At 73.1% G+C, this 54817-nt stretch carries 54 protein-coding genes and 4 pseudogenes (1 of these 58 cut by a window edge); 32 read left to right on the top strand and 26 right to left on the bottom strand.

All coding sequences use genetic code 11. From position 1 onward, the window contains the following. Positions 1 to 826, top strand: partial view of a phosphotransferase family protein gene (locus ACZ58X_RS23400; protein ID WP_470335553.1) — the 3' portion only. The gene continues 143 nt to the left of window position 1, outside the view; the window shows 826 of its 969 coding nt (coding positions 144-969); the start codon falls outside the window, past its left edge; its stop codon occupies positions 824 to 826. Positions 827 to 854: 28 nt separating this feature from the next. Then, complete coding sequence (locus ACZ58X_RS23395) at positions 855 to 2063, top strand: DegT/DnrJ/EryC1/StrS family aminotransferase (protein ID WP_470335552.1); 1209 nt, start codon at positions 855 to 857, stop codon at positions 2061 to 2063. Here the strand turns inward: ACZ58X_RS23395 and ACZ58X_RS23390 are convergent. After that, the gene (locus ACZ58X_RS23390; protein ID WP_470335551.1) at positions 2053 to 3114 is read right to left on the bottom strand and encodes a phosphotransferase; all 1062 of its coding nucleotides are present in this window, start codon (positions 3112 to 3114) and stop codon (positions 2053 to 2055) included. The two genes, ACZ58X_RS23395 and ACZ58X_RS23390, sit on opposite strands and share 11 nt — an antisense overlap. Before the next feature lie 214 nt (positions 3115 to 3328). Here ACZ58X_RS23390 and ACZ58X_RS23385 point away from each other — a divergent pair, with 214 nt between their 5' ends. Both ACZ58X_RS23385 and ACZ58X_RS23380 read left to right on the top strand, forming a co-directional pair. Next, on the top strand, positions 3329 to 4279 hold the full coding sequence (locus ACZ58X_RS23385; RefSeq protein ID WP_470335550.1) for a hypothetical protein: 951 nt from the start codon (positions 3329 to 3331) through the stop codon (positions 4277 to 4279). 49 nt (positions 4280 to 4328) lie between these two features. Further along, entirely contained in the window at positions 4329 to 5216 is an 888-nt protein-coding gene (locus ACZ58X_RS23380) for an LLM class flavin-dependent oxidoreductase (RefSeq protein ID WP_470335549.1), read from the top strand. A gap of 107 nt (positions 5217 to 5323) precedes the next feature. On the opposite strand, the gene ACZ58X_RS23375 is transcribed toward ACZ58X_RS23380, so the two are convergent. From ACZ58X_RS23375 to ACZ58X_RS23360, 4 genes and pseudogenes are all read right to left on the bottom strand, one after another. Beyond that, positions 5324 to 6316, bottom strand: a complete 993-nt coding sequence (locus ACZ58X_RS23375; RefSeq protein ID WP_470335548.1) for a hypothetical protein — start codon at positions 6314 to 6316, stop codon at positions 5324 to 5326. A gap of 284 nt (positions 6317 to 6600) precedes the next feature. Next, complete coding sequence (locus ACZ58X_RS23370; RefSeq protein WP_470335547.1) at positions 6601 to 7851, bottom strand: hypothetical protein; 1251 nt, start codon at positions 7849 to 7851, stop codon at positions 6601 to 6603. 355 nt (positions 7852 to 8206) lie between these two features. Beyond that, positions 8207 to 10396, bottom strand: coding sequence for an ATP-dependent nuclease (locus ACZ58X_RS23365; RefSeq protein ID WP_470335546.1), 2190 nt, complete (start codon positions 10394 to 10396; stop codon positions 8207 to 8209). A 273-nt stretch (positions 10397 to 10669) separates the two neighbouring features. Next, positions 10670 to 10906, bottom strand: a pseudogene (locus ACZ58X_RS23360) (LLM class flavin-dependent oxidoreductase); the annotation flags it as partial. Positions 10907 to 10987: 81 nt separating this feature from the next. Between ACZ58X_RS23360 and ACZ58X_RS23355 the strand changes: the two are divergent. Further along, entirely contained in the window at positions 10988 to 11302 is a 315-nt protein-coding gene (locus tag ACZ58X_RS23355; protein WP_470335545.1) for a hypothetical protein, read from the top strand. 296 nt (positions 11303 to 11598) lie between these two features. After that, positions 11599 to 12579 carry a hypothetical protein gene (locus ACZ58X_RS23350; protein WP_470335544.1) on the top strand — a complete coding sequence of 327 codons (981 nt, stop codon included), beginning with the start codon at positions 11599 to 11601 and terminating at the stop codon, positions 12577 to 12579. A 20-nt stretch (positions 12580 to 12599) separates the two neighbouring features. Here ACZ58X_RS23350 and ACZ58X_RS23345 read toward each other — a convergent pair whose 3' ends face one another. The 3 genes and pseudogenes from ACZ58X_RS23345 to ACZ58X_RS23335 form a co-directional block, all read right to left on the bottom strand. Beyond that, a complete protein-coding gene (locus ACZ58X_RS23345; RefSeq protein WP_470335543.1) occupies positions 12600 to 12734 on the bottom strand; it encodes a hypothetical protein in 135 nt (44 codons plus the stop codon). Continuing rightward, positions 12731 to 13462 (bottom strand): nucleotidyltransferase domain-containing protein, encoded by a 732-nt coding sequence (locus tag ACZ58X_RS23340; RefSeq protein ID WP_470335542.1) that lies wholly within the window; start codon positions 13460 to 13462, stop codon positions 12731 to 12733. The genes ACZ58X_RS23345 and ACZ58X_RS23340 overlap by 4 nt, the downstream gene beginning before the upstream one ends. After that, positions 13399 to 13634 (bottom strand): annotated as a pseudogene (locus ACZ58X_RS23335) (LLM class flavin-dependent oxidoreductase); the annotation flags it as partial. The pseudogene ACZ58X_RS23335 and the gene ACZ58X_RS23340, both read right to left, overlap by 64 nt. A gap of 513 nt (positions 13635 to 14147) precedes the next feature. Between ACZ58X_RS23335 and ACZ58X_RS23330 the strand changes: the two are divergent. Beyond that, positions 14148 to 14435 carry a hypothetical protein gene (locus ACZ58X_RS23330; protein WP_470335541.1) on the top strand — a complete coding sequence of 96 codons (288 nt, stop codon included), beginning with the start codon at positions 14148 to 14150 and terminating at the stop codon, positions 14433 to 14435. Further along, positions 14422 to 14691 (top strand): hypothetical protein, encoded by a 270-nt coding sequence (locus ACZ58X_RS23325; protein ID WP_470335540.1) that lies wholly within the window; start codon positions 14422 to 14424, stop codon positions 14689 to 14691. The genes ACZ58X_RS23330 and ACZ58X_RS23325 overlap by 14 nt, the downstream gene beginning before the upstream one ends. 56 nt (positions 14692 to 14747) lie before the next feature. Here ACZ58X_RS23325 and ACZ58X_RS23320 read toward each other — a convergent pair whose 3' ends face one another. Beyond that, positions 14748 to 15737, bottom strand: coding sequence for a helix-turn-helix transcriptional regulator (locus tag ACZ58X_RS23320; protein ID WP_470335665.1), 990 nt, complete (start codon positions 15735 to 15737; stop codon positions 14748 to 14750). 213 nt (positions 15738 to 15950) lie between these two features. On the opposite strand from ACZ58X_RS23320, the gene ACZ58X_RS23315 reads away from it, so the two are divergent. After that, on the top strand, positions 15951 to 16232 hold the full coding sequence (locus tag ACZ58X_RS23315; protein WP_470335664.1) for a helix-turn-helix domain-containing protein: 282 nt from the start codon (positions 15951 to 15953) through the stop codon (positions 16230 to 16232). A 110-nt stretch (positions 16233 to 16342) separates the two neighbouring features. Here the strand turns inward: ACZ58X_RS23315 and ACZ58X_RS23310 are convergent, their stop codons facing one another. Both ACZ58X_RS23310 and ACZ58X_RS23305 read right to left on the bottom strand, forming a co-directional pair. Next, entirely contained in the window at positions 16343 to 16864 is a 522-nt protein-coding gene (locus ACZ58X_RS23310) for a hypothetical protein (RefSeq protein WP_470335539.1), read from the bottom strand. Positions 16865 to 16972: 108 nt separating this feature from the next. After that, positions 16973 to 18730: an ABC transporter ATP-binding protein gene (locus ACZ58X_RS23305; protein ID WP_470335538.1), complete on the bottom strand. Its 1758-nt coding sequence runs from the start codon at positions 18728 to 18730 to the stop codon at positions 16973 to 16975. Between the two features lie 276 nt (positions 18731 to 19006). Here ACZ58X_RS23305 and lxmA point away from each other — a divergent pair, with 276 nt between their 5' ends. The 13 genes and pseudogenes from lxmA to ACZ58X_RS23240 all read left to right on the top strand — a co-directional run bounded on the left by lxmA (position 19007) and on the right by ACZ58X_RS23240 (position 30081). Continuing rightward, complete coding sequence (lxmA, locus tag ACZ58X_RS23300) at positions 19007 to 19222, top strand: lexapeptide family class V lantibiotic (protein ID WP_470335537.1); 216 nt, start codon at positions 19007 to 19009, stop codon at positions 19220 to 19222. Between the two features lie 100 nt (positions 19223 to 19322). Next, complete coding sequence (gene lxmD, locus ACZ58X_RS23295; RefSeq protein ID WP_470335536.1) at positions 19323 to 19946, top strand: peptide terminal cysteine decarboxylase LxmD; 624 nt, start codon at positions 19323 to 19325, stop codon at positions 19944 to 19946. Beyond that, positions 19943 to 20887, top strand: coding sequence for a hypothetical protein (locus tag ACZ58X_RS23290; RefSeq protein WP_470335535.1), 945 nt, complete (start codon positions 19943 to 19945; stop codon positions 20885 to 20887). The genes lxmD and ACZ58X_RS23290 overlap by 4 nt, the downstream gene beginning before the upstream one ends. Next, positions 20874 to 22022 carry a class V lanthionine synthetase subunit LxmK gene (lxmK, locus tag ACZ58X_RS23285; RefSeq protein ID WP_470335534.1) on the top strand — a complete coding sequence of 383 codons (1149 nt, stop codon included), beginning with the start codon at positions 20874 to 20876 and terminating at the stop codon, positions 22020 to 22022. Before ACZ58X_RS23290 ends, lxmK begins: the two co-directional genes overlap by 14 nt. Then, positions 22019 to 23035, top strand: a complete 1017-nt coding sequence (locus ACZ58X_RS23280; RefSeq protein WP_470335533.1) for a T3SS effector HopA1 family protein — start codon at positions 22019 to 22021, stop codon at positions 23033 to 23035. Before lxmK ends, ACZ58X_RS23280 begins: the two co-directional genes overlap by 4 nt. Before the next feature lies 1 nt (position 23036). Continuing rightward, on the top strand, positions 23037 to 23843 hold the full coding sequence (locus ACZ58X_RS23275) for a class I SAM-dependent methyltransferase (protein ID WP_470335532.1): 807 nt from the start codon (positions 23037 to 23039) through the stop codon (positions 23841 to 23843). Beyond that, positions 23840 to 25153: a M16 family metallopeptidase gene (locus ACZ58X_RS23270; protein WP_470335531.1), complete on the top strand. Its 1314-nt coding sequence runs from the start codon at positions 23840 to 23842 to the stop codon at positions 25151 to 25153. Before ACZ58X_RS23275 ends, ACZ58X_RS23270 begins: the two co-directional genes overlap by 4 nt. Positions 25154 to 25159: 6 nt before the next feature. Beyond that, positions 25160 to 26497, top strand: a complete 1338-nt coding sequence (locus ACZ58X_RS23265) for a M16 family metallopeptidase (RefSeq protein ID WP_470335530.1) — start codon at positions 25160 to 25162, stop codon at positions 26495 to 26497. Then, entirely contained in the window at positions 26494 to 27546 is a 1053-nt protein-coding gene (gene lxmJ, locus ACZ58X_RS23260) for a F420-dependent peptide dehydroalanine reductase LxmJ (protein ID WP_470335529.1), read from the top strand. The genes ACZ58X_RS23265 and lxmJ overlap by 4 nt, the downstream gene beginning before the upstream one ends. 137 nt (positions 27547 to 27683) lie before the next feature. Next, a pseudogene (locus tag ACZ58X_RS23255) lies at positions 27684 to 28367 on the top strand (ABC transporter ATP-binding protein); the annotation flags it as partial. After that, on the top strand, positions 28360 to 29100 hold the full coding sequence (locus ACZ58X_RS23250) for an ABC transporter permease (protein WP_470335528.1): 741 nt from the start codon (positions 28360 to 28362) through the stop codon (positions 29098 to 29100). The pseudogene ACZ58X_RS23255 and the gene ACZ58X_RS23250, both read left to right, overlap by 8 nt. A 36-nt stretch (positions 29101 to 29136) precedes the next feature. Then, positions 29137 to 29388 (top strand): annotated as a pseudogene (locus ACZ58X_RS23245) (transposase); the annotation flags it as partial. 111 nt (positions 29389 to 29499) lie between these two features. Beyond that, positions 29500 to 30081 (top strand): hypothetical protein, encoded by a 582-nt coding sequence (locus ACZ58X_RS23240; protein WP_470335527.1) that lies wholly within the window; start codon positions 29500 to 29502, stop codon positions 30079 to 30081. A 28-nt stretch (positions 30082 to 30109) separates the two neighbouring features. Here ACZ58X_RS23240 and ACZ58X_RS23235 read toward each other — a convergent pair whose 3' ends face one another. After that, a complete protein-coding gene (locus ACZ58X_RS23235) occupies positions 30110 to 30295 on the bottom strand; it encodes a hypothetical protein (RefSeq protein WP_470335526.1) in 186 nt (61 codons plus the stop codon). A 186-nt stretch (positions 30296 to 30481) separates the two neighbouring features. Here ACZ58X_RS23235 and ACZ58X_RS23230 point away from each other — a divergent pair, with 186 nt between their 5' ends. Genes ACZ58X_RS23230 through ACZ58X_RS23215 form a run of 4 tightly spaced genes read left to right on the top strand, consistent with a single transcriptional unit; the run spans position 30482 to position 34110 of the window. Then, positions 30482 to 31531, top strand: coding sequence for an ABC transporter ATP-binding protein (locus tag ACZ58X_RS23230; protein ID WP_470335525.1), 1050 nt, complete (start codon positions 30482 to 30484; stop codon positions 31529 to 31531). Beyond that, entirely contained in the window at positions 31515 to 32414 is a 900-nt protein-coding gene (locus ACZ58X_RS23225) for an ABC transporter permease (protein ID WP_470335524.1), read from the top strand. The genes ACZ58X_RS23230 and ACZ58X_RS23225 overlap by 17 nt, the downstream gene beginning before the upstream one ends. Before the next feature lie 9 nt (positions 32415 to 32423). Next, positions 32424 to 33341, top strand: a complete 918-nt coding sequence (locus ACZ58X_RS23220; RefSeq protein WP_470335523.1) for an ABC transporter ATP-binding protein — start codon at positions 32424 to 32426, stop codon at positions 33339 to 33341. 52 nt (positions 33342 to 33393) lie between these two features. Further along, positions 33394 to 34110 carry an ABC transporter permease gene (locus tag ACZ58X_RS23215; RefSeq protein WP_470335522.1) on the top strand — a complete coding sequence of 239 codons (717 nt, stop codon included), beginning with the start codon at positions 33394 to 33396 and terminating at the stop codon, positions 34108 to 34110. A 68-nt stretch (positions 34111 to 34178) separates the two neighbouring features. Here the strand turns inward: ACZ58X_RS23215 and ACZ58X_RS23210 are convergent, their stop codons facing one another. From ACZ58X_RS23210 to ACZ58X_RS23160, 11 genes are all read right to left on the bottom strand, one after another. Beyond that, on the bottom strand, positions 34179 to 35447 hold the full coding sequence (locus ACZ58X_RS23210) for a CynX/NimT family MFS transporter (RefSeq protein ID WP_470335521.1): 1269 nt from the start codon (positions 35445 to 35447) through the stop codon (positions 34179 to 34181). 159 nt (positions 35448 to 35606) lie between these two features. Continuing rightward, complete coding sequence (locus ACZ58X_RS23205) at positions 35607 to 36338, bottom strand: FadR/GntR family transcriptional regulator (protein ID WP_470335520.1); 732 nt, start codon at positions 36336 to 36338, stop codon at positions 35607 to 35609. A 111-nt stretch (positions 36339 to 36449) separates the two neighbouring features. Continuing rightward, positions 36450 to 37283: an HAD family hydrolase gene (locus ACZ58X_RS23200; RefSeq protein WP_470335519.1), complete on the bottom strand. Its 834-nt coding sequence runs from the start codon at positions 37281 to 37283 to the stop codon at positions 36450 to 36452. Then, a complete protein-coding gene (serS, locus tag ACZ58X_RS23195; protein WP_380398178.1) occupies positions 37280 to 38554 on the bottom strand; it encodes a serine--tRNA ligase in 1275 nt (424 codons plus the stop codon). The genes ACZ58X_RS23200 and serS overlap by 4 nt, the downstream gene beginning before the upstream one ends. Positions 38555 to 39103: 549 nt before the next feature. Beyond that, positions 39104 to 40039: a prephenate dehydratase gene (pheA, locus tag ACZ58X_RS23190; RefSeq protein WP_470335518.1), complete on the bottom strand. Its 936-nt coding sequence runs from the start codon at positions 40037 to 40039 to the stop codon at positions 39104 to 39106. A gap of 138 nt (positions 40040 to 40177) precedes the next feature. After that, positions 40178 to 41434 carry an iron uptake transporter deferrochelatase/peroxidase subunit gene (gene efeB, locus ACZ58X_RS23185; protein WP_470335517.1) on the bottom strand — a complete coding sequence of 419 codons (1257 nt, stop codon included), beginning with the start codon at positions 41432 to 41434 and terminating at the stop codon, positions 40178 to 40180. 20 nt (positions 41435 to 41454) lie between these two features. After that, the gene (locus ACZ58X_RS23180; protein WP_470335516.1) at positions 41455 to 43530 is read right to left on the bottom strand and encodes a copper resistance CopC/CopD family protein; all 2076 of its coding nucleotides are present in this window, start codon (positions 43528 to 43530) and stop codon (positions 41455 to 41457) included. Between the two features lie 12 nt (positions 43531 to 43542). Then, a complete protein-coding gene (locus ACZ58X_RS23175) occupies positions 43543 to 44040 on the bottom strand; it encodes a copper chaperone PCu(A)C (RefSeq protein WP_470335515.1) in 498 nt (165 codons plus the stop codon). Beyond that, complete coding sequence (locus ACZ58X_RS23170) at positions 44040 to 44711, bottom strand: SCO family protein (protein WP_470335514.1); 672 nt, start codon at positions 44709 to 44711, stop codon at positions 44040 to 44042. Before ACZ58X_RS23170 ends, ACZ58X_RS23175 begins: the two co-directional genes overlap by 1 nt. A gap of 73 nt (positions 44712 to 44784) precedes the next feature. Beyond that, positions 44785 to 45537 carry a YcnI family copper-binding membrane protein gene (locus tag ACZ58X_RS23165; protein ID WP_470335513.1) on the bottom strand — a complete coding sequence of 251 codons (753 nt, stop codon included), beginning with the start codon at positions 45535 to 45537 and terminating at the stop codon, positions 44785 to 44787. Positions 45538 to 45715: 178 nt separating this feature from the next. Further along, positions 45716 to 46534 (bottom strand): hypothetical protein, encoded by an 819-nt coding sequence (locus ACZ58X_RS23160; protein WP_470335512.1) that lies wholly within the window; start codon positions 46532 to 46534, stop codon positions 45716 to 45718. Positions 46535 to 46764: 230 nt separating this feature from the next. On the opposite strand from ACZ58X_RS23160, the gene ACZ58X_RS23155 reads away from it, so the two are divergent. Continuing rightward, a complete protein-coding gene (locus ACZ58X_RS23155) occupies positions 46765 to 47388 on the top strand; it encodes an ATP-binding protein (protein WP_470335511.1) in 624 nt (207 codons plus the stop codon). Positions 47389 to 47562: 174 nt separating this feature from the next. Here ACZ58X_RS23155 and ACZ58X_RS23150 read toward each other — a convergent pair whose 3' ends face one another. Beyond that, entirely contained in the window at positions 47563 to 48318 is a 756-nt protein-coding gene (locus ACZ58X_RS23150) for a hypothetical protein (protein ID WP_470335510.1), read from the bottom strand. 97 nt (positions 48319 to 48415) lie between these two features. Further along, positions 48416 to 49357, bottom strand: a complete 942-nt coding sequence (locus ACZ58X_RS23145) for an LAETG motif-containing sortase-dependent surface protein (RefSeq protein ID WP_470335509.1) — start codon at positions 49355 to 49357, stop codon at positions 48416 to 48418. Positions 49358 to 49540: 183 nt separating this feature from the next. Here ACZ58X_RS23145 and ACZ58X_RS23140 point away from each other — a divergent pair, with 183 nt between their 5' ends. After that, the gene (locus ACZ58X_RS23140; protein WP_470335508.1) at positions 49541 to 49771 is read left to right on the top strand and encodes a hypothetical protein; all 231 of its coding nucleotides are present in this window, start codon (positions 49541 to 49543) and stop codon (positions 49769 to 49771) included. 25 nt (positions 49772 to 49796) lie between these two features. Beyond that, positions 49797 to 51116: an amidase gene (locus tag ACZ58X_RS23135; protein ID WP_470335507.1), complete on the top strand. Its 1320-nt coding sequence runs from the start codon at positions 49797 to 49799 to the stop codon at positions 51114 to 51116. Between the two features lie 20 nt (positions 51117 to 51136). Here ACZ58X_RS23135 and ACZ58X_RS23130 read toward each other — a convergent pair whose 3' ends face one another. After that, the gene (locus tag ACZ58X_RS23130) at positions 51137 to 51778 is read right to left on the bottom strand and encodes a TetR/AcrR family transcriptional regulator (RefSeq protein ID WP_470335506.1); all 642 of its coding nucleotides are present in this window, start codon (positions 51776 to 51778) and stop codon (positions 51137 to 51139) included. 215 nt (positions 51779 to 51993) lie between these two features. On the opposite strand from ACZ58X_RS23130, the gene ACZ58X_RS23125 reads away from it, so the two are divergent. The 3 genes from ACZ58X_RS23125 (at position 51994) to ACZ58X_RS23115 (ending at position 54694) form a co-directional block, all read left to right on the top strand. Next, the gene (locus ACZ58X_RS23125; protein WP_470335505.1) at positions 51994 to 52860 is read left to right on the top strand and encodes an alpha/beta hydrolase; all 867 of its coding nucleotides are present in this window, start codon (positions 51994 to 51996) and stop codon (positions 52858 to 52860) included. Next, positions 52857 to 53501: a TIGR03086 family metal-binding protein gene (locus tag ACZ58X_RS23120; RefSeq protein ID WP_470335504.1), complete on the top strand. Its 645-nt coding sequence runs from the start codon at positions 52857 to 52859 to the stop codon at positions 53499 to 53501. Before ACZ58X_RS23125 ends, ACZ58X_RS23120 begins: the two co-directional genes overlap by 4 nt. A gap of 371 nt (positions 53502 to 53872) precedes the next feature. Next, entirely contained in the window at positions 53873 to 54694 is an 822-nt protein-coding gene (locus tag ACZ58X_RS23115) for an integrase (RefSeq protein ID WP_470335503.1), read from the top strand. Positions 54695 to 54817: the final 123 nt, after the last annotated feature.

The raw sequence follows: 54817 nt of genomic DNA, 5'->3' as shown, positions 1-54817 counted from the left end.
CGACGGCGACGAACTGGTCGTCAAGGTCCGCCGCGCGGGCAGCCGCTCGCGCTACCCGACCGCCGCCTGGGCCTCGGCCCGGATGCGCGAAGCGGGAATCCCCGCCGCCCACGTCCTCTGGTACAGCCGAGAGGCGTGCGTCGAGACCCGTTGCCCGGGCCGGCCGATCGAAGCAGAGCCCCCACGGCCGCAGGACCTGGACGCCGCCGCCGGAGCTGGCGCGGTCCTCCGCCGCCTGCACACCATCGAGGTCAGCAGCTTCGGCCAGCTCGACGGGCACGGCATCGGCCAACACTCCACCGTCCAGGGCTGGTTCCTTGCCCTACCCGCCCGCCACACCCCCAGCCTCAACGGCCTCGACCTGCCCGGACTGTTGAACCGCACCCGCCTCGTCCTCGAAGCCGGAGCCGACCGCCTCCCGGCGACGGCGCCCAAGCTCCTGCACGGAGACTGGGTCGGACGCCACCTCTTCACCGACGGCCGCCACATCACCGGAGTCGTCGACCTGGAGAGCGTCCGCGGCGGCGACCCGCTGGCCGAACTCGCCGGCTGGTCCCTGCGCGAGCCCGCCCCGATGACCGAGGCCCTCCTCGCCGGTTACTTCGACGGCCCGTTCCCCGCCGAGAGCCTGCTGCCGCTCGTCCTGTTCCGCCTGCGCATCGCGGTCTCGCTCCTGCACTTCCACGCCTCCTGCGACGACCAGGACACGGTCCGGCTCCGGGCCGCCCAGATCCAGGCGGACCTCGACGACCTGGACCACGGCCACCTCACCGCCGTCCCCCGCATCGCCCCCGACCCGCACGCCTCCGGACGGCGCCGCCCGTAGGCGGCCCTGCCCCGACTGGAAGGACGCCATGAACGACCCCAAGGTCACCCTCCCGTTCCCCCGCGAGCCCAAGTACGGGCAGGCCGAGAAGGACGCCGTCCTCAAGGTCCTCGACGACGGGCACCTCTCCGAGATCAACCGCGGCCCGGCCACGAACGCCCTCGAAGCCGCCTTCGCCCGCCTCACCGGCACCCGCCACGTGCTGTCGTTCAACTCCGGCACGGCCTCCCTGCACGCCGCACTCCACGCGGTCGGCGCCAACCCCGAAGCCGGCGTCGCCGTCTCCCCGATGACCTGGATCTCCGCCATCACCGCTGTCTTCCAGGCCGGCAGCTACCCCGTCTTCTGCGACATCAAGCCGGACAGCCCCAACATCGCCGCCACCGCGGTCACCCAGGTCGCCGACGAGTGCTCCGCCGTCCTCGCCACCCACACCTGGGGCATCCCCGCCCGCATGGACCAGCTCGCCGCTACCACCGACCTGCCGATCGTTGAGGACTGCTCGCACGCCCACGGAGCCCTCTACCAGGGCCGGGCCGTCGGCTCCTGGGGCGCCGCCGGGTGCTTCAGCCTCCAGGAATCCAAGTCCGTCTCCGGCGGCGAAGGAGGCGTTCTCACCACCTCCGACCGGGAGGTCTACGAGCGCGCCCTCACCCTCGGCCACCACCCCGCCCGGCTGGCCGACGAGCTCACCCTTCCCGAGCTGAGGCCGCTCGCCGACACCGGGGCCGCCTACAAGTACCGGATGCCCGCCCTCTCCGCCGTCATCGCCCGCCAGCAGCTCCGCTCGCTGCCGGACCGGATGCTGGCCGCCGAACAGAACCTGTCCACGCTCCGCCAGACCCTGGAGGAGTACGACGCGCCGGTCGCCTGGCCGGAGATCGGCGAACTCTCAGTCCGCGGCTGGTACGGCACCCCGCTGACGATCAACGTCCGCGTGCTCGACCCGAAGACGCTGCACGAGAAGTGCCGGGCCGCCGGCGTCCCCGTCCGCTCCCAGTACGAGGACTGGACGCAGACCCCGCTGCTGCAACGCCTCGACCTGGCGGCCCGCTACTGGCCCCACCTCGCCGACAGCCCCTACCAGCCGCCGAGCAGGGACGCGCTACCGAACTACTACAAGGCCCTGCGGCAGATGATTGTGATGAAGGTGCCGCAGGTCCCGGCTCCGGACTACATGGAGCAGGTCGCCGAGGCCCTCGCCACCGTCCTGTCCCGCACGCTGCTCACGGCATAGCCGCGAACGCCTCCTGCACGTCCTCGCGCCGCTCCGTCCACCAGGCCAGGAAGCGCTCGGCGGGCAGGAACAGATGGTCGCAGGAGTGGTCGTCGCGGTCGTAGTGGAAGACCAGCTGCCAGTAGTCCGACATGCGCTTCCACCACAGCCGCTCCACCGCGTCCGCCAGGGCCGGCACCGGGAGCTGTACCACCGACCGGTAGCCGGCCACGAACGCGGATGTCCGCTCCAGATCGAGGAAGCCGTCCTCACCGCCGAACTGCACCGTGGCGGTGCGGGCGACCTCCTCGCCGAACGGCCGGAGCCGGATCCGGTCCCAGTCGATCACCCCGACGATCTCGCCGTCCCGCCACAGCACGTTCCGGTGCTGCACGTCACCGTGCGTCCACCCCACCGGGCCGACCACCACCTCGCCGGCCGGGCGCTCCTGCCCGTACTTCTCCAGCAGCACCTTGCGCTCAGCCAGCGCTGCGGCGGCCGCGACGTCGAACGCCGTCCGGCTCTCCAGCTCCGCGAGCACAGCGAGGAAGCGGTCCGCCTCCTGGTGAGCCTCGGCGGGCGTGGTCACCGAGACGGTCACCTGCTCCGGCCCCGGCGGCAGCAGGTCGGCCAGCTTCTCATCGTTCAAGCTCCGATGGATCCGACCAAGGAGAACGCCGAGGTCACCGGCCTGCCCGATCGAGAGTGCCGTACCTGGCAGATGGCTCCCGTTCGTCCATGGAAGCAGGCAGTACCCGCGGCCGGCGACCTCGACCACCGCGTCCCCAGCCGAGGAGGCCCGTGCCCTGCCCACCGGCAGGCCGTCGTCGGCCAGCTCCGCCAACACAGCCAGGTTCCGGCGAGCCAGCGACAGCGGCACATCCATGATCCGCTTCAACGCGAACGAGCCCTCGGCCGTATCCAGCCGCCAGTTCCCGTTCATCAAGCCGTCCGACAGGAAGCGGCATTCCCGAACCTCACCCAGCCCGAAAGCCTCGCCGAGAACCGCCAGATCCTCCGCGATCTCGCTGTACCGAGCGCCACTTGGGCCGTCGAAAGTCGCTTCCGTCACCCCATGCAGGCTAGCGGAGCAGAAGCACGAACGTGGCCGGTTCAAGCATTGCCGAACCTCACCACCAACCCATGCGGAATGTGATCAAGGCCGCTGCGGCAAAAGGCCCTTGGTGTCCGGCGTGACGTGGTACGTTCCGTGGTCCAATCAAAAATAGGCGACCCCGGCAGCGCGCCAACGCTCCGGGGTCCGGCAACAGGAGCTGACACTCCCGATGCGCGTCCATCGTAGCGCCCACGTGCGCAACTTCACCGTGCTGCCCAACGCTGTCCTGCAGTACCGACGGCTCTCCTACACCGCCCGCGGCCTGCTCGCAGACCTCCTCTCCCGCCCGGACGGCTGGCGCGAGGACGGCCGGCACATGGCCGACACCAGCCCCCAGGGGCGAGGCGCGATCCGCAAGGCTCTGAAGGAACTGGCCGAGGCAGGCTTCTACCGGGTCGAGAAGATCCGTATGCCCGACGGCACGATCATCACCGAGACCCACGTCTACGACGCCCCACAGCTGGCACTGCCGGGTACCACCCGTCCGGTCTCCGGTGAAGCGACCACCGGCGATGCTGACGCCCTTGTAAAGAACCTGGATCAAGAAACCTCCCTCCCCACCGAGCAGGCCAGCGAGCCGGTCCTCGCCGACGAGCTGCAGGCGAGGACGGGAGGCCGGGAGGGAGATCCCGATGAGGAGGCCAGCGAGCAGCCCGCGGCGGTACCGGACGAGCAGGTCCGCGAGGCGGTCGCCACGTTGTTCCGGGTGATCTGCCCCGAGCCTCGCCTTCGGCTCGGCCAGGCCGAAGCCGAGGAACTCGCACCCCTCGTCGCGCAGTGGCTGGAGCGTGGCGCGACCCAAGCCGACCTTGCCCAGGCCCTGCTGCCGGGCCTGCCCGCCCCGATGCACTCGGCCGTCGCGGTGCTCCGCTACCGCCTGGAGCGCAAGATGCCGCCCGTCCCGGCCGCAGTGCGGCCCACAGCCGCCCGGTACGCCGAGTGCGCCAAGTGCCACGATCCGGTGCCCCAGCCGGGTATCTGCCGCCCGTGCGCGGGCCTCACAGCTCGAACCATCACGGTCGGTGGGGGAGCGGACGTAGCGACCGCAGGTGCCGCACGTGTCCGAGCCGCCCTGCGCTCCGCGGTGGCCGGTGGCCGGAGTGCACACGTCGCTGCCTGAGGCGCGCGTGCTCGGCGCACCGCCAGCGCATCCGACTAGGGTCGGTGGCATGCGTCTGAGTACCGTAATCCTTCCCATTCACCGATGGGCCGAGGGACAGAAGATCTGGCGACGGGCCGAGGAACTCGGCTTCCACGCCGCCTACACCTACGACCACCTGTCGTGGCGGAGCTTCCGAGAGGAACCGTGGTTCGGGTCGCTCCCGACGCTGACGGCGGCAGCGACGGCCACCGAGCACCTCCGGTTGGGGACGCTCGTAACGTCGCCAAACTTCCGCCACCCCGTGACGCTCGCGAAGGAGTTGATCACGCTGGACGACGTGTCCGGCGGGCGGCTCACGCTGGGCGTCGGCGCGGGCGGGACGGGGTTCGACGCGACGGCGATGGGGCAGGAGGCGTGGTCGCCGAAGGAGCGGGCGGACCGCTTCGGCGAGTTCCTGCCGCTGCTGGACGAGCTGCTGCGCAACGACGCCACGACGCGTGAGGGCACCCACTACTCGGCGGTCGAGGCGCGGAACATCCCCGGCTGCGTGCAGACGCCGCGGCTGCCGTTCTACGTCGCGGCGGCCGGGCCGCGCGGGATGAGGCTGGCGGCCGAGTACGGGCAGGGCTGGGTGACGTACGGGGACCCGAAGGGTCCGGCGGACGTGCCGGTGGAGCAGGCGCCCGCCGTGATCGCGCAGCAGATCGGAAAGCTGACGGCGGTCTGTGAGGCGCAGGGCCGGGACGTGGCGACGCTGGAGAAGATGCTGCTCCAGGGCTCGACGGCGGAGAAGCCGCTGGAGTCGGTGGGCGCCTTCGTGGACTGGGCGGGCACGTACCGGGAGCTGGGCATCACCGAGCTGGTGATCCACTGGCCGGTGCCGGACTCGATCTTCGAGAACGACCTCGCCGTCTTCGAGCGGATCGCCACCGAGGGCCTCGCCCAACTGGGCTGAGCACAACCGCCGGGCGGGGCAGGCTCGCCCCGCCCGGCGGTCGCCGGCGGTCCACGTGGAGTAGCCAGTCCGCCAGCGGCCCGTTGGTCACTGGCGGACAAACGACATCAGCTGTCGCCGACCCGGGTAACCACGAGCTCCGTTCCTTCGAGTGTCGCGCCGACAGGCGACTCGGCCCACTTGGCGAGAAGGTCCGCCTGTTGCTCGACCGTGTCCAGCAGATCAGCGAGCAGGGACGCCTCTGGCGAGGCATCCAATTCGCAGCGGATCGCGACGATGCCTGTCGCGCTGCTGCCCTCCTCGTCGTCGGGGTCATCGGGCTCCCAGCGGGCGACCTCGATCTCCCAGGACTTGGCATCCTCGTTGCCCGGCTCCGGCGCGAAGATCGTCATGTAGTAGCGGTCCGAATCGTAGGGCTCCGAGAAGATGCTGAGCGGTGCGTGATCCAGCGTGGCCTGCTCGCTGGAACACCGGGAGTAAGCCGTGACCAGCACGCGCAGGTTCGCGACGGCGTGCTTGCGCTCCTTCGACGAGATGTCCGTTTCGAGGCGGTCCAACTGCTTCCGGACCTTACGGCTCAGTACCTGCGTACCGCCGACATGCGCCACGAATGGGCGGCCGAATTTCCAGTCCCGTCGGCCCTCCGACGCCGGCACGGGGATTGCCTCTGAGTACTCCGCCAGCGCATCGCGCAGCCCGCGCGCCTCCGCCGCCAGTTCTGCATCGATCGCGGACAGGACGGGCGGCGGAACGACCGCCAGCGCGTCGTCCAAGTCGGAGAGCGCTTGGTGGAGTTGCAGGCAGACGTACTCATACCACAGGCTGTGCGAGCCCTTCAGGAGACCGGCGCGCACGTCCCGGTTCGTGAGCGCCGCGAGGTGCGTCCGTGGGTAGCTGTTCACGCCTCCATCGCGGCGATCCCAAACACTCACCGGAACGGTAGCCAGGGCTGAGATCCGGTTGAGCGCGTCGACGATCGGCGCCGCCAGCCCAGGGGAACTCAGGCTCGTCACAGTGGACGACGCAACGCCGTCAGACCCCTGATAGGTCGCCAGGATCTGCGTCTTCCCGCGGTTCGCATGCTGGGAGTAAATGGTCATGATGGCACCTTTCGGCCACCGCACTGACGGCAGCCCGCTGGTCACGTGAGTGATGGGGAGGAAGGCGGTGGCGAGGGTGCTTTCCGACGCTCCGTGCCTTGAAGAAATCAGCGGTGGTCCAGGCGCTGTCCCAGACTCCGTGCCACTCTCACCCTAGCGCACCATCATGAGTACCAGTCAGGAAGAGTGGGCTTTCGAGCCCATCACCATCGAGGATGCGGGTGGGGCCCGAATCCGCCGGCCTCCAGCCGTGACCGGACCACCAGCACATCTGCGCTGGCGCCTCAGCTTTCCCTGTCGCGTTCCCCGCCGCCCCCGCGCCGACGGAGCACTCGCTCGGCGATCCCGCTTGAGAGTTTGCCCGTCGCCGATCTGGCCCGGTCGAGGGTGTCGATACCGAGGCGTCTGGCGGCGTCGACGCCCTCTGCTCCCGTCTCGAGCACCTTGTCCCTCGCCTCCGCGGCCGCGTCCGCCCATCGTCTCGCGTCCAATGGCTGCCGACCGCGCTCGATCCCGAGCCGCCCGTGAAAGTCGACGACGGCGATCGCGACATGGTTGCTCGAATGCACTACGGCGGGGGATGCGGTCGGGTGTAGCAGTACCTTCGTATTGGCCGTGCCGACAGCCGCATCCACGCGGGCCATCAGGCGCTCGGTGCTCCGTGAGATGAGATCTATCCGGTTCTGCCGGGCAGCCCGGAGAGCGAGACGATGCAGGTCCAGCTCGTGCGGAGACGAATCCAGCACGCGGTCGAGTTCGAGCACGGCGAGTGCGTCGTGCAGTTGAAAGCAACGAGCCAGAACGGCGAGCCACTCCCGAACTGTGAACTCGGCCTCCTTGGACGCCCTGGCGAGGTCGCCGATCTTGGTCTTGTGCTCCATCTTCTCGGCGAGCGCGTCGAGTTGACGCAATGCGTAGGCCTGGGTTCGCGCGATCGTCATCGACGTAGCCTGGACCTTCGACCACGTGACCCCGGAGACCCTGCCCACCTGCCCTCGGACGGTCATGGCCTCCTCGATGACGAGCCCGGCTCCGATCATGTCCGCCAGCGCCGCGTCCTTCTGGGCGCGGAGCACGTCGTCGACCTTCTCGTCGATCGCTGCGAGATAGTCGGTGATCTCCTCCATGGTCTGCTGCATCGCAAGCTGAGCCATGAGCCCCGCGGCGCCTGCCAGAAGCGCCGGGTTGGTCAGAAACGATCCGGGCGTCCTCACCAGTTCGAGGAGTCCCTTGATCTTGCCGTTCTCCGTCACCACGGCGCGTCTGACACCCGCATGCGAACCCTTCATCAGCCCATGGTTCTTGAGGGCTTGCGCGGACTGCTCAGTCAACTTCACCCAGCGACCCGAGTTGGCGGCCATCTCGGAACCCGCCTGTGCGGCTCCAGCCATGGCACCGAGGGCTGGTCCGAGCCTTGGCAACCCGAGGTCCTTCGATGGCAGCCCCTCGGAGACGAGGAAGCGCTCGACAGCCGCCGGACTTCCGATGACCGCCAGGCCGTCGCCGTCGCTGATCAGCTGAACGTCGTCGTCCATCGTCGGCTCCTGAAGCGGCTCTTCGCAGTTGAGGGCGTGGGCAGTGTGCGCGGCGGTGGCCGAGTAGGGGGTCGAAGTCTTCCGATGACGGAAGTCCTCACAGTGCCCATCTGGAAAACCTCGACGTGCCTGACGCTACCTTCGCCTCCCCTGACCTGGCTACGTTCTGTTGCCTCGATGAGCTCGGCTTGGAGGTGACCAGGCAACATGTGCAGCCGGATCAGGCGGTTCACCGAGCTGGGGTGGCTCCCGCGCCTACCGGCCGCAGACCAATGGCAAGGTCGGACTGCTGCTGCTACCTGAACTCAGAAGCAGCAGCAGTCCGACACACAAACAGCCCTTCGGGTGAAGACAGTTAGATGGCGGGAGCAGGCTCCGAAACCTCTGTCGTGGCCTGCTGGGGAACCTCAACCGCTGCAGGCTGCAGTAGCGATGTACCAAAGAATGCCTCAAAGACGAGGTCGAACTCGCAAACAGTCGATTCCTTGAAAGCAGGCAGACCGCGAATGGCATCGGCAGTGGTGTGGCGCTCACAGAACGTGCGGGCCCGGTCGTTCTTGTTGTTCGACTCGTTGGTCTGGAGCTCGGGATAGTACGCCTCGATCGCCCCGCGCTCCCAGACATAGATACCTTCGTGGCGGAGGTTCTTCAGCAGCTCCAGCTTCATCTTCTTCAGCTCCGGGTCCTTGGCTTCTTCGAGGATCCGCCGTGCGGCGCCGGAAGTGGAACGGGCGAAGAACGCCTTCACCGCTGTGTCGAGTTCCTCGAAATCGCACAGCCCCTGGGCGTGCTCCTCACTCTTGAGCTGTGCATGCTCCCAGAGAGCACGTGCGCTACCGCTCTTGAGGCTCTTGAGAGTGCTGGCGGACACCTTGGCGTCCTCGTCCTTCACAAGTTCGTTGACCTTGGTGACGACCTGGTCACGCAGCTTGTGGCAGCCGTCACTCGCTCCCAGCTTGTCGAACCCGTCAAGCACTGCGTCCAGGTCCGCTACGACCGCGACCCTCATCTCAAAGCGCTGGAAGAAGCCGCGGTATCGCTCGATGCTGCCCTTGCCTTCGACCTTGGCGATCGCAGCACCATGTTTGTCGAAGTCCCATTGCGGGTCGAGGGTACGCGCGAGGTGAGAGATGACCGTGCGGTCACTTGGGCCCTCCACGAGGAGCACGGAGCTGGCGAAGAACGCCGCCTCGTTGTTCTCGTGCGTGATGATTTCGAACTGATCGCGAGCACCCATGTCTGACAGATCGATCACGCAGGTCCGGCTGGCCGGGGGATCTAGCGTGTGGTCCTTGACCACCTTCACGAACGTGCCCGTCGCCCCGGGCGCACAGAAGGCCGGCGAATGTGTGCTGACCAGAACGTCGTTGTAGTCGGAGAACACTGTCAGGGCTTCGAAGAGCTTGCGCTGCGCCTGCGGATGCAGAAACACCTCGGGTTCCTCGAACAGCAGCAGGCAGGGCTGCCGGGCACCATCAGGCTGAGTTGGCTTCGTGGTCTTCATGTCCACGTAGGCGCGCAGGATGGCGAAGGCCACTGACCGACGCAGGCCGTCCCCCTTGGTCTTGAACGGGCCGCTGATGCCGTCGTCGACGGCGATCTGTGCCTCATCAAGCAGGCTGCGCAGGCGCGGCGGGGGGATCTCCAGGCGAACGCTCGCGCGCGGAAAGGACTCCTGCAGGTTGCGCTGGATCAGCGATTCGATCTCACGGACCTCCTCCAGCCGACCGTCCGACTCGCTTCCGTCCTTCTCCGGCACGACGTTCAGCTGCCTGCGAAGCAGATCGAAGGATTCCTCCAGCTGCGGCAGTTGGTGCTCGATGTCATCGAACAGGATGGACAGGAGGCGTCCGAACGTTGCCGTCGAGCTGGTCTTGAGATCGTCGTTGAGTTCTTTCACCGCGGGGATGTAGATCGGCTCCGGCAGTAGGGGAGCAACCGACTTGTCCAGGCCTGTCATCAGTGGGTCGTCGCCTGTGCTGTACTCGTCCTCCCTGAGCGCGGCGACGCATTCGGCCCATTCTCGCCTCACGGCCGCACGGTTGATCTTGCCGGACAGCTTGTCGAAGATCTCGGGATAGGTGTGCTGAACGTTCGCCGCAAGCTCCTCCGTGGAGATCTTGGGCTTGAGCACCTCCTCCAAGGCGACTTTGTGGAAGCGCTGGTCGCTCGGTACCTTCTGAACCACCCGCATCTGGCTCTTGCCTGGCCCGTTGTACGTCCGAGCCAGGGTCAGATGCCCGTCCTCAACCACGGGTTCGATGCGTGAACGGTGGCTCTCTTCGAGGCGTTGCAGGTCGGCCGCGCAAATGTCGGCAAAGGTGAGCTGGATGCGAATGGGCTTTGCCGGGTTCAAGAAGTCGGTATCAACCGCAGACCCCGAACGCAGGAACATGTTGAGCGCTTGGAACACCGAGGACTTCCCCGCGTTGTTCTCTCCGATGAGGCAACCAAATCGGGAAAACGACATGTCCACGTGGCTCAGGCCACGGAAGTTGTCGATCATGATGTGTTCGAGGCGCATGTTGCTCCAGAGGATGATCAAACCCGAGCAAACATCGTAGTGGCCCACATGGTAATCGCTGCCGGGTTATACCAAGACCGAAGACATCACCAGCAACACGACATGGCGACGAACTGTCGCGAACCGTGCGACCGGGAGGGCTGCGCTCCGCGCGTGAAGGGCGGTTGCCTTCACGCGCGCTGCAAGGTCCGTCGGCTTCGTCCCGGCATCCCGATGGCTACCCTGCAGCTTCCACGCTTCATGCCCGTGCTTGCGGCCGTGCGACGCACTCGATGGAGCGCCAGGTCAGGCTGCGATGGGTGAACGAGGCTTGACTGAGGTCACCAAGGTCCCGAGCCTGATCCGCTCGGTCGCACACGCCGCCGCCGTCAGCGTCGGGATCGACCCGAACCACGGCTCGTCCCGGAACGACCGCCAGGAGAGGTGGTCGTAGGTGTAGGCGGCGTGGAAGCCGAGTTCCTCGGCCCGCCGCCAGATCTTCTGCCCCTCGCTCCACCGGTGGATGGGGAGGATAACGGTACTCAAGCGCATGCAACGACGATACGCGCGCATTTCGGCGGACCTTCGGACCGCTCGCGCAACGGTAAAGGGGAGGTCGGCTAGCGTGGCGCCATGGGCACGTTGAGCAGGCGAGAACTGGCCGCGCTGGTCGAGGAGGCGACGGTCGACACCTACGACGAGCACGAGGAGGTGTCGGCTCTGTTCGCCGCCGTCGAGGAGAACCTGGCGGTGCCGTTCAGCACCTCGGTGCTGGGCGTCGAGGTGACCGTGAGCGGCGTCGACCTCTCGCGGGACGGAAGAATCGTCGCCCTGTGCACCCGCGGTGGATTCCGGCAGGCGATCGGGCTCCTGGATCTTCCGTTGCCGGACCCGGCGCCGGACGGAGCGGAGTGGGTCGAGGCATATCGCCATTACTGGGCGCAGTGAGCGTCGGAACCTTCAAGACCGAGAGAGCTCTCATGCCTGTCGCTGTACGGAGCGAGGACGAGGCGTCGTTGCGGCGCCTGATCGAGCGAAGTTCCGAACTGAAGGGCGAACTCGTCGCCTTCGCCCAGAGCGCGCGGTTCGACCGGTGGTTGACGCCCCTCCTCCTGGAGGCCGCCGGGCCTCAGCGGCAGTTGGGGGAAGGCGATGCGATCCGGATCGTCGACAACTTCATTCTGCGGTACCGCTTGCCGGACGGTTCTACCGTGGTGGACCGGTTCGTGGCCGGACGACGGGGCTTGACCGAGGCAGATCGGGAGATGCTGCTCGGCTGGCGTGACCCGGTCGAGGGCGTCTTCGAGATCCGGCGCAAGGACGGGGACGCCGTCGTCCTGCTGAACCTGGTCGACGACCTGGAGTACCGCACCTACTCGAACGTCGGGCGGGCGGCCTTCCGCGGCGTGTCCAAGGGAGGCTTCCTCCTCGCCTGCGTGGTGCCCGTGCACTCGGCGGACGGGGCGTGGCTGATCTCCGGGGCGATGTCGTCCTACCCGAAGTCCAGCGTCACCGAGATCGCCCGGGCGGCACTCCAACTGGCCACCAGCCACCCTGAACTGGTCTTCCGCAACCCCGAGAAGATCGAGCAGGGATGGGAGTCGATGCGGGAGGACCGGGCCGCGTTCGTCGAGTTCTGCGGCAGCGACGAACTGGTCCTTCCCCCTGCCGAAGTCGAGGACCGGCTCAACGCCTACTACCGGCACCGGCAGGAGGCCGCCGTCGCCGAGCATCCCGACCGGGCCCGGGGCAGGCGGCTCCCCGGCCTGGCCTTCCCGGCCTTCGAACTGCCGCGAGGACTCGCCGAATCGGACACGGTCGGCGTCATCTACGACGAAGTGGACGGGCTCAACTTCTACCCGGACTACGGGATGCTGCGGGACCTCTTCGCCGATCCGGCCCTCCCTGGCCGCAGGCAGCACCAGGACCTGCTGCGCGTGTACCTGCGCGAGGAGTCGATTGCACCGCTGCCGCTCCGCCGCCTGGCCGCCGCCCACCCGGAGACCGTCGACGAGGTGTTCCGGAAGCTGCTGCGGAAGCCCGGATTCACCTGGGACGAGCACGGCGAGGAGCTGCTGCGCCGGCGCAAGCCCTGGTACTACGAGCAGGAGCCCCGCCCGGGCGTCTCCGTGATCGGTGAGCGCCTCAGCGAACTCGCTGCCGGCGGCCGTCGGCAGAGGTTCACCAGGACACGGCGTGTGCCGGATCGACCCGGCCACCCGTGACCGAGGCCGGTTTTCGGTGATCAGTAGCGACCCATGTGCGGCATGGCCTTCTCCGCCAGCTCGATGATCGCCTGTGCTTTCGGCAGATCTCCCCTGACCTCCTTGCGATGGATCAGGTCGTCAACGACGGTCCGGCCCTGCTCCCAGCGGCTCATTCGCCGTTCTCCTCACGTAGGTGCAGGCGGACCAGCGGTCGCTCACGGACCGAGGTCAGGAAGGGTTCGTCACTCGGTGATGCCCATGCCTCTGGAGCGACACGGTGGACGTTGACCTCCCGGCGCAACTCCCGGGAGGCACGTTCGGCGAGATCGAAGAGTTCGTCCGGATCGGGGCGTCCGACGACAAGGACGTCGACGTCTGCTGGGATCGGTCCGGGCACGCCGCTGTGGCGGGCTGCCCAGGAACCGTAGATGTACGCCTCGTCGATGCCGTCGAGGTCGGCCAGGAGCGAACTCAGTCGAGGCAGCGGCCCGTACGTCACCAGCAACAGGTCGCACAGCGGCCTATACAGAACGGTGTCGGTCCTGGCTGTGATGACCCGGGTTCGTCCGACCCGCTCCTCCGCAAGAATCTCCGACCCGATCAGCCGGTCTACCTCTCGGAGGACGGCTGTGTGCGAGGCCCCCAGTTCCCCGGCAAGGCCGGTGAGCGTCCAACTGCGATCCGGGTGCAACAGCACGAGTGCCAGGAGGTCCCCTTGCAACTGGGACCGGAAGAGCGGAAGTAGCGAGGGCGCAGACATCTTCATTAAGCGCAGAATATCATGCGCGCAATGCAGATATTTCTCATCAAATACGACTACTGCGCAGGTCAGGCCGCGATGGGTGAACGAGGCTTGACCGAGGTCACCAAGGTCCCGAGCCTGATTCGCTCGGTCGCGCACGCCGCCGCCGTCACGTCGGCACCGACCCGAACCACGGCTCGTCCCGGAAGGACCGCCAGGAGAGGTGGTCGTAGGTGTAGGCGGCGTGGAAGCCGAGCTCTTCGGCCCGCCGCCAGAGCTTCTGCCCCTCGGCCCACCGGTGGATGGGGAGGATCACTGTGCTGAGACGCATGGCATCGACCCCAACCGGATGACCTCCCGTTCGAGTCCCGGTGCGCGTCCGGGGTCGTACGGTGACCCCGCCGGACGCCGGCGTTCGCCAGTCCACCCGGTGTCCCTACCCGCGCCGCGACGGTAGCCCGGTGGGCGCGCCGCACGACCCGCGCTCGGACGACCTCCGCGGGTTCGTGGAGTCGGCCGACGTCGGTCCCGGTACGGAGGTCGTCGCCTACTGCGGATGCCGGGAGCACACCTGGACGGCCTCCTCGGAACGGCGGCAGGCCGTCCCCCGCCGCCCGTCCGCGCTGGTCGGGGGCGGCGGGTGGTGGAGGCCGCAGTCGGCGGCGCGGCCGTGCCGACCTGTGCGGGCGCACTGCTCGCGCTCGGGCCGTCCAACCCCCGGAGCGCCTCGTACGGACGGAGGGGGACTCGTGCGGGCGCCCGGGCGGGTTCCTCCGGCCGGGCGCCCGTTGTCGTGGTTGGCACCAAGTGCGCCGGGTGTGGGGAGAAGCTGACACTGGATCGCATGTTCGAGGAATCGCTCCGCTGGCAGGGTGGAATCCGCAGACAGCAGGCGGAGGGCGCCCGTTCGGGGTGGTCCTCCCTGGGAAACGCGGAGGCGTCCTTGAGGATCACGAAGCGTGCCGTTCGGGGTGGCACTGTGCTGGTCGGGGCCGTGGGGCTGGTGGTGCTGGGGTCGCAGGCGCAGGCCGTGGCGGCCGTCGGCGGGCCGACGCGGACGGTGCCGGCGAAGGCGGCGGTGGGTCTTCCGTGGCTGGCGCGAGGGGCGGAGCGGGTCAATGGCTGGCAGTGAGCGGGCGGGCGGTGGCCACGAGGTGTGGGTCGCCGCCGCCGGGGACCGGGCGGGGGCGGCCGCGACCGCCGTGATCCGGTTGGTGGGGATGCTGCCCGAGGGCTGGATCTGTGAGCAGCGGGTCGAGGGCGGGCGGATCGCGCTACGGGTCGTCCCCGCCGCGGGCGGGACGGCCGGGGCGGTGGAGCGTTGGCTGGCCGGGGCGCTCGCGGACCGGGCGTTGACCGGCTGGCGGGCCGTCCCGCCGGGGGCGTGACCCCGGCGGGACGGCGGTTGGACGGCGTTTGGACGGCGGTCGGGGCGGCGGAGGGGTCAGATCCAGCCGCGTTCGCGGGCGAGCAGGGCTGCCTGGGCGCGGCCGCCGGCGCCCAGCACCCGCAGGATCTCGGCGATGTGCCGGCGGTAGGTGCGGACGGAGATGCCCAGGTTGCGGGCCCCGATGTCGTCCTTGCCGGCCCGGCACATCTCGGCCAGGACGAGCTGTTCCACGGCGGAGAGCCGGTGTGCGGCGTCGGACTGCGCCGCCGGGTCGGGCAGGTCGGAGGCCTCGTTCCAGATCTTCTCGAACAGGGCCAGCGCGTTGGCGACCAGCCCGGGCTGCCGGGTGAGCAGTGCGCCGCGCGAGGTGTCGGTGGGATCGGCCGGAACCAGGACGGTCTCACGGTCGTAGACCAGGATCCGCTCGGACAGGTCGTCGAGGACCCTGATCTCGGCTCCCTGCGCCGCGAGTTCGTACAGGTAGCCGGCGGTCGGCGGGTGTGACAGGGCCTGACGGAGAATCATGCTGCGCATGCGGACGCCGCGTTGCAGGCATCGGGCGTCCAGCGGACGGGCGTGGGCGATGTTCTCCGGTGTCAGTTCGGTGTACGGCTCCGCGGAGAGGATCTCGTGGCGGGCGAAGAAGGCCAGGTCGTCGATACGGGTGCGGATCTCCTCCAGCGCCTCCAACTGCTCGACGTCCTGGGCCGGGTGTGACCACGGGCCCTGCTCGCGGCGCAGCTCGTCGATCAGCCGGCGGGACTGGGTGACCTGCTGCAGTTCCTCGTGAAGGGACAGCAGGCGGAGGCGGCTGAGCCGGTCGACCGCCAGGCCGGGATCCGACGCGGTGAGCGCGCCCGCGTCCGACTGGTGCAGCAGGCCGAGCTCGATGAGGCGGTCCAGGGCCGCGCGGACGGCGGCCGACGAGGTGTGCAGCAGCAGGTGGACGTTCTCGTCCGTGGTTTCCGGGTTCCGCAGGAAGTGGCGGTAGAGCCGTTCCTCGACCGGGTCGAGGCCAAGTGTGGACATGCCGGTGCCGGCCATGACGTTCCCCCTGGTGTGATGCTCGGCGTGCCGTCCGACGGCGGCCGCGTGGGCGGTCGCGCGGTGGTCGGACATTGGCGTTCGGTCGTCAAGGGGATGGTAATCCACTGGTGGGTGGACAGTAATGTGATGGAAAAGTGTAGACGTTTCCGACAGTGACCCGCGGTCGGGTCGCAGTGGACTGAAATGCCGATGAAGGAGGGCACATTGGGAGTGTTGACGGGGGCATCGGTGCACGGGGCGATGGACTTCTCCGTGCTCACCGACCGGGAACGGGAGGTGCTGAGACTGCTTTCCTCGGGAGAGACCAACCGCCGGCTGGCGCGGCACCTGGGAATCACCGAGCGGACGGTCCGGGCGCACACCGCGAGCATCGTGCGCAAACTGTGCCTGCGGTCGAGATTCGAGGCGGCGCTGGTGTCGGCGCTGAACGCCGAGGAGCTGGCGGACGAGGAGCCGGCGAAGGGGGCGGTGTCGGCGGTCGCCGCGGACTGAGCCCGGGGCGGCGGCGTTCTCGGGGGTGTACGGCACGGGGCCGGGCCCGTACGGAATTCGCTTCCGTACGGGCCCGGCCCCTTTGTCGTGCGCACGTGGCCCTGGGCGGGTCACGGGATGAGCGCGGCGACCGCTTCGACGAGGAGCATCCAGGTCGGGTGCCCGCCGGTGCCGAAGGCGGAGGCGAAGGCGTAGCCGACGGCGGCGTCGGCGGGGCGGGCCGGGACGTCCTCCCGCCACTCGGCGATGACGATCTGGTCGCCGTCGCTGGAGAAGTCGCCGAGGCGCTTGCCGTCGCGGGTGAGCCGGCTGCTGGGGATGGAGTCCGGGACCAGGACGTAGACGGCGCCGTCGTACGTGGTCTCGACCCGGTAGGACCCGCGGAGGAACTTGCCCTTGCCCGGGCGCAGCGGCACGGGCGTGCCGTCCACGGTCAGGGCGAGGTGGGCGGCGTCGCGGGTGCCGATGGCGATCTGCGGGTCCGGTTCGCAGTCCGGGTCGCGGGTCAGGACGACGGTGGGGATCCGCTCGCCGGACACCGTCAACCGGTCCTGGCCCTCGAGGCTGACAGTGATCGCGCCGAACAGGGTGTCCTCGGTGGTGAAGGGGGCGGGCGTCGGCTGGTCGGTCATCTGTTCTTCCTTCGGTGGGGTCGGAACTCCGGTCACGAGGCCGGGAGTTCGAGGGCCAGGTCGATCCTCGCACCTGCCCGGCGGAGTGCTCACCCGGTTCTGGAGTGCTCACCCGGTGGCGGGCGCCAGCCGGCTGCCCGCCAGCTCGCGGTAGAAGTCGCTGCGGTCGAGCAGCTCCTGGTGGGTGCCCTGGTCCAGGACGCGGCCACGGTCGAACAGGACGAGCCGGTCGGCCGAGGCGACGGTGGAGAGCCGGTGCGCGATCAGGAGCACCGTGCAGTCCCGCGCGGCCAGTTCGACGGTGGAGCGCAGTGCCTGTTCGCTGCGGCCGTCCAGATGGGCCGTCACCTCGTCCAGCAGCAGCACCTGCGGGCGGCGCAGCAGCGCGCGGGCGATGGCCAGCCGCTGCCGCTCGCCGCCGGACAGGGCCAGGCCGCGGGCGCCGATCGCGGTGTCCAGGCCGTCCGGGAGTCCGGCCACGAAGTCGGTGAGCAGCGTGCGGCGCAGCACGTCGGCGATCTCCTGCTCGGTGGCGTCGGGGGCGGCGTAGAGCAGGTTCTCGCGCAGGGTGCCGGCCAGCATCGGGCAGTCCTGTTCGACGTAGGCGATGCGGCGGCGCAGATCGGCCCGGGGCAGCGTGCCGACATCGGTGCCGTCCAGCCGGATGCTGCCGCCGTCCGGGTCGTAGAAGCGCTGGAGCAGGGAGAACAGGGTGGTCTTGCCGGAACCGGAGGAGCCGACCAGCGCGGTGATCCGGCCGGCCGGGGCGGTGAAGGCGACGCCGTCGAGCGCGGGGGCGCGGCCGGGGTAGGCGAAGGTCACGTCGGCGACGGTGACGTCGGGTGCGTGACCGGTCGGGTGGGCCAGGGCGGCGTCGACGTCGTCCTCGGCCTCCATCCGGTTCAGCTCCTCGATCCGGGCGAGAGCGCCCAGGCCCTGCTGGAGCGAGGAGAAGCCGCCGACCAGCGAGACGATCGGTCCGCCGAGGTTGAACAGGTAGAGCAGGAAGGTGACCAGCGCGGCCAGGTCGAGGCTGCCGGTCGCGGCGAGCACGCCGCCGAGGCCGATCACGGCGAGGAAGGAGGCCTGGACGACCAGGCCGGCCAGTACGGCGATCAGCGCCTGGTACCGGGCGCCGCTCAGTCCGGCCTGGTAGGCCCGCTCGGCGGCGGCCTCGGCCCGGGCGGTCTCGGTCGCCTCGCCGCCGTTCGCCTTGACGGTACGGGCGGCGCCGAGCGCGCGGTCGAGGGCGGCGCCGATCTCGCCGACCGACTCCTGGGCCCGGGTGGTGAGCGTGCGGATCTTGGGCATCACCACGCCCAGCGCGATGCCGACCGCCACCAGTACGGCGGCCGTGATGCCGAGCAGCGGCAGGCTCACCACGCCCATCAGGACGATGGTGGCGATCAGGTGGACCGATCCGTCGACCAGCTGGATCAGGCCTCCGGTCGCGGCGTGCTGGACCAGGGTGCTGTCGGAGGTGACGCGGGTGGTGAGGCTGCCGGGCTCGACGCGGTCGAGTTCGGCGGTGCGCAGGCGGATCAGCCGGGCTATCAGGCCCTTGCGGACCTGGAACACCACCCGCTCCGAGGTGCGCTCGCCCAGCCAGGCCTGCCCCCAGGTGAGGGCGACGGAGAGCACGAACAGCCCGCTCAGGAGCAGGATCTCGTCGCGCAGCCCGTCACCGGTGGTGAGCTTGACGAGGACGTCCTGGACGACCAGCGGCTGGGCCAGGCCGGCCGAGCTTCCGAGCAGGGTGAGCAGCAGCACCAGGGAGAGGACCCCGCGGTGCGGCCGTGCGTAGGCGAGCAGCGCACGCAGGGCGGGCCGCTCGGCCGGAGTCGGATCTACGTCAGGTGTGGTCACGCGATCATTTGTATCCCCTTCCACGCGCACGGGGACATGGTCACTTGCGGCAATGCCGCCGCCGGAATTGCCGAGGCGGTCATGACGGAAGCGGAATTGGCGGGAGCGGCGATACCGCAATTGCCAGTAGTGGCCGGGAAAACCGGCGGGTCAGGATGTGGTCGTCCCCAGGGACAACGGGCCGCCGGCCGATCCGGGAGAACCGGATATCGGCCGATCGGCCCGGTAACGGAAGTCCGTATTCCGGAAGTCCGCATTCCAACGGAGGAGATCCTCATGCAGAACACCACCGAGCTGGACCTGTTCGACGGCTACACCGCCTACACCTCGGCCGAGGAGCTGGGCCTGGCGGACGGCAACGAGACCGGTCCGGCGTTCACGCCCACCATCCCGTGGGCGATCCGCGCCACCATCATCAGCGCCAAGTCCTCGCAGCAGTGCGCCGCCGCGCTCGGCTCGCTCGCCGCGCGGACCGTCGAGAGCAAGTGCTGATCACGCAGTGAACCCTGATCGGGGCGGGACGGCGCCGTGGCCGGGCGCCGGCCCGCCCCGGTTCGTACGGCCGGGCGGGAAAGGCGGAGGAGAAACGGGAATGGATGATCAACTGGGCGTGCCGGACCCCGGGTTCCGGCGGGTTCTGCTGGCGGGTACCGGGGCGCTCGGCGTGGCATTCCTGCCGTTCTGGATCAACTGGTTCAGGAACGCCCTGCCGCAGGTGGAGCTGAGGGTGGTGCTCACCCGGTCCGCGTGCCGGTTCGTCTCGGTGCAGGCGGTGTCCGCGCTCAGCGGGCGCGAGGTGTTCGTCGACGAATGGGGCGGTGAAGCGAGCGGCGTCCGGCGGTTCGGTGGGGAAGCCGGCCCGGTGGCGCCGCACGTCGAACTCGCCCGCTGGCCTGACCTCGTACTGGTCCACCCGGCCACCCAGCACTTCGTCGGCCGGTACGCCCTCGGCCTCGCCGACACCCCGTTGCTGCTCGCCCTGCACGCCACCGACGCCCTGGTGGGGGTGGCCCCGGCGCTGCCGCCGGCCGCCGAACGCAACCCGATGGTCCAGGAGCACCTGCGCACGCTGCGCGCCCGGCCCGGGGTCGTGGTGGCGCCCACCGTCCCGGCGGCCAGCGCGGCCACCGGAGAGGTGGCGGACGGCGGCGCCGCGCCGCTCACCGACCTGCTCGCACGCTGCGCCGACCGGCGCGGGGCGGGGGCGGCGGCATGACGTCCGTACCCGCGGCGGCCGCGTTTCCCGCGGACCTGGACGGACTCGAACCGGTCGCCGAGTACGCCACCCGCCTGCAGAGCACCAGCGTGCTCCGGGCCGCGGACGGGTCGTACCGGTGGTGGCAGCGGCCCGGTCCCCGGCACCTGCCCGACCTCCGGCTGCCGGACGCCCCGGACGCCGCCCGGTTCGCCCTGCCCCGGCAGGCCGGCGACGGGCTGCTCTACGAGGCGCCGGGCCCCGCCTCCGCCGCCGCCTGGCTGCGCGACTTCCGCCCGGCGGCCCGGCTGCTGGTGGCCGGTTCGCTGGCCTCGGCGGCGCGCGGGCTGCGGGCCCTGCACCGGTCCGGACCGCCCGCGCCGGAGCGCTCCGGGCCCGTGCCCGGGCTGCTGCGGCTGCGCGCATGGGCCGACTCGGACGACGAATCGCGGCGCCGGGCAGGGAGGTCGTGGGGCCGGGGCCGCACCGACCGGCTGCTCGGCTGGGCGGAGCAGGCGGCCGGGGCCGGTGGCCCGGCGGGGCCCGTCCACGGCTGGGCGTCCCTGGGCTCCCTGGTGCCACCGCTGCACTCCGGACGGACCGCCCTGCTCACCGGCCCGGACCTCGGCACCGCCCGCCCGGAGCTGGACCTCGGCTGGATCCTCGGCGAACTGGCCGAACTCGGCTGGCGGCTACCGTCGTTGGGCGCCGCACCGGCCCCGTACGGCCCCGCCGCCCTGGGCCGGGTGTTCCTCGACGCGTACGGCCCCGGGCCCGACCCGGTGCTCACCGGTCGCTGCGCCGTGGTGCGGATCGCCGTCCACGTGCAGGACTTCGCCCGCCACCAGGGCTGGCACGACGAACTCCTCGACTACCTCGCCTTCATCGCCGACCTGATCGACCAGGAAGGGCGGCCCGCGCTGCCCCCGAGCCCCGGAGACCACCACCATGACCCCGCCTGACCCGGCCGGAGGAGCGGCCCTGCTGCGCTACCGGCCGACGGACCCGGCGGCCGCCCCGGCCGTGCAGGAACTCCTCGACGAACTGGGGCTCGGCCGCCTGGAGCCGGAGGACCTGGCCGGTTACGGCGGCCGCAACGACAACTGGGCCGGCCGCACCAGCACCGGGGCGCGGGTCTTCCTCAAGACGGTGGCCCGCGCGCCGGACGGCACCAGCGGCGAACTCGACCGCGCGCTGTCCTTCGAGACGCTCGCCCTCCGCCTCCCGCCCGGCTCCGACCTGCGCGTCCCCGAGCACCTCGGCAGCCACCGTCCGGGCGCGGTGAGCGCCTACCGGCTGCTGCCCGGCGCCCGCTCCGGCGCCGAAGCCGCCCTGGACGGCGACTTCGACGAGGACCTCTGCCGCACGGCGGGCCGGGCCGTCGCCACCCTGCACGGGCTCGACCCGCGCGGCGCCGGCCTGGACGAGGGCGAGCCGCCGCTGCCGCCGCTCGACTGGCTGGAGGCGTTCCCGTGGAGCGCCCTGCGGGACCGCAGCATGGGGCAGATCGCCGCATGGAAGCTCGTCCAGGACGACCCGGAGGTGGTCGCGGCCCTGCACGGGCTGCGCGAGCGGGAACGCGCCGCACCCCGCACCCCGACCCACTGCGACCTGCGGTTCGACCAGTTCGTGCTGGCCGAAGGGCAGTTGTACCTGTGCGACTGGGAGGAGTTCCGGCTCGCCGACCCGGCCCGGGACGTGGGCGCGTTCGTCGGGGAGTGGCTCTTCCACGCCACCTGCGCCGTCTTCGCCCCCACCGGTGGCGGGGAGGGGTCGCAGGAGCCGGCCGGGTTCGACCTCAGCCACCAGGAGGTGCTGCGGCGCGGCGGTGAGGGCCTGCGCCGCCACCTGCCGCGCGTCGAGGCGTTCTGGCAGGGCTACCTGGAGCGCCGCACCCCCGACCCCGGGTTCGCCGAGCGGGCCGTCGGCTTCGCCGGCTGGCACCTCTTCGACCGGCTGATCGCCACCGCCCAGGCCCACGCCACCCTCAGCCCGGTGGCCCGCGCGGCCGCCGGCATCGGCCGCACCCTGCTCACCCGCCCGACCGGGGCCGTCACCACGCTGAGGCTCCACCCCCCGACCGGGAGCACCCGATGACCACCCCGACCGGCCCACGACTGCTCGCCCCCGCGGCGCTCGCCCCCGCGCCGCTCGCCCCCCGCCTGGCCGAGGCGCTGAACCGCGTCACCGTCCGGGCGGACGGCCGGCAGGCCGTGGTCGCGGGCCGCGAACTCACCGCCGAGAGCCCGCGCGACCTGCGCGGCCGCCTCACCAACGCGCTCTACCGGGAGCTCCACGCGGGCAACGCCCGCACGCCGGACGCGTCCGGGGCGGCGCCGCGCCGCGACACCCGCGACCCCGCCCTGGAGCAGCGGTACGCGGACGGCGTCCCGCACCGGTGGGCCCCCACCGAGGGCCGGCTGGTCGAGATCCGGCCCGATGGCGGGCACCTGGTCGTGCGGCTGCCCGAGATCACCGCCCGCATCCCCGTCGACCGGCTCCTCGGCCCGTCCGACCCCGGCCCCGGCGACCTGGTGCGCCTCGCCGTCGAGGCGGCCCGGCCCGCCCTGTCCCCGGGCTTCTTCTACGTCATGGGCTCGCGGCCGCTGCCCCGCCCGTCCGGCCCCGTCCGCCGCCTCTTCCTGCACCTCACCGGCCCGGACGCGGCGGCCGCGCACTGGGCCGCCGTGCTCGGCGCCCTGGAGGCGGCCGGCGCCGGCTACCACGCCAAGGTGCTCTCCGACCCGGAGGACTTCCCGCGCCGCGACGCGCTGGTGGTCTACCTGCACGGCGACGACGGGGCGGCCGAACGGGCCGTCACCCGCGCCGTACGGGACCTGCCCGGGCGCGGCGCCGAGGTCTCGCTGTTCACCGACGAACTGGCCCCCGGCCTCGCCGCCGCCTGGGACCCGGCCGACCCCCGCCCAGGCCGGCGCGACCTCAGCTTCGGCCAGCACCGCTGCCTCGCCCTCGCCACCGCCCTGATCGACCACGCCTCGGAGACCGGCACCGGAAGCCTCCCCGAGCAGGTCGCCCGCGCCTTCCGTCAGGCGGGCATCGACCCGCTGCGCCCCGCCCACAACACCACCGCCGACCCGGAGGAGAACTGAGATGACCGACACCGCGGCACACCCGGCCGTCGAGGCCGCGCCCGGGCAGGCCGGGGGGTTCGGCACCGCGCTGAACACCGCCTACAGCGAGGCCCTCGCCGGGGTGTACGACGAGGTCTACCCCAGCACCCCCGACCTGGACGACATCGGGACCTTCCTGCTCACCCTCGCCCGCCCGGGCGCCAGCGTCCTCGAACTCGGCGTCGGCACGGGCCGGGTGGCGCTGCGCCTGGCCGACCAGGGTTTCGACGTGCACGGCGTCGAGACCTCCCCGGCGATGCTCGCCCGGCTGGCCGAGAAGGACCCGGAGGGCAGGGTCACCCCGTACCTCGGCGACCTCGTCGGCCTCGATCTCGGCCGCACCTTCGACGTCGTGCTCGCGCCGTTCAACGTGCTGTGCTGCGCCACCGCCGTCGACGAGCAGATCGCCCTGATGCACGCGCTGGCCCGGCACACCGCCCCGGGCGGCCACGTCGTGACCGAGACCTTCGACCCGAGCGACCACCACGTGCAGAGGGGCAACGCCGTCACCACCTACCCGGTCGGCGAGCGGAGTGCGATGATCGAGTCGATCTCCGTGCTGCCCGCCTCGCAGAACATGCTGGTGCAGAACACCCTCTTCCTCGATGGCGCGGCGCCCAACTGCGCCACCACCGTGCTGCGTTACCTCTGGCCCTCCGAGCTGGACCTGCTGGGCGGCATCGCCCGACTGGAGCTGACTGCCCGTCACTCCGGTTGGCGTGAGCAGCCGTTCGACGGCGGCGACGGCCGGAAGATGTGCGTGTCGGTCTTCCGGCCGCTGACATGAGCCCCCTGCTCCACCGCCCCCTGCTGAACCGCCCCCTGCTGAACCGCCCCCTGCTGAACCGGGAGCAACTGGACAACGGGCTGCGGGTGTCGGTCGAGCCGAGGCCCGGGCACGGGCGCGGGCTCGTCGCGGTGGCCCTGACGGTGGCCGCGGGCAGCGACGAGGACCCGGCCGGGCGGCACGGGACGGCGCACCTGGTCGAGCACCTGATGTTCCCCCGGGGCGGGGGAGCGGACGGTGGCGACGCGCACGCCGCCCGGGTCGCGGGTGCGGGCGGCGTCTGCAACGCGGAGACCCACCGCGACCGCACCGTGTTCCACACCGTGGCGCCGGCCGGGATGCTGGACGAGCTGCTGGGCTGGGAGGCCCGTCGGCTGGAGGAGTTCGCGCCCGAGGAGGCGGTGCTGCGCACCGAGACCGAGGTCATCGCCGAGGAGATCCGGGGCGGCGCGGCATCCGGGCGGCTCTGGCAGACCGTCCTCGGCGCGCTGCGGCCCGGCAGCCGGGACAGCTACGGCACGGCGGGAGAGCTGGCCGGGACCACCCCCGCGGCGGCGGCGGCGTTCGTGCGGCGGCACTACCGGCCCGGCGCGATGGCGCTGTCGGTGGTCGGGGAGGTGGAGCCGCAGCGGGCGCTGGAGCGGATCCGGGAGGCCTTCGGCGGCCTCCCGCCGGGCCCGGGCGCCACGATGGACGGGGGCCTGCCGGCCCGGGCGCCGGAGGCCGTCACCGCTGCGCTGCCCTGGGCCGCCGAGACCGTCACCGCTGCGCTGCCCTGGGCCGCCGACGCCGTCGCCGTGGGGCACCTGCTGCCCGCCCCCGCCCGGGACCTGCCGGGCCACCTCGCCCAGGTGGTGCTCGCCGAACTGGTCGGCCGGGGCCGTCTGCCCGCCCTCGTCCGCCGCGATCCCCGGCTCACCACCGCCCGGGTCACCTGCGGCCTGTACGGGCAGTGGCTCGGCGCGAACGCCCCCGAACCGGTGCTCGCCGTCCTCGGCCGCGCCCCCGGCGTCCGCGCCGAGGAGGCCGCCGGGGCCTGGACGGACGTGCTGCGCGACCTCGCCCGCCGCCCGCCCGAGGCGGCCGAACTGCGCCGCGCTGTCAACGCGTTGCTGCTCGCCTGGCACCGGGGCGAGGACTCGCTGACCGCCCGTGCCGTCACCCACGGGCACCACGACCTGTTCCTGCCCGGCAGCGGCGGACCGGCCGCGCTCCCCGACGCGCTCCGGCGGACCACCCCGGACGGCGTCGCCGCAGCCGCCCGGGCGCTGCTCGCCGGGCCCCGTTCCCTGACCGTCCTGGGCGGATGAGAGACCATGACCCCGCACCACGCACCCGCTCACACGCCCGTTCACACGCCCGCCCGCGCACCTGCCACGGGCCGCGCCGGCCTGGACACCGTTCTGCCCAGCGGGCTCCGCCTGGTGGCGCTGCACACCCCGGACGCGCCCCTGGCCGAACTGCGCCTGGTGATCCCCTTCGCCCGGACCGAGCCCGCGCTCGCCGCCTCCCAGCGGGCGCTCGCGGCCTGCCTGGGCACCGGTGCGCGCACCGCCGCCGGACGGATCCTCACCCGGCAGGACATCGCCGACCGCGCTGCCGACCTGGGTGCCGAGCTGAGCACCGTGGTGACGGCCGAGTCCCTGGTCGTCGGCATGGGCGTGCTCGCCGCCGGGCTGCCCGGGGCCCTGGACCTGCTCGCCGACCTGCTGCTGCGGCCGCATCACACCGACCGCGAGATCGACCTCGCCCACGCCCGGCACCCCGGCGCGGGCGCCCGGCCGGCGGGCCGGGCCCGGCTGCGCGCCACCCTGCTCGCCCGCGCCTTCGGTGACCATCCGCTGCTGGGTCCCGGCCTCGCGACGGCGCCCGCCGGGCCGGTACCGCGGGCCGCCGAGCTGCACGCCCTGCACCGGCGGGCGGTGGTGCCCGCCGGGTCGGTGCTGCTGATCACCGGCGAGGTCGACCCGGCGGCGGTCGTCGACCGGGCCGAGGAGGCCCTCGGGGCGTGGCGCGGCGGGCCGTCCGGCCTGTTCCTGCCGCCGTTCGCCCGCGACACGCCCGCCCCGGGCCGTACGGCCCTCGCCGCCGCTTCGGGAGACGGGCCCGCCCAGGCCTCGTTGCTCACCGCCGGACCGGCCGAACGCGGCCACGCCCCGCTCCACCTCGCGCAGTTGGTGCTGGGCGGGCACGCGTCGAGCCGGCTCGCCGAGCGGCTGCGCGACCGGCACGGGCTGGCGTACGCCGTCTCCGCCACCCTCCGCGAGAACCGGGCCGGCTGCTGGCTGGAGACCGAGGCCGCCGGGGCCCCCGGCACGGCCTCCCTCCTCGCCGAGGAGACCGTCGGCTGCCTGCGCGAACTCGCGGAGCACGGCCCCACCGCCGCCGAGACCGAACGGGCCCGCCGCTACGCCCTCGGCTTCACCCGGTTCGCCCTCGCCACCCGCGCCGAAGAGGCCACCGCCCTGTCCGGCTTCCTCGCCGCCGGGCTGCCCCTGGACTGGCTCGACCGTTACCGTGACGACCTGGAGGCAGTGACGCACCGTCAAGTCATTGACGCGGCCTCGACGTTCCTGGATCCGGACCGGATGGCGGTCGCCACCCTCGACCCCGGCGCACCCGCCCATCACGACGAGACGGAGCCCGCAGCATGACCCCCGACCCGGCCGCCCCCGCCGTCCTCTACCCCCTCCAGCCGGACCACCCCGAGCTGGTCGCCCCGTTCGCCGCCGCCGCACGGCGCAGCGGCGCCCGCCGGCTCTGGCTCTGCCAGTCCTTCCGCGCCGAACCGCACCAGACCCTCGCCTACCTCGCCGGCCGGGGCGACGCCGTCCCGGTCGGCACCGCCGTCACCCTGCTGCCGCTGCGCCACCCGTACGAGGCCGCCGTGCAGGCCCGTTCCCTCGCGCTGCTCACCGACGCACCCGTCGTCGCCGGATTCGGCATCGGCAGCCCCGGCTTCGTCGCCGGGCTCACCGGGCAGCCGTACGCCAGCCCGCGCCGCGCCGTCCGTGACTACCTCGCCTCCGTCCGCGCCCTCCTCGACGGCGGGACCGTCGCCCAGGACGGCCCGTACCACCGGCTGAACGGCTCCCTCCCCCGGCTGCCGTACGCCCGGGTGGAGGTGGGTGCGGGCGTGCTCCGCCCCGGCATGGCCCGGACGGCCGGTGAGGTCGCCGACGTGGCGATCACCTGGATGACCCCGCCCGGCTACCTCGCCGCCACCCTCGCTCCCGCCCTGGCAGAGGGAGCGCGGGAACGCCCGGCCCCGCCGCGCATCGCCACCGCCGTGCACGTGATCCCCACCGCGCCGGGCCGCGACCCCCGCGCGCTCGCCCTCGCGGCCACCCGCGAGCACCTGGCCGCCCCGCACTACGCCGACATGTTGCGCCGGGCCGGCGTCCCCGTGGACCCGCACGACCCGGAGGCGACCGCGCGGGCCCTGCTCGACTCGGGGGTCGTCCTGACCGGGACCCCGGAGGAGATCGCCGAGGGGCTGGGGGAGTACCGCCGTGCCGGGGTGGACGAAGTGGTGCTCAACCCGGCCGCCGTCCTGCTCACCGAGGGCGTTCACGCCGCCGCCGAGGAGATCGAGCGGATCATCGCCGCCTGCCGCGCCGCCCGCCCGCAGCAAGCTGCCGACCGGGGACAGCATGCTGCCCCCGTATCGGTGCCCGTCGCGTCCGCCCGGCTGCTTGGCTGAGAGCGGGCGCAGGATGCGACGCGCGCACCGTACGTGAACCACTCTCAGGGAGAGGCCACTTGACCGGCAACGACCACGCCGTCGCCTTCGCGGGCGTCAGCAAGCACTTCGGCGCCCACCAGGCGCTGGAGGACGTCAGCTTCACCCTCCGCCCCGGCCGGGTCACCGGCCTGCTCGGCCCCAACGGCGCGGGCAAGAGCACCCTGCTGCGCATCCTGCTCGGCCTCGCCCGGCCCGACCGGGGCACCGTCCGGGTGCTCGGCGCCGCCCCCGGCGCCCTGCCCGACGCCGCACACCGGATCGGCGTCGCCATGGACGCGGTCGGCTTCGCGCCGCGGCCGACGGTCCGCCGGCACCTGGAGGTCGCCGCCCGGGCGCTCGCCCTGCCCGCGGACCGCGTGGACCGGGCCCTGGAGCAGGTGGGCCTGGCCGGGCGGTCCGCCCGCACCCGCTACAAGTCCTGCTCCACCGGTATGCGCCAGCGCCTCGCGCTCGCCACCGCCCTGCTGCCCGATCCCGAACTCGTCATCCTGGACGAGCCGTTGAACGGCCTCGATCCCGAGGGCATCCGCTGGACGCGCCATCTCGTGGAGCACCTGGCCGCCGAGGGGCGCACCGTCCTGATCGCCAGCCACCTGCTCGCCGAGGTCCAGCAGAGCGTGGACGACGTCGTCGTGCTGCGCCGCTCCGTCCTCTTCCACGGCCCGCTAGCCGACCTCGTCCGGCGGGGCGGCGGCAGTCTCGAAGCCGCCTACTTCCAGCTGATCGACACCTGCGCGACCTCGGTCGGCAGCTCTTGGACGGAGGCGCCCCGTGCGTGACCAGTTCTCGGCCGAACTCCTCAAGGCCCGCTCCGGCGGGGCGCTGCCCGCCCTGCTGCTGACCGCGCTGGTGCTCGCCGCTCTGGGGCAACTCGGCGCCGTCTACGGGGAGTCGGGACTCGCCGACCCGGGCGTGGCGGCCGCGACGAGCCACCGCGTGCTGATCATGGCCGGTTCCTGTGCGCTGTTCGCCTCGCTCTTCGGCGCGCTGGTCGTCACCGGCGAGTTCCGCTCCGGGGCGATCGGCCGCACCGTCCTGCACGCGCCCGGGCGTTCCGTCGTGGTCGCCGCGAAACTCGGCGCGGCCACCGTCGCCGGTCTGCTGTTCGGACTGCTCGCGGTGGCCGAGGCCGCGACGGTCGGCGCTCTCGCGCTCGCGGCGCGGGGCAGCGGCCTGGCGCTCGACGCCCGCAGCTGGGGGATCGCGGGTGCCGCCGTGGCGGTCTGCGGCCTGGGCGGCCTCTGGGGCGCCGCGATCGGATGGGTGGTCCGCCACCAACTGGCCGCCGTGGTCGGCCTGCTGGTCTGGGGGACGGTCGGCCAGCTCCTGGTGCTCGGACAGCTCCCCGGGTTCGGCCGCTTCCTTCCCGAAGGGGCGCAGTACGCCCTGCTCGGGGACCGGCTGACCTTCCCGGAGGCGCTGTCCGTGCCGCTGGGCGGGCTGCTCCTCGCGCTCTGGTGCGTGCTGGTCGCGCTGGCCGGACGGACGCTGTTCCTGCGTCAGGACGTCTAGTACTTCGTCAGTTGACCTGCCGGAGGCCGACCCCAACAGGTCGTGGTCGCCGACGCGGGCCACGGCCGGTCGGCGGCCTTCCGCCATGCCCCGCGCGCCCGGAATCCGGACTACGTCGTGGCGGTGCGCGGGGCGGGGGGCGAGAGCACGCACCGCCAGGACGCCGAGCCCACGACGCCGAGCCCACGACGCCGAGCCCGTGGCGCCGAGCCCGTGGCGCCGAGCCCGTGGCGCCCGCCTACGGCGGCGCCGGACGCAGGACACCGCCCCGCTACCGCACGGACTCCGTCGCTCCGCACGAGCTCGCCGCGGCGGTCAGGACGGGCGTGGTCGGTGGGAGGCGCTAATCTGTCCGCCGCACCTTTATCTGATCATGCGTTAAACGGGGGTTCTTTCGTCATGTCTGCATCCAGGAGACTGCTCGTCGCCGCTCTGGTCGCCACCGCCGCGCTGGGCCTCACCGCCTGCGGCCCGGACGACCCGTCGACCCAGGGGGCCGGCGCCGCCGCCACGACCGCCGCGCCGGCCGCCGGTGGGGCGGCCTCGCCCACCGCGGCCCCGGCGACCGGGACGGGCAAGCCCGCCCCGACCGGCAAGCCCACCGACGGCGGCCCGGAGGGCTTCTGCACCCACGAGCCGCTGCCCGCCGGGCAGAAGTGGATCGAGCCGGTCAAGGGCACCAGCGCGACCGCCCTGGTCTACAAGGAGACCAAGGACGCCTGCGGCGTCAACGACGTCGCCCTCGAACCGACGGGCGCCGACAAGACCGCGACCTTCGCCCCCACCGCCAAGGGCCACCTCAAGTCGGTCGTGGCCGCCCCGAAGGACGTCGCCGTCGCCGACCTGGTGAAGCACATCAACGAGTGCATCGCCACCCCCGGCAACCAGAAGGGCTCGTACCCCTGCAACAGCGGCACCTACAAGGTCGCCCTCGACGCCTCCGGCAAGGTCGTCGAGATGTGGGAGCGCCCCAGCTCCTGAGGTGACGCCGGACGCGGCGCCGGGCCGCTCACTTCACGGTGAGCGGCCCGGCGCCGTGGGCGCACCCGGGCTTCGGGGCGGCCTTCCGGGCGACGGTGGTGTTGAGCCGGGTGCGGGCGGTCTCCTGCGTGCGGGCCCGGTCGGTCAGGTTGCCGTTCGCGTCGTAGGCCCACGGATTCATCCTCCGGTCGAACTCGGTTGCCCGGTCGGACACGTGGTTCGTCCCCCTTCGGCGTCCGCGCGGTGCGCGGCACGCCCGGTGGTGCCGCTGCTTGCCAGGAGTCCGACAGGATTGCAAGTGGCGTTCAAGGGTCGTCCTTTACCCAACCCTTAGGGGAGATCGGTCCCGGCGTCATACCGCAGCAGCAGACAGCCCCGCGAAGCCTCGTCATTCCAGCTCATGGCCGCTGCGGCGCGGGAGCGTTACGTTGAGGGCGTGTCCACTGCTGTCATCAAGACCGAGGGCCTCACCAAGAGCTTCCCCCGGGTCACCGCGCTCGACCAGCTGACCGTCGAGGTGCAGCCCGGGGTCGTCGGGCTGGTCGGGGCCAACGGGGCGGGCAAGTCCACCCTGATCAAGATCCTGCTCGGGCTCGCCCCGGCGACCTCCGGCCGCGGCGAGGTGCTCGGCCTGGACATCGCCACCCGGGGCTCGGAGATCCGCGAGCAGGTCGGCTACATGCCCGAGCACGACTGCCTGCCGCCGGACGTCTCGGCGACGGAGTTCGTGGTGCACATGGCGCGGATGGCAGGGCTGCCCGCGACCGCCGCGCGGGAGCGCACCGCGGACACGCTGCGGCACGTGGGCCTGTACGAGGAGCGGTACCGCCCGATGGGCGGCTACTCGACCGGCATGAAGCAGCGGGTGAAGCTGGCCCAGGCGCTGGTGCACGACCCGAAGCTGGTGCTGCTGGACGAGCCGACGAACGGTCTGGACCCGGCCGGCCGGGACGAGATGCTCGCCCTGATCCGCCGGGTGCACACCGACTTCGGCATCTCGGTGCTGGTCACCACCCACCTGCTCGGCGAGCTGGAGCGGACCTGCGACCACCTGGTGGTGATCGACGGCGGCAAGCTGCTGCGCTCCTCCTCCACGGCCTCCTTCACCGAGGCGACCGCCGTCCTCGCGGTGGAGGTCACCGACTTCCCGCAGGACACCGCCGCCGAGCCCGGCGCCACGGTCCGGGAGCGGCTCGCCGCCACCGGGCTGGAGGTCCGGGCCGAGGGCCCGCACCTGCTGCTGGTCCGGCTGGACGGCGAGTCCACCTACGACACCATCCGCGACACGGTCGCCGAACTCGGCCTCGGCCTGGTCCGGTTGGAGCAGCGCCGGCACCGGGTCGCGGAACTCTTCACCGACCACGACGAAGCCGACGCCCTGGCGCACCAGGCGCACCACGGCGACGACCAGAGCACCAGGGGAGGGACGGACGATGCCGCAGCCTCCTGACACCAGGCCCGCCGACACCGGTGTCATCCACGACATCGGCTACCGCGGCTACACCGGCCCGCGCCTCGGCCGCGCCTATGCCACCCGCTCGCTCTTCACCCAGAGCCTGCGCTCCGCCTACGGCCTGGGCCGCTCCGGCAAGTCCAAGGTGCTGCCGATGCTGCTGCTGGGCGTGGTCACCGTCCCGGCAATGATCTTCGTCGCGGGCGCGGTCTACCTCAAGCGGGACGAACTCCCGGTCGAGTACGCCGGCTACCTCTCCAGCCTCGGCCTGGTGGTGTCGATCTTCCTCGCCGCCCAGGCGCCGGTGCTGCTCTCCCGGGACCTCCGCCACCACACCGTCCCGCTGTACTTCTCCCGACCGATCACCCGCGCCGACTACGTCCGGGCCAAGTTCGGCGCCATGGCCTGCGCCCAGTTCCTGCTGATGGCAGCCCCGTTGCTGGTGCTGTACGCGGGCGCGCTGCTGGCCGGGATGGACTTCGGGCACAACACCGGCCAGTTCCTCTACGGCCTGGTGGCGGCCGTGCTCTACGCCCTGGTGCCGACCTCGGTGGCCCTGGTGATCGCCGCGAGCACCCCGCGCCGGGGCTTCGGGGTGGCCGCCATCATGGGCTACCTGGTGGTGAGTTCGACGCTCGCCGCGGTCGTGGTCGGCATCAGCAACCCCGGCCCGGGCGGCTCGGACGCGGCCCAGTGGACGTCGCTGATCTCGCCGAACGGCCTGGTGGAGGCGCTGGTCAACGAGGTGTTCGACCTCGGGGCCGGGATCGACCGCCGGCACGCCCCGGGGGCGCTCGGCACGCTGGTGTTCGCACTCGTCGCCGTCGCGATGGTGGCCGGCTCGTACCGCCTCCTGCTGCGCCGCTACGAGAAGGTCTGAGAGGGCGCCATGGCCACCATCACCATCGACAAGGTCTCCCGCTGGTTCGGGAACGTGGTCGCGGTCAACGACATCTCGATGTCGATCGGCCCCGGCATCACCGGCCTGCTCGGGCCGAACGGCGCGGGCAAGTCCACCCTCATCCACATGATGAGCGGCTTCCTCGCCCCCTCCAGCGGCGCGGTCACCCTGGACGGCGAGCAGATCTGGCGCAACCAGCAGGTGTACCGGCAGATCGGCCTGGTGCCCGAGCGGGAGTCGATGTACGACTACCTGACCGGCTGGGAGTTCGTCCTCGCCAACGCCGAACTGCACGGCCTGCCCCAGCCCGGCGCCGCCGCCCGGCGCGCCCTCGACCTGGTCGAGATGGCACCCGCCAAGGACCGCCGCACCGGGACGTACTCCAAGGGCATGAAGCAGCGGGTCAAGATGGCCTCGGCCCTGGTCCACGACCCGGCCGTGCTGCTGCTGGACGAGCCCTTCAACGGCATGGACCCGCGCCAGCGGCTCCAGCTGATGGAGCTGCTGCGCCGCTTCGGCGCGGACGGCCGGACGGTGCTGTTCTCCTCCCACATCCTGGAGGAGGTCGAGCAACTGGCCCGGCACATCGAGGTGGTGGTGGCCGGACGGCACGCCGCCTCGGGCGACTTCCGGCGGATCCGGCGGCTGATGACCGACCGGCCGCACCGCTACCTGGTCCGCTCCAGCGACGACCGCCGGCTCGCCGCCGCACTGATCGCCGACGGCTCGACCACCGGCATCGAGGTGGACGAGCGGGAACGGGCGCTGCGGATCGAGGCGGTGAACTTCCAGGGCTTCACCACCCTGCTGCCCAGGGTCGCCCGGGAGGCCGGCATCCGGCTGTACACCGTGTCCCCGGCGGACGAGTCGCTGGAGAGCGTCTTCTCCTACCTGGTCTCGGCATGACCCCCGGCCCCACCCGCGCCACCCACCGGACCCAGGAAGGGGTCGACCGACCATGAACCCGACCGTCGCCAGGCTGACCCTGCGCGGCCTGCTCGGCCGCCGCCGCGGCGCGCTGCTGCTGGTGGCCCCGGCGCTGCTGCTGATCGTCGCGGCGATCGCCGCCGGGTCGAGCGGCGACGCGCACAGCCTGACCGTCAAGATCCTCGGCCAGCTGGACCTCGGCACCCTGCTGCCGATCCTCGGCCTGGTGATCGGCACCGGGGTGATCGCCACCGAGATCGACGACGGCTCGATCGTCTACCTGCTGGCCAAGCCGCTGCCGCGCTGGCAGATCGTCACCACCAAGCTGGCCGTCGCGATCGGCACCACCTGGGTGTTCGCCGCCGTCCCGACGCTGCTCGCCGGGCTGCTGCTGTACGGGACGAAGGACGGCGTGGCGCTCGGCTACACCGTCGCGGTGCTGGTCGCCGGGGCCGCGTACAGCGCCCTGTTCCTGCTGCTCGGCGTGGTCACCCGGCACGCGGTGGTGGCCGGGCTGGCGTACGCGCTGATCTGGGAGTCGCTGATCGGCAACTTCGTCGAGGGCGCCCGCACGCTGAGCGTCCAGCAGTGGGGCCGGGCGGTCGCCGAGGCGGTCGCGGGGGACAACGCGATCGGTGCCGACGTGTCGCTCGGGGCGGCCGTCCCGCTGCTGCTGGTGGTCGCCGTCGGGGCGACCGTGCTGGCCTCGGTGAAGCTGGCCGGGCTGACCCTGGCCGCCGAGGAGTAGGCCGCGCCTCGTGCGACAGGGCCCGGACTCCCACGGAGTCCGGGCCCTGTCGGCGTTGCGGGGGAGTCCTACAGCGTCCGGTTCCGCCCGGCGCCGAAGCCGGCCGCGCCGACCACCAGGACCAGCACCAGCATCAGCACCAGGGTGGCGTCCCAGCCGCCGGTGAGCTGGTGCAGCGCCCCGGCGCCGACCGGGCCGGCCGCCGCGACCAGGTAGCCGATCGCCTGGGACATGCCGCCCAGCTGGGCGGCGCCGGCCGCGGTGCCGGTGCGCAGCACGATGAAGGCCAGGCCGAGGCCCAGCGAGCCGCCCTGGGCCAGGCCGAGGATGGTCGCCGACACCCAGGCGCCGGAGACCGGGGCGACCAGCAGCAGGGCGATGCCGAGCCCGTTCAGGACGGCCATGGTGACGGCGAGGGCGCGCTGGCTGGTCATCCGGCCGGCCATCAGCGGCACCAGGAAGGCGCCGGCCACCTGCACCAGGTTGGAGTAGGCGAAGACCAGGCTGGCCTGGCCGCGGTCCATGCCGTGGTCGGCCAGGATGGTCGGCATCCAGGCGACCAGGGTGTAGACCAGCAGCGACGAGATGCCCATGAACAGGCTGATCTGCCAGGCCAGCGGGGACTTCCAGATGCCCTCGATCGGTTTGCCGGGCCGGGCGGCCCCTCCGGGCCGGGCGTCCCGGGCGGGGGCGGCGGCCACCGCGGCCCGCTCCTGCCGGGAGCGCAGCACCTGCGGCAGCCAGGCCACCGCGGCGATCAGCGCCAGCAGCGACCAGGCGCCGAGCGAGGCCCGCCAGCCGCCGCCGAGCGCGTGCTCCAGCGGGACGGAGGTGCCGGCCGCGAGGGTGGCGCCGACCAGCATGGTGGTCGAGTAGACGCCGGTCATGGTGGCCGCGCGGTCCGGGAACTCCCGCTTGACCAGGCCCGGCATCGACACGTTCAGCACGGCGATGGCCACGCCGATCACCACGCAGCCCGCGTACAGCGCGAACACCGAGGGCAGCACCCGCAGCAGCACGCCGGCGCCCAGCACCAGCACCGCCCCGAGCACCACCCGCTCGGTGCCGAACCGGCGGGTCAGCCGGGGGGTGAGCGGGGCGCCGACGCCCTGGAACAGCACCGGGATGGTGGTGATCAGCCCGCCCGCGGTGGTGGACAGCCCGAAGGTGTGCTGGATCTCCTTGACCATCGGGGAGATCGCGGCCAGACAGGCGCGCATGTTCAGCGCGACCAGCAGGATGCCGATCAGCAGCAGCGCGGGGTGGGCCAGCCGGCTGCGGACGGGGAGCGGGGCGGGAGTGGTGACAACCGGCTGCGGGGCACGGGTGACGGCCATGGGTGTGCTGTTCTTTCCGGGGCTCGGGGTGGCGCGGGCACGGCGGGAGGAGGCCTCCACCGGCCGCGGGCAGGACGGGAGGGGAGCAGGCAGCGGGGCTGCGTGCGGACGTGGGGAGCAGGCAGCGGGGCTGCGTGCGGAAGCGGGGCCTGCGCCGTCCTACTTCCGGGCCGCGATGGCCGCGAGGAGCTGCTCGACGGCCGCGGTGGGCTCGGCGAGCAGCGCCCGACACGCCGTCTCGGCGCGGTCCGGGTCGCCGCTCTCGATGGCGTCCACCAGCGCCTCGTGGGTGGCCACGACCGCCTCGGGCATCTCGTGGTCGCCGAAGGCGGCCGTCATCGACTCGCGCACGGAGGCGCCGAAGTAGCGGTACACCTCGGCCAGCGCCGGGTTGTGCGCGGCCTCGACGACGGCGGTGTGGAACTCCAGGTCGTGCTCGACGGTGGCCTCGCGGCCGGCCCGCTCGGGGTGCCGGGCGAAGACCTCGGCCTCACGGGCCAGCGCGGCCCGCATCCGCCGGACGTCCTCGGGGGTGTGCCGCAGCGCGGCCAGTCGGGCGGCCTCGGTCTCCAGCGCGGCGCGGACCTCCAGGACGTCCCGGATGCCGGAGCGCTGGACGCCGCGGAGCACCGCCGCCGGGTCGCTGGTGGACCGTACGAAGGTGCCCTCGCCCTGCCGGGAGACCAGCATCCCGGCGTGCACCAGCACCCGGAGGGCCTCCCGCACGGTGTTGCGTCCGACCTGCAGCTGCTCGGCCAGCTCGTGCTCGGTGGGGATCTGCGATCCGACCGGCCAGGCCCCGCCGGCCAGCTGCTCGCGCAGCCGGTCGATCGCGGTGTCCACCAGGGAACGCCGCCCGGCCGCCTGCAGGCCGTTTCCGTCGCCGCTCATGCCGGGCCTCCCTTCGCACACCACTCATCGGTCGTCGGTCATCCTACAACCGCTTGCCCGGTCATCCTACAACTGGGGGTGAACCGTCCGTGAACGTGTCCCGGGGGGCGCTCAGCGCGTCGGGTAGAGGCGCTCCAGGACGATCGCGACGCCGTCCTCGTCGTTGCCCGCGGTGACCTCGTCGGCGACGGCGAGCAGTTCCTCGTGGGCGTTGGCCATGGCCACGCCGTGCGCCGCCCAGCCGAACATCGGCACGTCGTTGGGCATGTCGCCGAAGGCGATGGTGTCGGCGGCGCGCACGCCCAGGCGGCGGGCGGCGACGGCCAGGCCGGTGGCCTTGGACAGGCCCAGCGGCAGCAGTTCGACCACGCCCGGGCCGGCCATCACCACGCCGACCAGGTCGCCGGCGGCGCGCCGGGCGGCCTCGGCGAGGCCGTCGTCGGTCAGCCCGGGGTGCTGGATGTAGAGCTTGCTGAGCGGGGAGGCGAAGAGCTCGCCGCGCTCGGCCCGGACGACCGGGAGGTCGGAGCCGATCAGCAGCTCGTAGCCGGGGCCGGCCAGCACCTGGCCGTCCAGGCCGTCCTGGTTGGCGGCGACGGCCAGCGGGCCGGTCTCGGCCTCGATCTTCTCGATCGCGACCGCGGCGAGCCGGCGGTCCAGGGTGAGCGAGGTGAGCAGCTTGTGGGCACCGGCGTCGTAGACCTGGGCGCCCTGGCCGCAGACCGCTATCCCGGTGTAGCCGATCTCGTCGAAGACCGGGCGGGCCCAGACGGCCGAGCGGCCGGTCACCACGATGTGCAGCGCGCCCGCGCCGGTGGCCGCGGCCAGCGCGGCGCGGGTGCGCTCGGAGACGGTTTCCGCGCTGGTGAGCAGGGTTCCGTCGAGGTCGGTGGCGACCAGCCGGTAGGGCAGGTCGCCACCGATCGGGTGGGTCGAGGAGGTCACTTGACCGGCTCGAGGACGGTCCGCCCGCCGAGGTACGGACGCAGCGCCTCGGGCACGACGACCGAGCCGTCGGCCTGCTGGTGGTTCTCCAGGATCGCCACGATGGTGCGCGGCACGGCGACCAGGGTGCCGTTCAGGGTGGCGAGCGGGCGGGTCTTGCCGTCCTCGCGCATCCGGATCGACAGCCGGCGGGCCTGGTACTCGGTGGTGTTGGAGGTCGAGGTGACCTCGCGGTACTTGCCCTGGGTCGGGATCCAGGCCTCGATGTCGAACTTGCGCACGGCCGAGGAGCCGAGGTCGCCGGAGGCGACGTCGATCACCCGGTACGGCAGCTCCAGCGCGTTGAGGAAGTCCTTCTCCCACTGGAGCAGGCGGCGGTGCTCGTTCTCCGCGTCCTCGGGCGTGGTGAAGACGAACATCTCCACCTTCTCGAACTGGTGGACCCGGATGATGCCGCGGGTGTCCTTGCCGTAGGTGCCGGCCTCGCGGCGGAAGCAGGACGAGTAGCCGGCGTAGCGCAGCGGCAGCTTGTCGGCCTCGATGATCTCGTCCATGTGGTACGCCGCCAGCGGGACCTCGCTGGTGCCGACCAGGTACTTGTCCTCCTCGGGGAGGTGGTACACGTTCTCGGCGGCCTGGCCGAGGAAGCCGGTGCCGTCCATGGCGGCCGGGCGGACCAGGGCCGGGGTGATCATCGGGATGAAGCCGGCCGCGGTGGCCTGGGCGATCGCCATGTTGACCAGGGCGAGCTCCAGCAGCGCGCCGGGACCGGTCAGGTAGTAGGAGCGGGCACCGGCGACCTTGGCGCCGCGCTCGGTGTCGATCGCGCCCAGCAGCTGGCCCAGCTCGACGTGGTCGCGGGGCTCGAAGCCCTCGGCGGCGAAGTCGCGCGGGGTGCCGATCTCCTCCAGGGTGACGAAGTCCTCCTCGCCGCCGACCGGGGCGGCCGGGTCGATGAGGTTCGCCAGGGAGCGGAGCAGGCGGTCCGCCTCCTCCTTGGCCGCGCCCTGTTCGGCGTCCGCGGCCTTGACCTCGGCGGCCAGCTCCTTGGTGCGCTGCAGCAGGGCGGTCTTCTCGTCGCCCTTGGCCTGGGCGACCTGCTTGCCGAGCACCCGCTGCTCGTTGCGCAGTTCGTCGAAGCGGCTGCCCGAGGACCGGCGCCGCTCGTCGGCGGAGAGGAGGGCGTCGACGATGTCGACGTCCTCGCCACGGACGCGCTGCGAGGCGCGCACTCGGTCAGGGTCCTCACGAAGCAGGCGAAGGTCAATCACAGGCCCAAGCGTACCGGGCGGCCGTTCCTCCACCGGTACCGGTTTTCCCCTGGGGATAACTCACCGGTTCCTGTGGATAACTCCTGTGGGGAACCTTCCGTCCCCAGCCCGGGGGCGGGTTATCCACAGGCCCCACCCCGGGCCTGTGGATGAGGGGTGGGGATCGGGATCCGCGGATCGAAACCAGGGAATTGAGGCTTCAAACCTCAATGAACCTTCTCGGGTGAGGGAATTGAAGCACTCGCACGGGTGATTTGCAGGCAAGCGGGTGACTCTGGTCCGATTAGTCATCTCTGCGACGCAAACCGATGGTCCGACCGGTTCTGGGCAATGGCTATACCGGTTTGTCGACTCATCCCCAGGGCTGTGGATAACTTCCGGCTGTGGACAGCGGGGAGGCCTGTGGACAGCGGCCCCCGGAGTCCGGGGTTCCTGTGGATGACGGGACGGTCACCCGCCGCGTTCGATCGGGCCGGTCGATAACGGTCGGAAAAGGTCAGAAAGACACGAGATGACGCTCAGCTGTCCGGGACCGGCCCACCCCGGGGATCAGATCTCCCCGCGCCCGTCGAGCGCCCGGGAGAGCCAGTCCGCCGCCGCGGTGAAATCCTCGTCCGAAGTCCCCGGCCGCCGGTGCTTGGACACCTGCCGGTCCGCGCGCGGATAGGAGCCGAGGAACCGGACCTGCGGACTGATCCGCCTGAGCCCCATCATCGCCTCGGCCACCCGCCGCTCCGACAGGTGCCCCTCGCAGTCGATCAGGAAGCAGTAGCTGCCCAGCCCCTCACCGGTCGGCCGGGACTCGATCCGCATCAGGTTCACCCCGCGCACGGCGAACTCCTGCAGCAGCTCCAGCAGCGCACCCGGGTGGTCGTCCGGCAGCCAGACCACCATCGAGGTCTTGTCCGCCCCGGTCGGCGAGGAGACCCGCCCCGGACGGCCGACCAGCACGAACCGGGTGGTCGCGCTCTGCGCGTCCGCGATCTCCTTGACCAGCGGGTCCAGCCCGTAGATCGGCGCCGCGAACTCGCCCGCGAACGCCCCGTCGTACCGGCCCTCGGCGACCAGCCGGGCGCCGTCCGCGTTGGAGGCGGCCGACTCCCAGACCGCGTCCGGCAGGTTGGCCGCCAGCCACTTGCGCACCTGCGGCTGGGCCACCGGGTGGCTGGTCACCGTCTTGACCCCGGACAGCTCGGTGCCCGGCCGCACCAGCAGTGCGAAGGTGATCGGCAGCAGCACCTCGCGGTAGATCATCAGCGGTGCGCCGGCGGCCAGTTCGTCGTTGGTCGCGGTGACCGCGCCCTCCACCGAGTTCTCGATCGGCACGAACGCCCCGGCGGCCTCCCCGCCGCGCACCGCCTCCAGCGCCAGCGCCACCGAGGACAGCGGCACCAGCTCCCGGGTCGCCGCCTCGGGCAGGGTGTGCAGCGCCGCCTCGGTGAAGGTGCCGGCCGGGCCGAGGTAGGTGTAGCGGGTGGCCGACATGACGCCTCCGTTGCCAGGGGGTGGTGCCCGAGCCGGGTGCTGCCCGAGCGGGGTGGTGCCGAAGCAGTCACCATAACGAGTCCGCGGCCCCGGCATGACCGCGTTCCAGTGGCCGGGACCGCTCCTCGCGCGGAGGCGCTACCCGTCCAGGAGCTGCTGCCCGAGGTAGCCCCCGGCCGGCACCCCCGGAAGGACGGCGTACAGCCCGCTGGCCTCGTGCCGGAGGAAGCGGGACAGTCCGTCGCCCCGGGAGAGCTTGCGCTGCACCGGGGTGAAGCCCTTGCGCGGGTCGGCCTGGAAGGCGAGGAAGAGCAGCCCGGCGTCCGGCGAGCCGTCCGGCAGCGCCCCGTCGTGGTACGAGAAGCCGCGCCGCAGCATCGCCGCCCCGCCGTTGCCCGCCGGGGCGGCGACCCGTACGTGGGCGTCGGCGGGGACGGCGAGCCCGCCGTCCGGGCCCTGGGCGGCGAGGTCCACCGGGGTGCCCTCGCCCGAGCCGGCCGGCGCGCTCAGCGGCGAACCGTCCGACTTGCGCCGGCCGATCACCCGTTCCTGGCGGTCCACCGGCAGCTCCTCCCAGTGGTCCAGCAGCATCCGGATCCGCCGGAACACCAGGTACGAGCCCCCGGCCAGCCAGGCCGGCTGGTCCCCGCCGGGGGCGCAGAACACCTTGGCGGCGAAGCCGTCCTCGCCGGGCCTGGGGTTGTTGGTGCCGTCGATCTGGCCCATCAGGTTGCGCCCGGTCACCGGGCGGGCGGCCGCGCCGGGGGTCCGGGCGAAGCCGGCCGACTGCCAGCGCAGGGCCGCCGTGCCGGCCGCCAGCTTCTGCAGGGTCCGCAGGGCGTGCACCGTCACCAGCGCGTCGTCGGCGCCGATCTGGACGAACAGGTCGCCGTCGCCGCGCGCCGGGTCCAGGGCGTCGCCGGGGAAGGCGGGCAGCGGTTCGAGGGCGGCCGGGCGGCGGTCGGCCAGCCCGGCCTTGTCGAACAGTGCGGCGCCGAAGCCGAGCGTGACGGTGAGCGAGCAGGGCCCGGCGTCCAGGGCGACCTGGTTGTCGAACTCCGCGGCCGGCTCCCCGGCGGTCAGCCGCTCGACCGCCCCGGTCCAGCGCCGCAACAGGGCGCGCAGCCCGTCCCGGCCGGCCCCGTCGACCAGGTCGAAGGCGGCCAACTGGACGCGGGCCTGGGCGGGTTCGAGGATGCCGGCCTGGTGCTCGGCGCGGAACGGCACCCGGCCCGCGCCGAGTGCGCCGGCCCCGCCGCCGGACGCCTTCGGGTCGGCGCCCGGCCGGTCGTCGTAGGCGACCGCCCCGGCCGCGCCCGCCCCGGCGCCGACCAGCAGTCCGGCGCCGGCCGTGCCGAGCAGCGCCCGGCGGGTGAAGCCCGCCGGGCTTGTCATCTGGTCGTGCTCCACCGGGCTCATCCGATCTTGAACTGCTGGGTCGGGGTGGTCTGGTCGATGTCCGAGGAGCGGATCTGCACCGAGACCACCCAGGTGCCGGCCAGCGGGAGCTGGGTGGTGCCGCTCCAGCGGCCGGTGCCCGCCGCGGTGAGCGCGACCGGCAGCGGGCCGAGGTCGCGGTCCGGCAGGGTGAAGGCCAGCTGCACCTCGGGGACGTCCACCGGCTTGCCGTCCGCGCCGTCCAGCGCGAGCTCGACGCCGTTCGGGCCGGTCCGGGCCGGGTTGAGGGTGACGGTCGCGGTGCCCTTGGCGTTCGGCGTCCGGCCCTTGGTGTCGTACGGCAGCTTGAGCTCCACCGTGCGGCCGGGCTCGGTCTGCGGGGCCGCCGGGGCGGCGTTCCCGGCGCCCGGGGCGGCCGCGCCGCTCCCGGCCGCCTTGACCTCGCCCGCGACCCGCCCGGGCGGGGAGTTGGTGAGCATCGTGGTGACCACCAGCACCGCCACCGCGACCAGCGCCTCCACCAGCACCGAGCGGCGCAGCCCGGCCCGGGTCGGGGTCAGCCCGCGCTCGCGGCCGGCGGTGCGCGCGGCGGCCCGCTGCCGCTCCAGCTGGGCCCGCCGGACCGGGTCCTCGCCGTGCCCGACGGCGCCGACCGGCTCGGGCACCTCGGCCGGCTCGACCTCCGCCGCCTCGGCCGGGGCCGAGCGCAGCCGGGCCAGCCAGCCGCGGGAGATCCAGGCGACGCCCAGCATCACGACCACGCAGCCGCTCTTCACCAGCAGCAGCTTCCCGTACTCGGTGCCGGTCAGCGCGCTCCAACTGCCCAGGCCCCGCCAGGACTGGTAGACCCCGGTGACGGCCAGCACGGCCACCGAGCCGAAGGCGACCCGGGAGAAGCGGTCCACCACCTCGGCGCCGACGCCCTCGCGCAGCGCGACCAGCAGCGAGGCCAGCCCGCCCAGCCAGAGCGCCATCGCGATCAGGTGCAGGATGCCGAACGGCAGGGCCAGCCAGACCTGGATGCCCACCGAGGCGTGGTCGGCGCCGACCCAGGTCGCGGAGAGCGCCACCGCGAGCACCAGTCCGGCCACGCCCAGGCCGATCCGGGCCTCGCGCTGCGGCCGTTCGGCGGCCCGCTGCTCCAGCTCGCGCAGCTCGGCGGCCTCGGTGTCGTCGCCGTGCGGTTCCGAGCCCGCGCCCGTGTCCGTGTCCGTGCCAGTGTCCGCGCCCGTGCCCGTGGCCGGCCTGGGCGGCTGCCCCAACTGCCCGACCAGCAGCGACAGGAAGATCCCGGCCGCCGCGAGCAGCAGCAGCCGGGCCGCCAGCGCGGTGCCGATCCGCTCGTCCAGGGTGGCGCGCACCAGCGACAGGTCCAGGGCCTGGCCGATACCGGAGCCGCGCTCGTACGGGCCGCGCAGCATCAGCACCGCGACGGTCGAGGCCAGCAGCGCCGTCCAGCCCGTCATCAGCAGCCGCTGCACCGGGCGCCGGGCGGCGCCGGCCGGCCAGCAGACCAGCACGAAGGCGGCGACCCCGGCGAGCAGCGCGAAGGCGGCGTACGCGACGGTGCGGCCCGTTCCGTACAGGGCGGCGACCAGGCCGTCGGCCTCGGCGCCCTGCAGCGCGGTGGTGGACACCGAGGTGTCCGAGGGGGCGCCGATGGAGAAGGTGAACGCCCCGCCGACCGGGTGGGAGTCCTCCGAGACGGCCCGCCAGGCGACGGTGTACGTGCCGTTGGCGAGGCCGCTGTCGAGGCCGACCCGGGCGGTGTTGCCCTTGCCGTCGGCGTGCGCCGGGTTGCCGGTGTCCACGGCCTTGCCGGCCGGGTCGAGCACCCGGACGGAGTCGCTCGACAGCGACACCGCCTCGCTGAAGGTCAGGGTCACCGCCGGCGGGGCGGTGGCGACCACCGAGTTCTGCGCCGGGTCGGTGGAGTCCAGGGTGGCGTGCGCGGACGCCGGGGCGGCGCCGGCGAGCATCAGCGCGAGCAGCGTGCCGAGCGTTCCCAGCGCCGCGGCGACGCGCAGCGGGACGCTCCGGCGGCGCGCGGCCGGTGGCCGTGACGCGCTGCGGGGGTGGGCGGCCTTCTCCATGCTGGCGGGTCCCTAACTCTGGCCGGGGCGGTAGGTGAGCTCCTTGACCGGCACCTTGACGGAGATGGTGCCGGACTTGGCGAAGGTCAGGTCGAGCTCCAGCTCGTCGCCGAGGGCGGGGGCCTTCTGCCAGTCCATGATCATCAGATGGGTGCCGCCGCGGGCGAGCTGCAGCGCGCCGTGCGCGGGCACGTCCAGGCTGTTCACCTGCTCCATGGTCGAGGCGGTCGAGCGGTGCATGGTGACCGATCCGGCGGCCGGGCTGGTCACCTTGACCAGTTGGTCCGGTCCGCCGTCGTTGCGCACGGTCAGGTAGCCGGCGCCCATCCCGCCCGCCGGGGGCAGCGGGATGTAGGAGTCGGCCACGCTCAGCCTCGCCGGACCGGCGTCCGCCGAGCCGCCGTCCTGGCCGCCCGTCCCGCAGGCGGCGAGTATCGCGCCGCCGCCGAGGACCGTCGCCAGCACCGCCCCGGCCAGGGCCGAGCGGCGGAACCGCCGGTTCGCCGACATCACGCCGCGACCCCCTTGGCGAGCAGCGGCAGGTCGTGCTCGTAGGTCTTCTCCTCGGTGCCGCTCATGTAGAGCACGTGCGCCTTGTCGTCCGAGGGGAGGAAGGCCAGCACCTGCGCGCCGTGGGTGGAGGTGACGGTGCCGTCCGCGTTGACCACCGGGTCCTCGATCATGATGCCGAGCGACTTGGCGGCGGTCTTCACCTTCGCCAGGTCGCCGGTGAGGCCTATGAAGTCGGTGCCCATCGAGTCCAGCCAGGTGCGCAGCACCTTGGGGGTGTCGCGCTGCGGGTCGGTGGAGACGAAGACGACGTTGACCTTCTTGCGGTCCTCCGCGGAGAGGGCCTTCATCGCGACCCCGACGTCGCCCATGGTGGTCGGGCAGACGTCCGGGCAGCTGGTGTAGCCGAAGAACAGCAGGGTGGCCTTGCCGTTGGTCTGCTGCCGCAGGTCGTACGGCCGGCCCGAGGTGTCGGTCAGCTGGAGGTCCGGCTTCTCGAAGTTCTTGGCCAGCTTGGTGCCCTGGTACGGGGTGTCCTCTTTCTGCTGGGTCACCTTGGCGGCGGACGAGCCGCCGCCGCCGGAGGAGCCGCAGGCGGACAGGGTCAGCGCGGCGGCCAGGGCGAGGGCGGCGGCGCCGGCCAGTCGGGTGGAACGGGCGGTGCGGGGCATGGTGGATCCGATCGGACGCGGTGGACCGCCGGCGGGGCCGTACCGGGAGGGGTACGGCCCCGCCGGCGAGGGGTCAGGAGGCGGAGCCGCTGTTCTTGCGGCGCAGGCCGAGCACGCCGACGGCGGTGCCGATCACGCCGACGACGATGCCGACCACGCCGAGGGTGCGGGCGGTGCTGTCGCTGGACTTGGCGTCGCCGCCGGCGGCGTGGTCGGAGCTGTCGCCGTGGGCGCCGGCGGCCGGGGAGGCGGTGGCGGAGGCGTCGTGGTGGTCGTCACCGGCGGCCTTGGTGAGCTTGAGGGCCGGGGCCGGGTGGGCCGGCTCGGGCTGGCCGGCCGCGGCCTCGTCGATCCAGCGGACCACGTCGCCGTTGTCGTAGGTCTGCAGGGCCTTGAAGACCATGCTGTCGGCGTCGGTCGGCAGCGGGCCGAGCGAGACCCGGAACTCCTGGAACTGGCCGGGGGCGATCTTGGTGCCCGGGTCGGCGGTCCAGGTGATCTTGGAGACGGCCTCGTTGACGTCGCTGCCGTGCACCTTGATCGGCTTGTCGAGCTTGGCCTTCTCGACGGCGGCCGTCCAGCCCGGCAGCGGCAGGGTCCGGACCGAGGCCAGCGGGTGGTCCAGCGGCAGGTTGACCTCCAGCTTCACCGTGCTCGCCGTGTCGCTCTCGTTCGGCACCCGGAAGTCGACGGCCGTGTAGCCGCCCTGCGCGGCCGAACCCGGGTTCACGGTGACGTGCGCGAAGGCGGGGCCGGCCAGCGCCACCACCGAGGCGGCGGCGGTCAGGGCGACGGCGGCGAGACGGCGGGTGGGAAGGGAACGCATGATGGGGTCTCCGATCGGAGCTCGGCACGTGACCGCCGCTCTCGGCGGCGGGCTGCACGCGCGGACGTGGGGGCAGGACCAGGGGCCGCCGTCGCCGTGGACGGACGGAGCGGCCCGGACACCGCGCACCGCACCCGGTCGGCCGACACCCCTCCTCGGGGTGCGCCGCAACGCCGGATCAGTACGCGAAGGCCCCGCACGGCGGCCCGCGCCGCACCACGCTGTGCCGCAGCACCGCACCCGCGGGCAGCCGGCTCCCGCCGCCACCCGCACCGAACCGGCGGACCGGACCGGCCACGCCGAACAGACCGCGCAGCAACGCGGCCACCAGCACCAGCGCCGAGCGCAGCGGCGCCGCCCAGTGCTCCCGGGCCGCCGACGCCGCCACCCGCAGCAGCCGCCACAGCGCCGCCTCACCGCGCCGCAGCCACCAGCCCGCCACCAGCGCGGCGACCAGGTGCCCGGCCAGCATCGACGGCGTCATCCCCAGCACGCCGCCCTGCTGCCACCAGGGCGCGGCGGCGAACGCGTGCGGATCCAGACCCGCCGAGGAGACCAGCTGCTCCGGCGAGGTGCCGGCGGGCAGGCCCACCAGCGTGCCCGGCCGGGCCTCGTTGCAGATCAGCCGGCCGGCCGCCTGCGGCATGCTCATCGGCACGCCGTCGTGCATCCCGTGGCCGCCCAGGCCGTGGAACAGACAGTGCAGCCCCAGCTGACCCGCGCCCAGCGCGGCGGAGATGGCCGGCAGCGAGCGCTCCCGCCCGCCGCACGCCACCGCGAACACCAGCACCGCGGCGAAGCCCGTCGCCAGCGCGACCGGCGGCACGTTCCCGCCACCCGCCAGCGCGTGCCCGGCGGCCGCTATCAGCGTGCACACCAGCGCGAACGGGACCGCCCGGGCAAGCCGCAGGTCCCAGGCGGCCCCCACCGGCCGGGCCGGCTGCGTCGCATCGACGACGGGGGTGCCCTGGAACGGGGCGGCGGGGAGGGCAGTCATGGCCGGGACATCATCTCATCGCGTACACCACCGACACGGGCAGGGTGGGAAATCCCTACGAATGCCCCGTTCAGCCGCGGCGTGCACCCCACCGCATGCGCCCTCCGGCACAGACCCCCGTCCCCAGTCCATCCGCCGAACGGGCGGTAGCCGCCCCCGGGCACGGTTCACCGCCGAATCGCCCGGAGATACCTAGTTGTATGTGGAGCCGCAGCCAGGAGGGACCTCCCGTGGACATCTGGTGGACTCTGCACCTCAAGCGCGACCCGGCCAGCGTTCCGCTGGCCCGGCGCATCCTGCTCGGTGCCATGGCGACCGCGGGCGTCGACCCCCAGATCGCCGACGACCTCGGCGTCGCCCTCACCGAGGCCTGCGCCAACGCCGTGGAACACGGCGCCACCGGCCGGCCCGACGACGGCTTCCAGGTCACCGCCGCCATCAGCGGCGACCGGCTCCGGATCGAGGTCACCGACTCCGGCCCCGGCCTGCCCGCCCCCAGCGCCCCGCCCGCCCGCCGCCCGGCCGCCCCCGCCCCGGCCGGCCACGCGCCCCGCCGCCCCCGCCGGGGCCGCGCCACCGTCCCGGCCCGCGTGCTCACCGCCCACCGCCCCCGCCGCGACGGCCACCCCTACGACACCCACGTCCTCCCCCACCGCCCCGCGGCCCCCACCCTCCGCCCGGTCGACCTCGACACCCTCCCCGACCTCACCGCCGAATCCGGCCGCGGCCTCTTCCTCATCCACGCCCTCACCGACCACGTCCAACTCCGCAACCACCCGCTCCGCGGGGCCATCGTCAGCTTCGACAAGATCCTCAAGTGGCAGGACGGCGCGCTGCTCCAGGCGGCCTCGTAGGGCGGGCCGCGCGGCGCCGGCACTCCGATGCGGCGGCCGGGCCGCCGGGTCCTCCACCGTGTGGGGGCTCGCTCGGGGCCGGCGAGTCCGGGCCCCGCCGGTCATCCTGGCGGCGCAGCCGCTCGCGGCGCGGGTGACCGTCGGCGCGCGGGGCCGTCCGGCGACCTCCGTCCGTCAGTCGGTGGTGGGGCGGCGGCGGGTGAGCAGGCGGAGGGTGGTGCCGAGGAGGAGGGCGGTGGTGCCGGCGATGGCGAGGGGGCGGGTGGCGGTGCCGGCGCCGGTGTCGGCGAGGTGGGTGGGGGTGGTGGCGCTGGGGGGCTGGGCGTGGTCGGCGGGGGTGAGGGCGCCGGTGTAGGTGGCGGTGAGCTGGGGGCAGGTGTACTTCTTCGCCGGGGCGGAGCCGCTCGGGAGAACCTCGGACTTGGCGGTGAAGGTGAGGCGGTGCTCGCCGTGCGGGGTGCCGGCGGTGAGCCGGACCTGGAGGGTGAGCCGCTGGCCCTGGGGGACCTGGTAGGCGCCGGTGCTGGCCGGGGTGCCGGTGACGGTGAGGGGCTTCCAGGCGCCGGCGCCCGCGCGCAGTTCCAGCGGGAGGCTGCCGCTGCCGTCGGCGAGGGCGACGGTGGTGGCGAGCTGCTTCACCGTGGCGGTGCTGGTGTTGGTGAAGGTGACGGCGAGTTCGCCCGGGGTGCCGGTGGTGCCGGTGGCCGGTATCGGGTCGGCGGTGATGCCTTCCGGGCAGTCGGCGGGGGCGGTCGGCGCCGGGGTCTCGGCGGGGGTTCCGGTGGGCGTCGCGCCGGGCGTCGTGGCGGGCGTCGTGGCGGGGGCGGTGGTCGGGGTGTCGGAGGCGAACGCGGGGACCGTGGCGAGGGCGACCGGACCGGCGGTGAGCACGAGCAGGGTGCAGGCGGCGGGAAGGCGGGCGGGTCGCATCGGCGGGCTCCAGCGGTGGGGTCGGGTGTCGCTCTCCGGGAAGACCACCGAGGGGCCCGAACGGTTGTCCGCGCCCCTCGGTTCATTTCACGCGGGATCAGCTGTGCGCGCCCGCCTTGCGGCGGCGCAGGACGAACAGGGTACCGGCGCCGGCGGCCAGCACTGCGGCGCCGCCGAGGGCGATCGGCAGGGTGGTGGAGGAGCTGCCGGTCTCGGCCAGGTGCGGGCCGGCCGACGGGGAGGCGGAGGCCGTGACGGCTGCGGCGGGCACGGTGGCCGGCGTGGTGGCCGGCGTGGTGGAGCCACCGGCCTCGGCGACGTGGAACTCGCCCAGGTAGTCGTCGAGGAACTGGGTGCAGGCCTGGGGCTTGTTGTTGGCCGGGGTGGGGACCTTGTCGTTGTCGAAGGCGTCCGAGCCGGCCTCGTAGTTCGCGCCGTAGCGGCCGACCGGGGCCTTGGCGGTGGCGGCGATCCGGACCTTGTAGGTGAGCTTCTCGCCCTTGGCCAGCTTGAACTCGGGGGTGATGAGGCTCCGGTCGTTGAGCTGCGCGGGCTTCCAGCCGTCGCCGGTGTTCAGCTGAACGTCGAAGAACGCGGTGCTCCACTGGACCGGGAAGTCGCCGTCGAACTCGTCGGTGACGTAGAGGGAGTTGTGGACCACCGGCAGGTCGACGCCGCTCTTGTTCTCCCAGGTCACGGTGACTTCGGCAGCCGGTCCGCCCTTGACCAGGGTGGTCCCGTACAGGCCGGTGCCGGTGGCCTTGAGCAGGGCGCTCTGGTAGACGCCGCCGTGGCACCGGTTGTCGACGGTCGGCTTCGGTACCGGCTTGACGGTGGGGGTGACCGGGGCGCTCGGCGTGGTGGTCGCGGAGGCGCTCGGCGCCGGGGTGCTCGGGGCGGTGGTCGCGGTCGCGGTACCGGTCGGGGCCGGGGTCGGGGAGGCGGTGATCCCGACGGCGTTCGCGGTGGCGGCGCCGGCCGTGGCACAGAGGGTGAGTGCCGTCAGCGCGGAGGCGGCGAGGAGACGGGAAGAGCGCACGCGGACTAGCTCCATCTTTGAGTGGAATACGGGGTTTTTCGGGCGACTTGGGGCTTCGGCGAGGGCCGTCGGCACTGGTTCGCCCGCGCACCCTACCGGGGTGGGGTGCCGGCGCTGCGGGCGGGGACGGGGTGCGGGGTGCTCCGGTTGCCGGGCCGTGGGGGCGGCCGGACGATGGGGGGCATGATGCACCAGATGCGAGCCGAGTTCGGCCCCGAGGGGGAGGCCGGCGGGGTGCGGCTGTGGCACGTGGTCCGGGGGTCGCAGAGCGTGGCGATGTGCGGCCGGGAGCTCGATCCCGGGGCGCCGGTGCGGGAGGCGGTGGACTGGGGGCGGACCCCGGAGCTGTGCTGCCACACCTGCGGGGCGTACTTCCTGCGCGAGGCGCCGTACCTGTCGGCCGAGCACCAGTGAGCGGCCGGGCGCTACGGTGCTCGGTATGGAGGAATCGCTGGTCCGGCCCCGGTCGCTGACCGTCGAGGCCGCGGGGCTGCGCTCCGGCCTGCCCGGGCTGTCCGAGTACGTCGACCGGTTCTGCGGGCTGGTCGAGCGGGTGGACCCGCTGCTCCACGCGTTCGTGGCGGAGCCCGGGCGGCACGACCGACTGCGCGCGCGGGCACGGGAGTTGGCCGCGCGGTACCCGGAGCCGGCCGGGCGGCCGCCGTTGTACGGGGTGGCGGTGGGGATCAAGGACATCGTCCACGTGGACGGGCTGCCCACGCACGCCGGGTCCGCGCTGCCGCCGGGTGTGCTGGCGGGGCCGCAGGCCGTGGTGGTGGACCGGCTGCTGGCGGCGGGGGCGATGGTCGCGGGCAAGACGGTGACCGCCGAGTTCGCCGCGACCGCCCCGGGTCCGACCCGCAATCCGCACCGGCCGGGGCACACCCCGGGGGGTTCGAGCAGTGGGTCGGCGGCGGCGGTGGCGGCCGGGCTGGTGCCGTTGGCGGTCGGCACCCAGACGGTGGGTTCGGTGATCCGGCCGGCCGCGTACTGCGGGGTGGTGGGGTTCCGGCCGACGTACGGGCGGATCCCGTTCGCGGGCGTGATCCCGAACGCGCCGAGCTTCGACACCCTGGGCGTGTTCACCGCCGAGCTGGCGGGCGCGGCGCTGGTGGCCCCGCTGCTGTGCGAGGACTGGCGGCCCGGGGAGGGGGAGGCGGTGGCGGCCCCGGTGTGCGGGGTGCCGGACGGGCCGTACCTGGAGCGGACGGAGCCGGCCGCGCGGCGGGCCTTCGAGGAGCAGGTGGCACGACTGGTGCGGGCCGGGGTGACGGTGCGCAGGGTGCCGCTGTTCCCCGACTTCGCCGAGGTGACGCGGCAGGTGCAGTTCGTCAACCGGTTCGAGCTGGCCCGCAGCCATGCCGACTGGTTCGCCCGTTTCGGCGGCCTGTACCGGCCGGAGACGGTGGCGAGCATCCGGGTCGGGCAGGGGGTCTCGGCGGCGGAGCGGGCGGCCGCGCTGCGGTTCCGGGAGCGGCTGCGGGAGCGGGTGGCCGGGGCGGCGGCCGCCGCCGGGGTGGACCTGTGGCTGGCGCCCGCGGCGACCGGCGGGGCGCCGGAGGGCTTGCACGACACCGGGAACGGGGTGATGTCGCTGCCGTGGAGCTTCCTCGGCCTGCCCGCGGTGAGCCTGCCGGCCGGCCGGACGGCGGACGGGCTGCCGCTCGGCCTCCAGCTGGTCGGCGCGGCGGGCGGGGACGAGCGGCTGCTCGCCGGGGCCGCCGTGCTGGAGTGGGCGTTGGGCCAGGGGGTGGGGTAGCGGCCGGTGCGGGTGGCGGCTCAGGCGAGCGCCGGGTCGGCCGGGTCGGTGGCGGCGGTGCGGAGCAGGCCCGGCAGGAGGCGGCCGGCCCGCTGGTAGGGGACGTCGTCCTGGTGCAGGACGGCCTGGGCGTTGGCCGCCTCCAGGACGGCGATCAGCGCGAAGGCGAGGTCGTCGAGGTTGGCGTCGGGGCGCAGGGTGCCGGTGCCGCGGGCCGCGGCGAGGGCCTCGACGACGGTGTCGTGCCACTCCCGGGCGCAGTCGGCCAGGGCGTCCCGGACGGCGCCGGGGCGGGCGTCGAACTCGGCGGTGACCTGGTAGAAGAAGCAGCCGCCGGGGAAGACCCGGGCGCGGGAGTAGGCGAGCCAGCTCTCGCAGAGCGCGCGGGCCCGGGTGAGGCCGGGCGGGATGTCGGCGACCGGGGTGAGGACGGCGTCGGCGAAGATCCGGCGGGCGGCGCGGACGGTGGCGAGCTGGAGCTCCTCCTTGGAGCCGAAGCCGGCGAAGACGCCGCTCTTGCTGAGTCCGAGGTCGGTGGCGAGGCGGCCGATGGACAGCGCGTCCAGGCCTTCGACGGAGGCGATCCCGACGGCGCGGCGCAGGACGGCCCGGCGGGTCTCCTCCCCGCGCAGGACCCGTCCGTCCGTGGTCGGTGCGGCCATGGTGCGCCCTCGTTCCTCGTCGCGGTGGGGTGTCGCCCAGGGTAGTGGGTCGGTCCGTGGGCGGACGGGGCCGGAGACCGTCGGCTCGGCCACCGTCGGCTCGGAGACCGTCGGCCCGTCGACCGTAAAACTGCACGAACGGTCGTGCTAATATCTCGCCCCGAGCAAGGAGCAAGGCCCAGGGAGCGCAGCACGCAGAGAGCAGGGGAGACCTGATGGACCCGGCCCAGGCACTGATCCGCACCGCCCTCAACCCCACCGCCCGGATCGCCCCCGGCCTGGCCGGGCGGGCGGCCTTCGAACTCTTCCGGCGCCCGCTGCGGCGCAGCCCGGTCCGGCCCGCCGAACGGGAGGTCCACCGCAGAGCGGCCCGCGAACCGCTCGCCGTCGACGGCAAACCCGTGGTCGGCTACCGCTGGGGCAGCGGCGAACGGCCCGTCCTGCTGCTGCACGGCTGGCGCTCCCGGGCCTCCCGTTTCGCGCCCTTCGTCCCCCGGCTGCGCGCCCTCGGCCTCAGTGTCCTGGCCTTCGACGCGCCGGGCCACGGCGACTCCGGCGGCCGCGCCACCAGCGTGCTGGAGTACCGCAAGCTGGCGCTGCGACTCCAGGACCGGTACGGGCCGTTCGAGGCCGTGGTGGCGCACTCGCTGGGCGTCTGCGCCGCCTTCGGCGCGCTCGGCGACGGTCTGCGGGCGGGCCGGCTGGCGGCCGTCTCCGGGGTGTCCGAGGTGGGCTTCTTCCCGGCCGCCTTCTGCGCCGGACTGGGCCTGGACGCCACCGTCGAGCGGGCGCTGCGCCACCGCATCGAGCGGGACCTGTTCGCCGGGGACGCCGGGGTCTGGGAGCGGTACGACGCCGCGCGCCGGGCGGCGGAGACCGGACTGCCGGTCCTGGTGCTGCACGACGAGGGCGACGACGTGGTGCCGCTCGGCCAGGCGCACCGCTTGAAGCGGGCGTACGGGGAGCGGCTCGACCTGGTGGTCACCCGGGGGCTCGGCCACCGCCGGATCGTCGCGGAACCGGCCGTGGTGGACCAGGTGATCGGATTCGTCTCCGCCGGAACGGGGGTCGCGGCCGCATGAGGATCGTCGAACTGCACGCGCGGGCCGTGGAGTTGGCCGTCGAGGTGGTGGCCGCCGTCCGGCCGGAGCAGCTGGACCGGCCCACCCCGTGCGAGGGGTGGACCCTGGGCGTGCTGCTGGCGCACTGCGTCGGCCAGCACCGGGGGTTCGCCGCGGCCGCCCGGGGCGCCGGGCCGGACCTGGCGCTGTTCGCGGACGCCCCGCTCGGGGCCGATCCGGCGGAGGACTTCCGCCGCACCGGCGCCGACCTCACCGCCGCCTTCCGGGAGGCGGCCGCCGCCGGGCGGGCGCTCTGGCTGCCCGAACTCCGCGTCGACGGGCCGTTCCCGCTCGACCTGGCCGTCGGCTTCCACCTGCTGGACACCCTGGTGCACGGCTGGGACGTCGCCGCGGCGCTGGGCGGCAGCGGGCGGCTGGTCGCGGCGGTGGAGGGCGAGGAGGAGCTGGTGGGTGCGCTGCTGGCGGTGACCGGGGCCGTCCCGGACACCCCGGAGTTCCGGGGGCCCGGTCGGCCGTTCGGGCCGGGGCTGGCCACCGGCGGCGGCGCGGGCCGGTTCGAGCGGGCGCTGGCGGTGCTCGGGCGCGACCCGGCCTGGCGGCCCCGGGGTCGGTCCGACCGGGGGAGTCGCGTGTCGGGGTGAGTCGCGTGTCGGGGTGAGTCACGCGCCGGGGTGGGTCATGCGTCGGGGTGGGTCATGCGTCGGGGTCGCGCCGCTCGTCCGGGAAACGCGGTCCGCCGATCAGGAAGAGCAGTGCGGCGGTCGGAAAGCCGAGCGCGGCGGCGAGCAACACGATGAACTGCCAGAACATCTTCCGCTCCTCGTCAGTCCCGGGCCGCTGGGGCACCCGAAGGTGGTGCCAAACCTGGCCGGCCCTGATTGGCCGAATTGTCCAGTCGTTATCCGACGGTATGGCCGAATCGCCCCCGCTGCCACCGGAAACCGGCCCCGGCCCGCGCCACACCGGCGCAGGGGTCTGGGCGCGGGCCGGGGGTGGCGGCCACACTGTCGGGATGCAGCTACAGCTCGCAGGGGAAGCACGGCGGCCCGACCGCGAGAGCGAGGACTTCGCGGCGGCCTCGCCGGAGGCACTGGTCCTGCTGGACGGCGCCAGTTCGCCGGCCGGTCTGGAGTCCGGGTGCCGGCACGGAACCGCCTGGTACGTCCGCCGGTTGGGGGTGCACCTGCTCGCCCGGCTCACCGACCGGGTGGACCGCTCGATCGCCGAGTGCCTGGCCGACGCCATCGTGGAGACGGCCGCGCTGCACGGCGGCCGCTGCGACCTCGGCCACGCCAACACGCCCGCGGCGATGGTGGTCGCGGCCCGGCGGCACGGCGAGTCGCTGGAGTACCTGGTGCTCGGGGACTCGCTGCTGGTGCTGGAGTTCAAGGACGGCCCGCCCAAGGTGATCGGCGACAACCAGCGCTTCCCCGGCGGGGAGGGGCTGCGCCGCCAGGTCTGGGCGACCGTCCCGGGGACGGCCGAGCGGGCCGCGCTGCACCTGGAGTACGTGCTGGCGGTGCGCGCCGCCCGTAACCGGGGCACCGGTCCGTGGATCGCCGCCGCCAGTCCGCGGGCCGCCGAGCACGCCGAGACCGGCTTCGTCCGGTTGGACCGGCTGCACGCGCTGGCCGCTCTCACCGACGGCGCCTCGCGCTACACCGAGCGCTTCGGGCTGGGCAGTTGGGGGGACGTGCTGCGGCTGCTCGCCGAGTCCGGGCCGGGCGAGCTGATCGCCCAGGTCCGCGAGGTGGAGCGGGCGGACGCGGGCTGCGAGCGCTGGCCGCGCGGCAAGACCCACGACGACGCCTCCGCCGTCTACGCGTTGCTGTAGCCGGCGGAGGCGCTGCCCGGGTGGTGCGGGATGCTCTTATGGATGTCAAGCAGCGGTTGTGAGCTTCTCGGCGGTGATCGGTGAGGTGCTGGGTGCGGTCAGGACTTGGTAGATCTCGCGGGC

This window comes from Kitasatospora sp. NPDC040550 (assembly GCF_055594965.1).
Note: the sequence above shows the minus strand (reverse complement) of the source record. Positions and strands in the feature narration are given on the sequence as shown.

Bases quoted from the DNA above. Each gene is read 5' to 3' on its own strand.
- ACZ58X_RS23205 (WP_470335520.1), bottom strand. From the start codon at position 36,338: ATGAGCGGCGACGGAAACGGCCTGCAGGCGGCCGGGCGGCGTTCCCTG.
- ACZ58X_RS23210 (WP_470335521.1), bottom strand. From the start codon at position 35,447: ATGGCCGTCACCCGTGCCCCGCAGCCGGTTGTCACCACTCCCGCCCCG.
- ACZ58X_RS23355 (WP_470335545.1), top strand. From the start codon at position 10,988: ATGGGCACGTTGAGCAGGCGAGAACTGGCCGCGCTGGTCGAGGAGGCG.
- ACZ58X_RS23345 (WP_470335543.1), bottom strand. From the start codon at position 12,734: ATGAGCCGCTGGGAGCAGGGCCGGACCGTCGTTGACGACCTGATCCAT.
- ACZ58X_RS23215 (WP_470335522.1), top strand. From the start codon at position 33,394: ATGAACCCGACCGTCGCCAGGCTGACCCTGCGCGGCCTGCTCGGCCGC.
- lxmD (WP_470335536.1), top strand. From the start codon at position 19,323: ATGGATGATCAACTGGGCGTGCCGGACCCCGGGTTCCGGCGGGTTCTG.
- ACZ58X_RS23165 (WP_470335513.1), bottom strand. From the start codon at position 45,537: ATGCGTTCCCTTCCCACCCGCCGTCTCGCCGCCGTCGCCCTGACCGCC.
- ACZ58X_RS23375 (WP_470335548.1), bottom strand. From the start codon at position 6,316: ATGACCATTTACTCCCAGCATGCGAACCGCGGGAAGACGCAGATCCTG.
- ACZ58X_RS23290 (WP_470335535.1), top strand. From the start codon at position 19,943: ATGACGTCCGTACCCGCGGCGGCCGCGTTTCCCGCGGACCTGGACGGA.
- efeB (WP_470335517.1), bottom strand. From the start codon at position 41,434: ATGACAAGCCCGGCGGGCTTCACCCGCCGGGCGCTGCTCGGCACGGCC.
- ACZ58X_RS23330 (WP_470335541.1), top strand. From the start codon at position 14,148: ATGTTCGAGGAATCGCTCCGCTGGCAGGGTGGAATCCGCAGACAGCAG.
- ACZ58X_RS23265 (WP_470335530.1), top strand. From the start codon at position 25,160: ATGACCCCGCACCACGCACCCGCTCACACGCCCGTTCACACGCCCGCC.
- lxmK (WP_470335534.1), top strand. From the start codon at position 20,874: ATGACCCCGCCTGACCCGGCCGGAGGAGCGGCCCTGCTGCGCTACCGG.
- ACZ58X_RS23310 (WP_470335539.1), bottom strand. From the start codon at position 16,864: ATGACCGACCAGCCGACGCCCGCCCCCTTCACCACCGAGGACACCCTG.
- ACZ58X_RS23135 (WP_470335507.1), top strand. From the start codon at position 49,797: ATGGAGGAATCGCTGGTCCGGCCCCGGTCGCTGACCGTCGAGGCCGCG.
- ACZ58X_RS23225 (WP_470335524.1), top strand. From the start codon at position 31,515: ATGCCGCAGCCTCCTGACACCAGGCCCGCCGACACCGGTGTCATCCAC.
- ACZ58X_RS23385 (WP_470335550.1), top strand. From the start codon at position 3,329: ATGCGCGTCCATCGTAGCGCCCACGTGCGCAACTTCACCGTGCTGCCC.
- ACZ58X_RS23275 (WP_470335532.1), top strand. From the start codon at position 23,037: ATGACCGACACCGCGGCACACCCGGCCGTCGAGGCCGCGCCCGGGCAG.
- ACZ58X_RS23240 (WP_470335527.1), top strand. From the start codon at position 29,500: ATGTCTGCATCCAGGAGACTGCTCGTCGCCGCTCTGGTCGCCACCGCC.
- ACZ58X_RS23380 (WP_470335549.1), top strand. From the start codon at position 4,329: ATGCGTCTGAGTACCGTAATCCTTCCCATTCACCGATGGGCCGAGGGA.
- lxmA (WP_470335537.1), top strand. From the start codon at position 19,007: ATGCAGAACACCACCGAGCTGGACCTGTTCGACGGCTACACCGCCTAC.
- ACZ58X_RS23120 (WP_470335504.1), top strand. From the start codon at position 52,857: ATGAGGATCGTCGAACTGCACGCGCGGGCCGTGGAGTTGGCCGTCGAG.
- ACZ58X_RS23220 (WP_470335523.1), top strand. From the start codon at position 32,424: ATGGCCACCATCACCATCGACAAGGTCTCCCGCTGGTTCGGGAACGTG.
- ACZ58X_RS23170 (WP_470335514.1), bottom strand. From the start codon at position 44,711: ATGCCCCGCACCGCCCGTTCCACCCGACTGGCCGGCGCCGCCGCCCTC.
- ACZ58X_RS23175 (WP_470335515.1), bottom strand. From the start codon at position 44,040: ATGTCGGCGAACCGGCGGTTCCGCCGCTCGGCCCTGGCCGGGGCGGTG.
- ACZ58X_RS23140 (WP_470335508.1), top strand. From the start codon at position 49,541: ATGATGCACCAGATGCGAGCCGAGTTCGGCCCCGAGGGGGAGGCCGGC.
- ACZ58X_RS23325 (WP_470335540.1), top strand. From the start codon at position 14,422: ATGGCTGGCAGTGAGCGGGCGGGCGGTGGCCACGAGGTGTGGGTCGCC.
- ACZ58X_RS23150 (WP_470335510.1), bottom strand. From the start codon at position 48,318: ATGCGACCCGCCCGCCTTCCCGCCGCCTGCACCCTGCTCGTGCTCACC.
- pheA (WP_470335518.1), bottom strand. From the start codon at position 40,039: ATGTCGGCCACCCGCTACACCTACCTCGGCCCGGCCGGCACCTTCACC.
- ACZ58X_RS23395 (WP_470335552.1), top strand. From the start codon at position 855: ATGAACGACCCCAAGGTCACCCTCCCGTTCCCCCGCGAGCCCAAGTAC.
- ACZ58X_RS23115 (WP_470335503.1), top strand. From the start codon at position 53,873: ATGCAGCTACAGCTCGCAGGGGAAGCACGGCGGCCCGACCGCGAGAGC.
- ACZ58X_RS23280 (WP_470335533.1), top strand. From the start codon at position 22,019: ATGACCACCCCGACCGGCCCACGACTGCTCGCCCCCGCGGCGCTCGCC.
- ACZ58X_RS23270 (WP_470335531.1), top strand. From the start codon at position 23,840: ATGAGCCCCCTGCTCCACCGCCCCCTGCTGAACCGCCCCCTGCTGAAC.
- ACZ58X_RS23370 (WP_470335547.1), bottom strand. From the start codon at position 7,851: ATGGACGACGACGTTCAGCTGATCAGCGACGGCGACGGCCTGGCGGTC.
- ACZ58X_RS23230 (WP_470335525.1), top strand. From the start codon at position 30,482: ATGGCCGCTGCGGCGCGGGAGCGTTACGTTGAGGGCGTGTCCACTGCT.
- ACZ58X_RS23130 (WP_470335506.1), bottom strand. From the start codon at position 51,778: ATGGCCGCACCGACCACGGACGGACGGGTCCTGCGCGGGGAGGAGACC.
- ACZ58X_RS23180 (WP_470335516.1), bottom strand. From the start codon at position 43,530: ATGGAGAAGGCCGCCCACCCCCGCAGCGCGTCACGGCCACCGGCCGCG.
- ACZ58X_RS23160 (WP_470335512.1), bottom strand. From the start codon at position 46,534: ATGACTGCCCTCCCCGCCGCCCCGTTCCAGGGCACCCCCGTCGTCGAT.
- lxmJ (WP_470335529.1), top strand. From the start codon at position 26,494: ATGACCCCCGACCCGGCCGCCCCCGCCGTCCTCTACCCCCTCCAGCCG.
- ACZ58X_RS23320 (WP_470335665.1), bottom strand. From the start codon at position 15,737: ATGGCCGGCACCGGCATGTCCACACTTGGCCTCGACCCGGTCGAGGAA.
- ACZ58X_RS23125 (WP_470335505.1), top strand. From the start codon at position 51,994: ATGGACCCGGCCCAGGCACTGATCCGCACCGCCCTCAACCCCACCGCC.